The following is a 57050-nucleotide window of genomic DNA, read 5'->3' as shown; positions in this document are numbered from 1 at the left end:
TCTCCTGTTTTTCGACGCCAACGCTCCAACGCGCAGAATCGAATCCGAGCGGGTTCTTCGACTGGATGATCAACGGCGCGCGTGTGTACGATGCATTCGCGAACACTCATCCCATTCTCGAAACGAATCGATACTCGGGCAAGGCAGTCGCCATCGAGACGTTTCCGCACGCGACGACATGTGCGCTCCTTGGGCGCGAAGTCGCGTCGGCGAAGCTGAAGCGCGTGCAGCGCCGACGCCTTCTCGAAGACCTGGGCTTTGAAACGACGCGGCTGAAATCGATCGACTTCGTGGATGCAGCGCTCTGCGCGGTCACGGCGCAGCGCTTTGTCGAAGGCAACACGCGCGCCTTCGGCGACGAGGCCGGAGGCTTTATCGTCGTGCCGGATAAGACGCTCTAGATGGCCACATCCGTCCAGCGTCCGGCGTTCGCGCTTTGCACCGCCGCCGCGACGAAAGCGAGGCCCTTCACGCCGTCGATGACACCCGGGTAGAGCGTCGCTTCGCCGGAGACATCGCGCCCGGCCAATCGGTTGGCGACGCGCTTCGCGAACTCGGTGTACAGATTCGCAAACGCCTCGAAGTAACCTTCGGGATGCCCTATCGCAATGCGTGTCGATTGCTGCGCGCCTTGGCTCGTGGCGGGCCCGAGTCTGCGCGTGATGATCTGTTCGAAGCCATCCTTGCGCCGATGGATCAACCGGTTCGGCTCTTCCTGATGCCATTCCAGGCCGCCCGCGTCGCCATGAATTCGAAAGCTCAGGCCATGCTCGGAACCCGCGGCCGCATTGGTCACGTATAACGAGCCACGCGCGCCGTTGCCGTAGTGCGTCAACGCGCCGACATAGTCGTCCACCTGGCGGCCGGGAATGGCCGAGCCGAGGTCCGCGCAGATTTGCGTGACGTCGAGTCCCGTGACGAAGCCGCCAAGATGAAACGCGTGCGTGCCGATATCCATGAGGACGAGCGACTCGCCACCGCGTTTGCCCTCGGTGCGCCATCCCGAGGGCAAGTCGTGGTCCGCGAAATAGCCCTGGATGTATTGCAGATGCACTTGCCGGATCTCGCCCAGTTCGCCCGCCGCGACCATGTCGCGCGCTTGTCGCACCATCGGGTAACCGGTATAGCAGTAGGTCACGCAGAATTCGGCGTGTGTCTCGGCGACTTTGCGCGCAATGTCCCGCGCGGCGGCGAGCCCGTGCGCGAGCGGCTTGTCGCAGATGATATGGAACCCGCGATCCAGCGCCTGCATGCAGATGTCGTAGTGCGAGTCGTTGGGCGTCATGACGGCGACCACGTCCATCCGGTCGGGACGTTGAGCTTCGGCTTGCAGCATCTCCTGCCACGAGCCATACGCGCGTTCTGCAACGATGCCAAGCGCGATGCCCGCCTCGCGCGAGCGTACGGCGTCCGAAGTCAGCGCGCACGCGACGATCTCGTATTGACCATCGAGCCGCGCCGCGATCCTATGCGTCTCGCCGATTATCGAGCCCGGTCCGCCGCCTACGAGTCCAAGACGGATGCGCCGTCCGATGATGTCGATCGTCATTGTCGAGTCCCGTTGGAAGGTCAAGCGGTGCGCCCGAGCGACGCGTAGTGGGTGAGCGCGTCATCGAACCGTTGCGCGGACCAGGCTTCTTCGATTGCCTGGTTGAACAGATCCTGCTGTGTGGCTGGCGCAAGACCGTTGAGCGGCGGATTGATGTCGAGGTTCGTCGGGAACGCGTAGCCTTCCGCGCAGGAAGCGATGATCGTCCGCGTTTCCGTATTCGTGATGCGTCCTTCGGCACGCATCTCGCGCAGCACGGAATAAAGCGCGGCGCACATGCGGTTGCGGTCGAGCGACTCCATCGCACGTCCATACGCCGACGACACCTGTAGCAGATTCGCCATGCGCTGAACGTCCGTGGTCCGGTTCGAGCCGGCCGCATGAAATAGCGCGGGGCTGAAGAAGATTGCATCGCCCTTTTTCAGCGGCAACTGCACGAAGTTCGCTTCGAAGTAGTCGCGGAAGTCTTGCCGCCGCCACGCGACGTAGCCTTCGGCATAGCGCTGCGAACAGGGCAGCAGCTTGGTGGGACCGCTTTCAACCGGCATGTCGCCATGCGCGACCGCGCCTTGCAAAGTGAGAAACGGCGACATTGCGTGAACGTGCGCGGGAACGAGCTGCGCCTCGTCGACCGTGAGGAAACCGAGGTGGAAGTCGCGATGCGCTTGCTGCGCCGCACCGCCCGGCCGCACGACATTCACTTGCGATGTCATCTGATAACCCGGCCCCAGCCACGCTTCCGATGCAGCCGCGATGACGGGGTTGGCGAAGTATCGGGCGAAGACGGCTGGCGCTTTCAGGCAGAGCTTTTCCTGCGCGTTCCAGATGCGGTCGTTCGCTCCGGCCTTGGCGAAGTGGTCCGCCTTGCCGCCGCCCGCAGCGCGTTCCTCGCGAATGATTGCTTCGAAGACTTCGGTAGCTTCGTCGATGGGCGCGGTATCCGCATACGCTTCCCGAAGCACGAAAACACCCGCGCCCTTCGACAGCACGTGCGCCCATTCCGCGAGCAAGGACTGGCGACGCGCGGCATCGCCGAGCACGTTCTCGAGTTCGGGGCACGCATAAACAGGGATGCGCTCGCGCACTTCGGCGCAGTACTCGAGCGCTTCAATGTCATCCGCGGCTTCGACCTGCGCCACGAAGTCGCTCACCGAACAATCCTCTTCCCGATACCAGCCCGACCGCTGCGCCGACGTCATGGTGTCTCCTCCACTCTGGCGACAAGCTTAGTCTTATCGACGCGGGCTGCGTTATCATCGAAACATCAAAAACACATCAAAACGCCGGGACGCGAAGCCATGTCTCACCCGTTTCTGATCAAGGAAATCGCGCTTCAGGCGGGTGTCGGCACCGCCACCGTGGACCGCGCGCTGAACGGGCGGGCGCACGTGCGCGAACATACGCGGCGGCGTATCGAACAGGCGATCAGGGAACTGGAACAGCAGCAATTCCAGCTGGCGACGACGGGCCGCAAGATCGTCGTCGATGTCGTCGTGGAAGCGCCGCGCCGATTCGCCGACGAGATTCGCGAGGCGCTGGAGGCCGAAGTGCCGGGCCTGCATCCGGCCGTGTTCCGTATGCGCTATCTCATGCGCGAAAGCATGGTCGCGTCCGAGGTGGTTCAGGCGCTGCGCGACATCGCGCGCCGGGGCAGTCACGGCGTCTTTCTGAAAGCGCGCGATGTGCCGGAGATTTCGAGCGCGATTGCCGAGCTTCAATCGTGTGGCATTCCGGTGGTGACGGTTTTCACCGACATCCCGTCGTCCGGCCGAATCACCTACGCGGGCCTCGATAACCGCGCGGCAGGCGCCACGGCGGCGTATCTCATCGGACAGTGGCTGGGTCGGCGGCCGGGCAATGTGCTCGTCACGTTGAGCCACGAACGTTTTCGCGGCGAAGAGGAACGCGAACTGAGCTTCCGGCGGGCACTACGCGCGCGCAACCCGCGGCTCGCCTTGATCGATGCCAGCGGTGGCCACGGTCTCGACGCGGCGACGGAAGAACGCGTGAGGCAGGCTGTCGGCGGTGGCCAAAAAATCGCGGCGGTTTATTCGATCGGCGGCGGCAATGTCGCGATACTCCGAGCGCTCGAAGCATTGGGGCTTCGGCCGAAGTGTTTCGTCGCGCACGATCTGGACCGGGAGAACACGCATCTGCTGCGCGAGGGCGCGATCTCCGCTGTGCTGCACCACGATCTTCGTCAAGACATGCGTTCGGCCTGTCAGCACGTGATGCAGTTTCACAAGCTGCTTCCTGCTTCGGGCGTGGCGCTGTCGTCGTCGGTCGTGGTGGTCACGCCCGAAAACATCCCGGCCTTCGTGGCGTCGCGCTTTTCTGCAAACACGGGCACGCGGCCTAGCGTGTGACCGGGTGAACGCGGTCCTGTCGTGCCGACCTTCTCCTCGATACCTGACGCGCCTTTTCGCGCGGCGAGTTCGACAGACGCATCATCAGGCGCAGCGCCATCATCGCGCCGACGGTTTCCAGCACGGCGGCTGGCACCCACATGATGAGTCCGCCGAGGCTCTGATCGAGCGCGGGCGGAACGGACGTGAACGCGCGACCGCAAACTTCGAACACTGGGTAGAGATCGCGCGAGCTGAAGGTGATCAACGCACCCGCCAGAATTTGCGGCGTCATGGTGATGACGGGCGACAACACGCGCAAGCCAGGCCGCGTGCGGCTCGGCGGGCTCGGGCGATGATCGAGGATCATCCACCAGTACATGAGTCCGCTGATCGCGACGGACCAGTTCATGAAGCGATAAATGCGCCAGTCGAGCATCGATACGAATTGGATTGAAGGCAGCAGCCACACGAGCACCGACACGATGAACGCCATGCCGATGACCGTCGGATTCAGCAGTACCGCTCCGAGCAGACGCGCACCGCGACTGCGTTGCCAGTTCCGTAGCAGGGGCCGCCAGGCGAACGGCAGGCCCGCACGCAGCGCGGCGCCCGGATACGAAGCCATGAGAACGAGCGGCGCCAGATGATGCAGCACGAGATGCTGCAACCGATGCACGAAGAACTGATGCTCGGCGTAGTAGTCCACTTTCGTGTGCAGCGCGACGTAGAAGAGGACGAGTCCGGTCCAGAACGCGATGCGCCGCGCCACGCTCATGCGCGCCTTTCGCGCGCCGCGCGCAAACAGCCCGGCCACGACGATAAGCACGGCAACCAGCGCGTACGACGGCTCCCACGGTTCGAGCAAACTGATGAGCGACATAAGAAGACAGGCGAGAGTGCGAGTGTGCAATGGCGTGCATGGTATCAACCGCGCCTTGAATTCTGCTGACCGCCGCCGCATATTCGACGCGAACGCGCCGTATGACATCGATTGCATGCGACGGTAAGTCGCGCCACGCGCCGGCCGAATCCCGCGCAAAAACCCATATCCGCTTAAACTCGTCGGTTGCCGCGACGCACGCCTTCACGTTGCCGACAAAACGGTATTATCGTCGGCGGATCGCTTGCATTCGGCACGCAGAGTTTCTTTTGAAAGCCTTTAGCCTTTAGTCGATGACAGACGAATCTTCCTCGCATCAGGACGTTGCGGCGCTTCAGGCCGAAATCGAGTCCTTGCGTGCGCAACTGAATTCACGCGACGACGCGCACGAACAAGTGCTGTGGCAACTCAGTCGCGATCTATTGGCCGTCGCCGACGAACAAGGCTCGCTCGCGAACGTCAATCCCGCGTGGACGCGCAATCTCGGCTGGTCGCTCGACGAAATCATCGGCCAGAATCTCGGCGAGTTCGTGCATGAGGAAGATCGCGAGGAAACGCTGGATGCACTGCAAAATCTCGATCGCGACGGTTCCACCGCTGAATTCAAAAGTCGCATGCGCACGGCTTCGGGCAGTTATCGTCTGCTGGACGGTCGAGTGGATCGCATGCGCGGACGCATTTTCATCGTGGCGCGCGACATCACGGAACTGCGCGAGCGCGAGATCGCACTGAACGATTCTCGAGACTTCGCGCGGCTTGCGCTGTCCGCGGTCAGCGGCGTGGGCGCGTGGACGTATGAGGTCGCAAGCGACTGCTTCTTCTGCGATGCAGCCGTGTCGGAGCTCTACGGCATCGACGCCAAGGAAGCCGCGCGCGGCATCAGGCGCGAGGGATTCCTCGCGAATGTCCATCCGGACGACCGCGCCGCGTTGCAGTCCACGATGTCGGGCGGCCTCGTGCGCAGCGGCGATCTCGAACTCGAGTACCGCATTCGTCATCCCGACGGTTCTACCCGTTGGGTCTTGTCGCGCGGCAATACGCATTTCAACGACGCAGGCGTGCCGGTGCGGCGCACGGGCGTCGGCATCGACATGACTTCGCAGCGGGACCTCGAACAGCAGCTGCGCCAGAGTCAGAAAATGGAAGCGGTCGGGCATCTGACCGGCGGCATCGCGCACGACTTCAACAACATGCTGCAAGGCGTGATCGGACCGCTCGAACTCATCCGGCATCTCGTCACGAAGGGCAATACCGCTGGCCTCGATCGCTTCATCGAGATGGCGATCTCTTCGGCCAAGCGCGCGGCGGGGCTCACGCATCGTCTACTGGCGTTTTCGCGCAGGCAGCCGCTCGCGCCGAAGTCGGTGGATATTCGCGAGCTCGTCGTATCGCTAGAAGACCTGATTCAGCAGATGGCGAAGGAGACCATCGCGCTTTCCGTCGTCGCGGATGCCGAGCCGTGCTTCGTGCTCTGCGATACGAACCAGCTCGAAAGCGCCTTGCTCAATCTCGCGATCAACGCGTGCGACGCCATGCCCGACGGCGGGTCGTTGTCCATCGAGACATCGCGCAAGACGATCAGCGAGAAAGAGGCACGCATGCACAAGGATGCGCGCCCTGGACAGTACGTTTGCATCGCGGTCAAGGACACCGGCTCCGGCATGCCGCAATACGTCGTCAATCAGGCGTTCGAGCCGTTTTTTACGACCAAGCCGCTCGGGCAGGGCACGGGCCTCGGACTGTCGATGGTCTATGGCTTCGTCGGCCAGTCCGGCGGCTTCGTGACCATCGATAGCAGCGTCGGCGTCGGCACCGTGGTGCGACTGTTTCTTCCTGAAGAGATGGAACAGGCGGACGCTGCACCGGACGCGTCGGTCCACCGCAAGGAGATCGGCACGGGCGCGGGCGAAACCATCCTCATCGTCGATGACGACGAAACCGTTCGCCAGGTGCTCCAGGATTTATTCGAGCGCCTGGGCTACAGGACAATGACCGCGCACGACGGTCCCTCGGGGCTCGCTGTCTTGCAGAGCAAGACGCCGGTCGACTTGCTGATTACGGACGTGGGCCTGCCTGGCCTAAACGGCAGACAGATGGCCGATGCCGCCCGTATGCATCATCCCGCGTTGCCGGTGTTGTTCATCACGGGCTATGCGCAAGCGGCGACCGCGAACAACTCGCTGGATACAGGCATGCAGATGCTCACCAAGCCGTTTTCGACGGAGGCGCTGCTTGATCGCGTACGCGCCATGCTCGGCGCCTGAACTTGCGAGAAGGCGCGCGAATCTGCTAAAAGCCGCCTCGCAACAAGTGCAGCGACGCCATGCATTGCAACAGCGCACCGCCAGCGAGAAAACACACGACGACGCTGAGCCGCACGCGCATTCTCCAGTCTTCGACCGATGTGTCACCCATGATTCGGCGCTCCTTTGAGCGGTAAAAGCAATTCCGCGCGACTCCCATTCAAGCGAGCCGCGCGATGAACCTACCCGTGATGCGAAGACTTACACGAAGGCACTGCTCATATTCAGACTGCCGTTGACGCCTGCCGGGAAAAAGCCGCCTTTGTTCACTGCCGCCTTGCTCAGATAAACGATGTTGAGCACATCGTCATACGAGCGGCTGAACGCGATGCCGTTGCTATCGAGCGGGACGATGTTCGAGATTTGCGACGACGCGCCCGCAATACCCTGATCGACATCGCTGGATGAATCGAGCGAATCGCGCGCATCGGAAATGGCTTGCGTCGCGGTCACGAGGCTCGGTGTCTGAATTCCCTTCGTATAGAGCACCGTGCGAACGAGACCCGCGTGATAGGCCTCGGCCGCGAGAATGCCCGCTGCCGCTTCCAGATAGGTCTTGTTCGTGATGAGCGGCGACGCGCCCTTATAAGCGGTCACGCCCACGTCCTCGAATATATAGGCGCCGAGGAGGAAGTTGTTGTCGTTCAGATAAGGGTTGAACGCCGTGCCAGCCGGAGCCAGGCCCGCCGCTTGGGCCGCGAGCGAGAAGGCCCCGTTCGGATCGACACCGCCGACATCGAGCGCGGGCATCGCCACGGCGGATGCGCCTAACGCCGTGCGAAGGAACGCCACGTGCTCCAGTTCATCCTTGGCAATCTCGCGTGCATAAGCGGCGACGACGGGATCGGAGAACTGGACTTGTTGTCCGGCCACGACCTTGCCTGGCGTGCCCACGCCGCTCATGAGATTGGCGGGGAGTCCTGCGCCGGTCGTTGCGTAGGCATAGAACGTTGCTTCGAGATATTCGAGATTCAATGCGAAGTTGAGAATCTCGGCATCGGTTGGGCCGGTCGCGGCATTGGCGTTATCGCCCGAGCCGCCTCCGCAGGCGCCGAGAATCGTGCCGCCGACGAGCCCTAGTCCCAGGCCGCCAGCACTCCGAAAGAACTGGCGCCGCTTTTCACGTCGTTCCACTCGACGGTCGAGCACCGATGTCACCGCAATATCTTCGAGCATGTCAGTCTCCTTTATCTCAGGTAGATGGGCGTACATGTTTTCCGCATGGACGAAGGGGCATGCGCCGCGCTTCTCCAACGGACTGTTTCGATGGTGAGCAGACTCGACCGATATGTCTGGCAGCCACGTCGACGGATACGTTGAAGATCGTGCGAAGAGATTCGCGCTGTAACACATGCTTGCATCTATTCGGTGGTTGACGAGTTCTTTACTCGATGCGGGACGAGCATCGGGAAACATGACGGTGCTCGAATAAAGATGTTTTTGCATCCGCAAGACACGCACTTGCGTATAGCGTAAGTGGCGTCAATCGCTCTCTTCAACTTCTTCATCCGACATGCCGTATCTACAGTCTCGCCGCTTATCGCTCAAGCTCGTTTCCTGCTTTGCCGTGTTGTCGGCGCTGACCGCATGCAGTCCCGTCAGGCTCCTGAATGCACTCGTGCCAAGCAATGATTTCGATGTACAACGCGCCGTTCCTTATGCAGAAGGTGACAGGCACGAAGCCGATATCTATGTGCCGCGCGCATCCACGGATAACCCACGCGGCCGGCCGATGGTCGTGTTCTTCTATGGCGGAAGCTGGCAATCGGGAAGCCGTCGTGACTACCTCTTCGTGGGCGAGGCGCTGGCGTCGCGCGGCATCGTCACGGTCATTCCCGATTACCGCTTATATCCGTCCACCCTTTTTCCAGGTTTCGTCGAGGACGCGGCTGCTGCTGTCGCGTGGGCGAAGGCGCATGCGAAAGACTACGGCGCAGACCCTGAGCGCATCTTCTTGATGGGACACTCGGCGGGCGCGCATATCGTCATGCTGCTCGTCACGGACAAGCACTATCTGTCCGCCGATGGCGTGGAGACGAGTTCGCTTGCTGGCGCGATAGGGTTGTCCGGTCCGTATGACTTCCTGCCCTTGAAGGACGATGCGCTCAGGAGCATCTTTCCCGCGAGTCTCAGAGCGGCGAGCCAGCCGATCAATCATGTAAGCGGCCACGAGCCGCCGCTCTTTCTGGGCGTCGGTTTGTCGGATGTAACGGTCGATCCCGGCAACACGTTCCGGTTCGCGGCGCGTGCCAACGAAGCAGGCGACAGCGTCGAGGTGAAGCAGTACGCGGGCATCAATCACGCGATGATCGTCGGGAACGTGGGGCGACCGGTGCGCGCGCTGTCGCCGCTCATCAAGGTTGCACCAGTGCTCGACGACGTCACCGCGTTCATCGATCAGACGTCACTCAACGCAAGCCGTGCAGCGTCGGCGAAGTGACGCGCGTCATGTCCTTATGATGCGATGCGGCGAAACGCGCGATCGAACATCAGCCGGTCCATCAGCCAGACGGCGAGCATGGTGAGTCCCATCAACGGGAATACGATGCCAAGCAGCGCGAGTCCGGTCTTCCATGCGCGCATGGGCGGCGCCAGTCGCTCACGCGCCGGTGCGCCGAGCGTGCGTTGCGGACGACGCTTCCACCACATGACGAAGCCGGTGACGGCCATTGCCGCGAGGCCGAGCGAAATCGACGCGCACGCAAGTTGATTCCAAAAGCCGAAGTATCGGCCCATGTGCAGCGACGTGCCGTACGAAACCGCCTGCGCAACTGCGCCATAGTCCCGATAGCGGATGTCCTTGAGCACCGCGCCGCTGTATTGATCCACGTAGAGGGTGCGTTCGAGTTTCGGATCGGCGGGGAACCAGGAGACGGTGTAGACGCCCGTTGCTGTCGATGGCACCACGATGTCATAGCCGCTTCCCACGCCAAGCGATGCCGCGATATCCATCACGCGCTGCAACGGCAGGCGTGCGCCTTCCGCTGCGTGCGACTCGGGAACAGCGGCGTTCGTGACGGCCCACGGTGTTTGCGTCAAGGGTAGATCGCTCATCACCATGCCGGGCATGGAATCGCCGTTGCCGGCGTCGTGACGATGTTCGCCGGCATTGTTCGAAGCGGTCGCGACGCTGGCCTTGCCCGGCACGGATGATTGCAGGGGCAAGCCGCCCCAAGCGCCCGCCGGCGTACCGATATTCGCGCTCGTCGCAAGCGCATTGAAGTTTTTGCCCCACGAGCCCGACCACGGCAAACCCGTGACCACGAAGAACAGCGCGCCGAGCGCAAGCCAAATGCCCATCACCGCATGCACGTTCTTCCACAAGGGCCGGCCTTTAAGCGAGAGCCGCGGCAGCAGCGCATCGCGCGCGGTGGTCTTCGTGCGTGGCCACCATAACGCAACCCCGGTGCCGATCATCACGAGCGTCCAGCATGCGGCGAGTTCCATCAACAGCTCGCCAGCCTTGCCGAGTAACAGTTTGCGATGCACCATGCGATCGAGCTGGATGAACCGGCTCTCGACGCTTAGCGTGCCGAGCACCGCGCCGGTGTACGGATTGAGGTAGACACTTTCCTTTTCGCCGCTCGGCAGCTTGAAGACGAATTCGGCGCTGCGAGAAGGATCGTCGAGAACATGCACTGTCGATATGACCGCGCCATGCGGCACTGCCGCGCGTGCATCGTGCATCAGTTGATCGGGAGGCAAACGTGGCGTGGTTCGCGGTGCAACCACCATTTGTTGTCTGTATAACAACGGCTCGATTTGCGGCTGAAAACAATAGATCGTTCCCGTGATGGCGAGGACGATCAGAAAGGGCATCACGAAGAGCCCCGCGTAAAAGTGCCAGCGCCATAGCGTTCGATAACTGCCTTGGGATGCGCTGGCCGCCTGGGCCGCACTCGAGGCGGCGCTGCTGGTCTTCGCGTGCATTGTGTTTCTCCATGCCACTTTCGGTGGCGTACCGTGGGATCGGGACATCACGATGCGATGCGCGCGCATGCCTGCGCGGCGTTCGGCATCGATCAAGCGGATATCGGCTTCAGGAGAAAGCGGGCGGGGCGCGCGCATGGCGCGAGGTGCGCGGCTCGATGCGTAACGTGCTGATAAAACGCGTGGCGACGAGTTGCGCGATGGCGCGAGCGGTGACCGCAAAGCTCACCGGCAAGCCCGGAATGAAGGGCACATGCGCAAGCAGGCCGCAATAACCGCATGCTTGTCCATCCGGCATCGTGGTGTGCGAGTGAGACGCGTGGTCCGCGTCGTCGCTCATCGATTGCGTTCGTTCCATCGGGCAGTCCGCGTCCATCGTCATGGCCGGCATGCGCGCGGCGACGACGAGTTGCGAAACCGTAGGCGCGAGCGTTGCCATGAGGATCGCAAGCAATCCCAGCAAGCTGCACCATGTCCGAAAGAAACGGCTCTGCATGTCGCGGTGGGTCAATGAAGATGCCTTAGAAAGCGTAGCGCATGCCCGCGAAAATGCTACGTCCTTCGCCCGGATAGAAGATTGCGTTCGAGGTCGTGCGAGCATCGGCGACCGTGCTGATGTCGCTCACGTAACGCTTGTTCGTCAAGTTGCGCGCATCGACGAAAACCGAGAGACCATTGCGAAAATCCATTCCCGCCTGCACGCCGAGGAGCGTGTAACCGGGCACGCGCAAGGTGTTGGCGTCATCCGCCCATGCGCCCGCCGGAACCCAGTCCACCGATGCCGATATATGAAACCCGTTGGGCCGCGAATAGCCAAGCGCCGCGCGGATCACGTTCACCGGCACGCCTGCGATGCGGTTGGAGCCGTATTGCGGATCGTCCTTGAAACGGAAATCGCTCAGATTCCAGAGCCCGGACAACGTAATCTTGTCGCCCGCGCCGGCATGCGTGATGTCGCGCAGCACATCCACCGATACGCCCGCCTCGATGCCTTGCAGCACGGTCTTGTTGGCGTTGAACGTGGAGGCGGGAATGTCGGGATCGGTCGTGTATTGAAGCAGCTGATCGCGCACGAGCGAGCGATATGCGGTCAGGTCCCAACTCACGCGATCGCGCGTGCCGCGCGTGCCGATCTCGAGCGTCCATGCATGTTGCGATGCCAGCGGCGTGAAGCGCGTGGTGTTCGAGAAGGTCTGCGTGAGGTCGGTGAAGTCCGGAACATCCTGGCTGCGCGTGACATCCACGAATGCCTGAATGTCCTTGTTCGGTTGCCACAGCAGGCCGAGCTTCGGATTCACGCCGCTGAAATTTTCGCTCGCCGACTTGTAGTTCGGATCGGCGGCGAGACCGCCATGATCGACATATTTGCGCACGTCGCGCAGCGCCTTGAAGCCGGCCATCACGGCGAAGGTCGGCAGAAAGAAGAGCCGGTCTTCGACATACGCTTCGTAGTTATAGGCGCTTTGCGTCGAGTCGAGCGTTTGCGTGCCGCGCTCCCCCGACACGTTCACGTACTGCCGCGCCTGGGTGTTGCCGCCGAAGAAGCGCGCGCCCGCGATCACATCGTTGCGCATGCCGCCCACGTCGATGGTCGCCGTATAACGCGGCGCGAAGCCGTAGGTCCAGCCATCCTGATCGATCACCTGGAAGATCGGGTGATAAAGGCTCTTGTGAATGGCCCACGTGACGAAATCGAGCTGTCCGACATCGAGCTTGACCGTCGTGCGATTGGCAATGCGCTCGGTGCGCGTGTCGCGCGCCTGATCGCCGGCAAGCGCGCTCGCGGAAGCCTTCGTGGGATTGTTCAGGGCATCGCTTAGCGACAGCGTGCCGGGCAGTTGCTGATCGATGATGTACGCGCCGAGATAGAAGCGCGTTTCGACATCGGGCGAAAATTTATAACCGATATTCGCGTTGAACTGCTCGTACTGGCCGCGATCGTGATCGCGATAACCGTCCGCATGATTCACCGAGAAAGTGCCGATGAAGTCCAGCGGCCCGACCACGCGCGAGAACTGCGCGCTGCCCCGGATGGTGCCGTAACTGCCGCCTTCCAGCCGCACGATGTTGGGCGCATCCGCCGTGTAGGCGGTGGGCGTGAGGAAATCGATGGCGCCGCCGAGCGTCGACGAGCCATACGCAAGACCGTTGCCGCCTTTATAGACCTCGGCGGATTGCAGCGCGAGCGGGTCGATCTGGTAGTAGTCGCCGCTGCCATCGGCGAGATTGGTGGGAATGCCGTCCTGGAGAATTTCGAGGCCGCGCGTGTGATAGCCGCGTGCGATGCCCGAGCCGCGAATCGACAAGCGCAACTCTTGTCCGTAGCGCGTCTGCACGAACACGCCGGGCACGTTCTTGAGCACGTCGCGCAACGTGAACGCGTAGGTGTCGCGGTAATCGGCGCTATCCACGAAGCCCACGGAGCCGACGGTCTGATCGAGCGTCTGCTTTTGCTTGATGACAGTTTGCGATGTCAGCGAGTTCCCGGACTGGCCCTGGACGATGACTGCGGGAAGTGTGGCGGTCGCGTCGTCTTGCGGCGTCTGCGCAATGGCGCGCGTTGCGAAGAGCGCCGTCATGCCTGTCATCAGCGCGCCCTTTCTGGCAAGTCGTCTCATGATTGCGTCTCCCGTGCAGAAGACGCGGAAGACGTCCCGGCGGGGTCGTGCGTATGACGCGTGGACGGCAAAGCGCCGCCACGTTCGAATGTGGTGAACATGGTTCATCTCCGAATTCGATTGATCGGGACTCGCACGAACAGACGAACGTGCGAGACCGCGCAACGCCTCACGGCAGTGCGGCATTGCGTTGGCAAAACGAAGTCAGATCAGAACGGGAGGCGCGCGCGGTTGCGCGGTGGTGAACGGCTGTGCGGGACGCTCGATCTCGGTCCGTGCGACCGCGATAGCGCGTGCTGCGGGAACATCGAGCGCGAAGCTCGCGCTTGCGCCCGGTACGACGGGTGTATGCGCGAAGAAGTGACAATAGCCACACGCTTTGCCGTCGAATTGCGAGAGCGCGTCGGGCGAGTGATGACCGGAAGCAGCATCGCCCGATGCAGCATGTGCCGAACACAATTCGGCGAGCGGGATGCCGTCATGCGTATTGGCTGCGATCAGCTGCGAGACCATCGGCGCGAACGTAATCAGCAGCATTGCAAGCAATGCCAGCAGAGAACCCGTTCGTTGATGAGTGCGGCGGCGCATGGAGGCCCAGGCGGGGAGGCAGATGAAAGTCAGCCGATTATGCCATCCGGCTAACTGTCTTTACACGCCGCTAGCGTGAAAAATTCCCGCTATAGGAAATGCTGCGTGGATCCATGTCGCAGGCTGGATCAGCCGCGCGCGTCGATCCAGTCGCGTGCCCAGATGCGTGAGTAATTCACGGCGTCGGCTTCTTTCGAAAAATAGCCGAGCGAATAAAAACGATACTGCGTGTCGATGGGATCTTCGTCGGAACGCTCGAGGAGGAGATTCGCGGAGAAGCTTTGATCGCGCAAACGATGCGCGGACGGATATACCGCATAACCGCGGTAGTTTCGAGAATGTGCCATTTTAATTTTAATGAAGAGGCCTTCCGGCAATAAACACGGAAAGTCAGCGGACTAATGCCGCAAAAACGAAAACTTAAGGATGTCAGGCGAATTAGCCTGTTTGATGAACTGCGCGGGAGAAAATCTGGACTGCGAGATTTGGACTGCGAGGCTCAACTAAAACCCAACTGATATAAAAAAGGACCCGGTTTCCCGGGTCCTCACGCTACGAAGCTACTTGGAGCTTACAGCGGCGTGATGTTCGAAGCTTGCATGCCCTTCGGGCCGCGCTTCGTTTCGAAGCTTACCTTCTGTGCTTCGACCAGGGTCTTGAAGCCTTCCGAACGGATTTCGGAAAAATGGGCGAAGAGGTCGTCGCCGCCGTTATCCGGGCTGATAAAGCCGAAGCCCTTGGTGTCGTTAAACCACTTGACGGTACCGGTATCCATGATATTCCTTGGAAAAAATTTGGATGAAAATTGCTTTGAAACAGCGAAGCTGCAAGGAGGGAATGGACAACGAATACCGCGGAAAACGCACTATTGATGAGCAGCAATCAACTTCTTGAACTTCAGAACGGATTATCACAATTCCACATATTTTAGTCAAGTATATATTTGTCACCGTGAATAAAAGGCGGACCGGAGGTCCAAAAACCCGGCTCCGAACCCGCCCGTAACCCATGCTCAGGCTGCCGCAAGCGCGTAGCGCCGGCAATGTTCGAGATAGCCGGTTTCGTGACTGCCCACGAGTTCGACGATGCTGCTCCAAAGCCACAACGGCGCGTCGATCGATTTGGTCTTCGTGCGCCGTAGCTCCGAGAGCCAGCTGCGGCGGGTGTTCTTGTCCATTTGGCGCGCGTGCGCCTGACCGACGACGAGCGCGAGATAACGCGCGACTTCCATCGCCTCCGTTTGTCCGATCTGCTCGATCTCCAGCTTCAAATCCTGCGGCAACAATTCGCGCAGGATTACCGGCCGTCCCTGCAGACTCGCGGCGCGCATGCGTTCGCCGAGATGAGGCGAGAGATGGCGCGCGCCTTCCACGACGCGTTCGGCGTGATCGCGCGGCATCGACGTGCCGGGATAGCGCGGCGCGGCGGCCTTGACGCCTTCCTTGATGTCCATGATGCACAGATCGTCGCCTTCGATCACGCCGCCGTCGACATCCAGCAGCACGGCGTAGCGCAGACGTCCGAGCGAGCTACAACCCTTGACCCAGTAGGCGGCGTCGAGCACCGTGACTTCGCCGGTATCCGGGCGTCCGCGCAGACTCGTCGCGAGTTGCGTCACGCTGGCCTTTTCGAAGAGCGATACGATTTCGGCGCGCTCTTTCTTGCTGATCGGCCAGAAACGGTTGCCGAATGGAATGGTGGGCTGCACGTCGTCGAGCCGCTCGCGGGCAAGATGCTTCCACGAACGGCGTACCGCTTCGCGCATCACCACGCGAACAACTTCGGGCCTGCGCACGGAATTGGCGTCGCTATCCTTGTCGAAGGCTTCGGCGTAACCCGCGAACAGCGCTTCGATCATGTTGATGGTCGTAACGCCGGGCAGCGCCGATCCGCGCGCGGCCGTCGCGAGCGACAAGCCAAGCCGGATCAAATCGTGCGCGGGATTGCCGATAACCGTCTGGTCCAGATCGCGTATCTGGATTTCGATCTTCCCTTTCGCGTCCGCGATCGGGCCAAGATTCCCGGTATGACAATCGCCGCAAATCCAGATGGCCGGGCCGTGCGGCAAACTGCGAATCTCGGCTTCTTCGAGCCAGTCGTAAAACTTGATCGTGTTACCGCGCACATAGGCGTGCGTCGAGCGCGCCATCTTGGCGTTGCGCTTGAGCTTCAGGATGTCCTGACGGCTTTCGGAATCAGGCACCTTGGTTTTAGGTTTGAGCATGTGGAGCAAGTAGTCGTGGGCAGAACGGGCGCATCGAGCGCGATTCGACGTTAGCTGCCGATCATCCGGCGCGCCATGTCGTTTTCGAAGCGATGCAATCGCACACCGTGTGCCTGAGCGGCAGACGCGGATTACATCTCCGGAATGCGGATATCCGCCTGGACGATTTCGCTGCCGCGCGCCGATGCGGCGTTGACGGCTTCGTCCTTCTTGCTATATGGACCAATGGTTTCGGCGCCATCGAACGGAAAGAGCAGACGGCCGTCGGTCTTTCTGACGACTTTGAGCGTGCCGAAAAACCCGGAGGTGGGCGAGCCGCGGTAAGACGCATAAATTTCGAAGTCGCCGGCGCTGACGCCGGGCGCGGGAACGGTATAGCGGGAGGGGGAAAGCACGAGCTTCGGTCTTCGTCCAGTCATGATCTTCATCGGTAGCGTACGAGGGCTCGCCGGGAAGCAGCCGGACACCGGGGCAACGGTTTGAGCATCGCGCCGCTCGGGTTTGTCGATCTTCCCGACGAGCGGTGCGAGTACTGACTACCCAGCACTAACCGTTCCAGTCATCGGCCGCCTTGCCGTGCGGGTTTCGACAGGATGAAAAGAAAGCGGTATCCGCTCAACGCGACGCTTATGGCGCAAGCAACGGGTCGATAAGCTTGGTGGACCAGGGAAGGATGACGGGCGCGGGCATGGCCAAATGCTGCACGGACAAACGCGAATGCCACGTAACGTGCGACGCGGAACGTGCCGTTACTTCGCGCGGCCCGCAAACCGTTCCATTGCCTTTTCGAAGCGCGGATCGCCGAGATAGCCGACGTTGAAGCGGAACCACGGCGAGACGCTATTCGCGTGCGCCGAGAAAATGGTGCCGGGCGCGAGAATCACGTGCTTGTCGAGCATCTCGCGTGCGAAGGCGATGGAGTCGTCGCAACCGGGCAGCCTGGCCCACAGGTACAGACTCTGATCGCTCACCTTGTAAAGCGTCGCGCCGCAACGCGTGAGCACTTCGACGCCATTGGCCGTCGCGCGCCGCAGCCGGTCTTGCAGGCGATTGGTATGCCGCAGGAAATGACCGTCGCTGACGATGGCGTCTAGCGTGCGTTCGCAGTATTCCGAGCTGCTGACGTGCGTGAGCATTTTCACGTCGGCCAGATCGCTTGCCAGATCCGCGCCGCACGCCAGAAAGCCGACCCGCAGTGCTGCCGATACCGACTTCGAAAAGCTGCCGACATAGATCGTGCGCCGCAATTGATCGAGCGCGCAGATGCGCGTGGCCGAGCGCGGCTTGAGATCGGCGAGGGCATCGTTTTCGACGACGATCAGATCGTGCGCTTCGGCAAGCCGCAAGATGCGATGGGCCTTGGCCGCGCTGATATCGGTCGCGGTCGGATTATGGCCGACCGATTGCGTGAAGAAGAGCTTCGGACGATGCGTCTTGAGCTGCTCTTCGAGCGCCACGATATCGGGCCCGTCCACACCGCGCGGCACGCCGACGATGTTCGCGCCCGAGAGTTTGAGCTTGCCGAAGAGCGCGTAGTAACCGGGGTCATCGACGAGAACCGTGTCGCCCGCGCGCACGAAGTAACGCACGACCATGTCCATGGCCTGATTCGCGCCATGCGTGAGGACGATCTGCGGCGGCGCGGCCTCGATCTCGTATCCGGCCAGCTTTTGCTGCAAATGCTGGCGCAACGGCAGATAACCGAAGCGGCTGCCGTACCGAAAGAGCGACGCGACGCCCGTGCGCACCACGCGCTGATGAAAGTGATCGAGCCGCGTCTCTTCGAGCCACGCGACGGGCGGAAAGCCTTCGCCCACGTTGAGAAAGTCGGGCTTGCTCTGCAACTGTTCGCGCATGAGCCAGACAGAATCCATCGCGCGATCGAGTGTGGGCGCGTCTTCATCCGGTGGTTGCTGCCCGGCGACGCTCGCGACGAAAAAGCCCGCGCCGCGTCTCGGTTCGATCAGACCGCGCGCGGTCAACGCGTCGAACGCGCTGATGACGGTGTTTTTCGAGCAACCGTTCGCCTCAGCGTATTCCCTGATGGAAGGCAGTTTGTCGCCGGCGCGCAGGAGCCCGTCTTCGATCTGTCTGGCCAGATTGTCCGCCAGTGTTCCTGACAGGCTGGGCTTCTCATGGCGCATTGCATCTTCCTCTTATCGCATGTTCGCGTCTGTCATGGGTACAGTGCGCGCGCTGTCTTCTCGAATTGTACCTTTCCATTGGGTACAGCAAGCCTATTATTCGCCCAACCGCCGCACGCCCGCAAGCTTCGCGGGCGACGGATCGGACATCCATCGAAAGAGATAAGAGGAAGACACATGACAGATTCGCAATTGCCCAACTTTCGCGCGATGTCACCCGCGCAGCGCCTGAGCCATATTGCCCAGGCGACTGGCATGGACGACGCCGAGCACGCGCTACTGAAGACGCCCGGCGCGCTGTCGCTCGAAACGGCGGACGGCATGATCGAAAACGTGATCGGCACGTTCGAGTTGCCGATGGCCGTCGCAGGCTACTTTCAGATCAACGGTCGCGACGTGCTGGTGCCGATGGCGGTGGAAGAGCCGTCTATCGTCGCCGCAGCCTCTTATATGGCGAAGCTCGCGCGCGTGGAAGGCGGCTTTCGCACGTCGAGCACCGGTCCGCTGATGCGCGCGCAGGTGCAGGTGGTCGGCGTGTCGGACCCGTACGGCGCGCGTCTCGCTATCCTCAAGCATCGCGACGAGTTGATCGAGATGGCGAACGCACGCGACAAGGTGCTGATCGGTCTTGGCGGCGGTTGCCGCGATATCGAAGTACACGTGTTTCCGGAAACGCCGCGCGGCGCGATGGTCGTCGCGCATCTGATCGTCGATGTTCGCGACGCCATGGGCGCCAACACCGTCAACACGATGGCCGAGACGGTAGCCGGGCGTATCGAGGAAATCACGGGCGGCAAGGTGCGGTTGCGTATCCTCTCGAATCTCGCGGACTTGCGGCTTGCGCGCGCCTCCGTGCGCTACAGCGCCGCCACGCTGCAAACGAAGGAGTATTCGGGCGAAGACGTGATCGCCGGTGTGGTCGATGCCTATCTCTTCGCCGCCATCGATCCGTATCGCGCCGCGACGCATAACAAGGGCATCATGAACGGTATCGATCCGGTGATCGTCGCGACCGGCAACGACTGGCGCGCGGTCGAAGCGGGCGCGCATGCCTACGCGAGCCGCGGCGGCCGCTATACGGCGCTGACCACGTGGGAGGTGGCGAACAACGGCGACCTCGTCGGCACCATCGAAATGCCGATGCCCGTGGGGCTCGTCGGGGGCGCGACCAAGACGCATCCGCTCGCGCGGCTCGCGTTGAAGATCATGCAAGTCGAATCGGCGCAGGATCTCGGCGAAATCGCCGTGGCCGTCGGCCTCGCACAGAACATGGGCGCGTTGCGCGCGCTTTCCACGGAAGGCATCCAGCGCGGCCACATGGCGCTGCACGCGCGCAATATTGCGCTGGCGGCGGGCGCGAGCGGCGCGGATATCGACTGGGTCGTGAAGAAGATGGTCGCCGCGCGCAACGTGAGCGTCGACTACGGCATGAGCCTGCTGCAGGGGCCGCGCGATGCATGAGCTTCCGAAGCGCGTGCGGATCGTCGAAGTCGGTCCGCGCGATGGCTTGCAAAACGAGCCGTCGCCCGTCTCGGCAACGGTGAAGGCCGAACTGATCGAGCGTCTGATCGATGCTGGCGTGTGCTATGTCGAAGCCGCGTCGTTCGTCTCGCCGAAATGGGTGCCGCAAATGGCCGATGGCGCGCAAGTGCTCGAGCGCGTGTTGCCGTCCGCGCGCCGCACGGGTACGACGCTCGCCGCGCTTGTGCCGAATCTCAAGGGACTCGAAGCCGCGCTCGCCGCACACGCGGATGAAGTCGCGGTGTTCGCGGCGGCGTCCGAGTCGTTCTCGCAGAAGAACATCAACTGCTCGATCGACGAAAGCATCGCGCGCTTCGAGCCGGTAATCGGCGCGGCGCGCAAGGCGGGCGTGCGCGTGCGCGGCTACGTGTCGTGCGTGCTCGGCTGCCCGTTCGAAGGCGAAATCGCGCCGGAAGCGGTCGCGCGCGTCGCCAAACGGCTTTACGATCTCGGCTGCTACGAGATCAGCCTAGGCGACACCATCGGTGCGGGCACGCCGCTCAAGACGCAAGCCATGCTCGACGCGTGCGCCGCGCAGGTTCCGCTGCAGGCGCTCGCCGGCCACTTTCACGACACGTGGGGCATGGGTGCCGCCAACGTGCTGGCCGCGCTGCAACGCGGCGTGGCGACCTTCGACAGCTCGGTATCCGGTATTGGCGGATGCCCTTATTCGCCGGGCGCGACGGGCAATGTCGCGACCGAGGACATCGTCTACCTGTGCGAAGGCATGGGCATGACGACGGGCATCGACCTCGACAAACTTGCGGATGCGGGCGCGTTCATTTCGGCAGCGCTCGGACGCGCAACATCGTCGCGCGTGGCGCGTGCACTGGAGGGCAAACGCCAGCGGGAAAGCGCGGCGCGCAAGGTTTGACGCACGACATCAATACGATACGAACTCCGTATAAGGAGGAGACATGGAACAACAACTCGCCGCGCCTCAGCGCGGTCATCGGGCAACGACGAACGCGGCCGAGGCCGACTACATGCTCGTCGAAATCTGGGGCGATACCGTCGATACGCGGCATCTCGCTTGGTCGGTCGTGCTCGGCATCGCGATCAGCTATGGCGCGTTCGCGGCGGCCAATCGCGTGCTCGCGGCCTATGTACCCGACCCGGCGATGGCGCGCGCCTACGCAATGCTCGTCGGTCTCGCGGGATGCCTGATTGCGGGCGCGGTCTGCGCGAAGCTGTTCCGCCCGAAGCGCGAAGTGATCGAGGAAGCGCATGGCGCGGCGGGCCGCGAGGAAGTGCTCGCGCAACTTGCGAGCGAAGCGGGTGGGCTCGGACGCGTCGCGGATCTGCCGCCCGCGGTGGCGGCGGAAATGAAGGAACTCGGCCTCTACGAACTCTTCGCCGATTACGAAAAGCGCGCCGATGTGCGCGAAGGAGCGCGCTGATGGAACCGCTCGTTCAACAACTGCTCGTCGCGCTGTCGATGGGTCTCATCGGCGCGGTCGTCTTTGCGGGCATCGGCCTCATCTCGGGCACGGACGAAACCACCACGCTCGCGCCGCTCACGCTGCTCGTCGTGTTGCTGGGTGTGCCGCCTGTCGGCGTGTTCTCGTTCTTCATGGCGGGCGCGGTCTCCAAGCACATGACACACGCGATACCCACCGCGCTGCTCGGCATTCCCGGCGACACGCTCGCCACGCCGCTTCTGCAACAAGCGACGATGCTGCGCAATCTCGGCGTGCCGCACATTGCGCTGCGCAAGATGATCTCGGGCGCGATCATCGCGGCATTCGTCGCGGTCCCGCTCGCGGTGCTGTTCGCCGTGCTGCTCGCACCGTTCGGGCCGGTCATCACGAAGGCCGCGCCGTGGGTGTTTCTGGCGGCGGCCATTGCCATTGCATACTTTTCGTCGGGACGCTGGGCTTCGGTGCTGCTGCTCGTGCCGTTCGTGCTTTTGATCATCGGCTTGCAGGCGCTTACGGGCAAATATGGCGTCAAGCTCTCGGTCAGCTACTTTCTCGGCATCGCCATCGGGCCGCTTATCGCCGATCTCTTTTCGATACTTTCGCCCGTGGGCCGCGCACATATGCGGCGCGATCGTCCGCGCACGTTTTCGCTCGCGCCCGATGTAAAGGGCTGGACTGGTTACTTCCCGAATCCGCTGAAGGTGCTCGATGGCCAGCAACGCGGCTGGGTCGTCGCGACCGCCGCCATCTCCAGCGCGACCTTCGTGTTCAGCCCGGTCGCCATGACGGTCGTGCTCGGCGAACTCGTCGGCTCGCGCGTGAAGCATGCGTATCACCGGCTCACGACCGTGATTTCGGCGCGTAACGGTGTGACCGAGGCCACGTATATCGCCGAGGCGCTGATTCCGCTCATCGCTTTCGGTCTGCCGCTGAGTCCGGTGGCGGCGGGACCGGCCGCGCCGCTCTTCAACGCGCCGCCGCGCTTTACCGTGGATACCGCGACGGGTCACATCAACAATCTTCACACGATGATGACGACCTGGCAGTTCCTCGGCTTCGGCTTGCTTGCGGTGGTGCTGGCGGCACTCGTGGCATATCCGCTGTCGATGAACTACGCGCATCGCGCGGCGTCGTTCGTCGCACGCAAGCTGAGTCACGAGGCGATCATCGCGACCTTCGTCGGCTTGATCGTGGTGATCAGCGTGTGGGAAGGGCAACTGCTCGGGCTGCTCGTGATCCTGACCGTGGGGCTGATCGGCGGACTGTTGTCGCGCTTGTTCGGCTTCAACACCGGCGTGCAGTTCATGGGCTACTACACGGCGGTCCTGAGCGTGCCGGCTATCACGAAGCTCTTCGGCGGCTAGCCGCGCGCGGACGTATCCTTGATGGTTCACGCCATCGAGGAGCGAATGTGACGAGTCAGGACTTGAAAGAGCGCGCGGTGTCGCCTTCCGTGGTGCGGCACGCCGCGCCACAAGGTCCGTGCGATGAACTGATCATTCGCACGCAGCCTGAAGCGACCGATCGACCCTGCCGGCGCAAACGGCTCGCGCTGGCGGCGACGATCCTCGGTTCCAGCATGGCCTTCATCGACGGCTCGGTCGTCAACGTCGCGCTCTCGTCCATTCGAAGCCAGCTTGGCGCGAGCGTCGCGGCCATGCAGTGGATCATGAACGCGTATCTGCTTTCCCTCGGCTCGCTCGTGCTGGTCGGCGGGTCGATGGGCGACAAGCTCGGCCGTCGCACCGTGTTCATCGCGGGCATCGCCATCTTCATGCTAGCTTCGGCGGTATGCGGCTTCGCGCCCGATACCGCGTGGCTCATCGGCGCGCGGGCGGTGCAGGGCATCGGCGCGGCGCTCCTCGTGCCGAGCAGTCTCGCGATCATCGGCGCCGTGTTCGAGGGCGAAGCGCGCGGACGCGCCATCGGCACATGGGCGGGCGTGGACGCAATTACGTCGGCGCTCGGTCCGGCGGCGGGCGGCTGGCTCGTCGATGCCTACTCATGGCGCGCGATCTTCTTCCTCAATGTGCCGCTGGCCGCCGCGACCATCGCGCTCGCCATGCTGGCCGTTCCCGACAGCCACAAGCCCGACGCGACACAGCGCCTCGACTGGCCCGGCGCGGCGTGCGCGGCGGCGGGACTCGCGGCGCTGACCTATGGACTCACGGAAGCATCGGCACGCGGTTTCGTGAATTCGCTCGTGCTGTGCGCGCTGGTCGTCGGCGTGCTCGTGCTTGCCGTGTTCGTCGCGATAGAAGCGAAAAGCGCGGCGCCGATGATGCCGCTCGATGTCTTCCGCTCGCGCGACTTCAGCGGCGCGAACGTCGTCACGTTGCTGCTGTACTTTGGCTTGGGCGGCGTGTTGTTCTTCCTGCCGTTCACGCTGATTCGCGCCTATGGCTATACGGCGACGCAAGCGGGCGCCGCGCTCTTGCCGATGCCGCTCATCATCGGACTGCTGTCGCGCGTGACAGGCGGCGTGACGGGGCGCTTCGGCGCGCGCACATTGTTGACCGTGGGGCCGTGCGTCGCGGGCTTCGGCTTCGGCATGCTCGCGCTGCCTTTCGTGAGCGGCAGCTACTGGACGGGCTTTCTTCCCGCGCTCGTCGTGCTCGGCATCGGCCTCACGATCACGGTCGCGCCGCTCACTTCGGTCGTCATGGCGTCGGTCGAGAGCGAACGCGTGGGCGTGGCATCGGGGATCAACAATGCGGTTGCACGCGTGGCGAGCCTGCTTGCGATTGCGCTGCTCGGCATTGTGTTCGTGTGGTCGCACGACGCCGCGATGGCTTCCAAGGCAGCATCTGTCAGCGATGCCAGCGCGGTCGCCGGCGCATTGCGCGCCGTCGCGTTGCTGTCCGCGCTATGCGCGTTCGCAGCGGGGGGCGTCGCGGTCGCGACGATTCGCTCCGGCCGTTAAGTGTTGTTTACGTTCATTCGACGCTCGGCGGCGTGACGCGCGATGAGCTCGTCGAGCCGCGAAAGAAAGAGGCGCAAGGTCGGCGACTGATTCGACTTGCTATAGCCGACAGCCAGATCGATAGTCGGTGCATCGCCTGCCAAGGGACGGCTGACGACCGACCACGGCATCAAATTCTGAACGTACGATGGAATCAACACGAGACCGCGTGTCGATGCCACGAGCGACATGACCATCGCCGGGTTATCGACGCTCTGCGAAGGCACGATATGCACGCCCGAGCGCTCGAGATAATTGTCGACGACGGAACGCAGCACCTTCGCCTTGCCCGCCATGGCAATGAACGGTTCGCCCACGAGGTCTTGCGGCGCAATCTCGGCGCGTGCGGTCAACGCGTGATCGCTCGGCATCAACACGACGAGCGGTTCTTTATCGACGATGTAATACGCCAGATCGAAGTCCGGCTCCGCGCGCATGAAGGCGAGGTCGAGCTTGCCGCGCGCGACACCTTCCGCGAGTTCGGTCGAATAATCGCTCGATACCGTGACATCGACGTTGAGCAATTCGTCGCGAAGAATATGCATGGCGCCCGGAAGCCAGTTCATCTCCTGGCCCGTGAGAAAGCCGAGCGCGAAACGTTGCTTGCTTGGCGTCGCGGCACGGCGCGCGGCTTCGACGGCGGCATCGACCTGATTCAAGGCGATTTTCGCGTGCTCCATGAAGGCCTTGCCAGCGGGCGTCAGATCCACGCCGCGCGCGGTACGCTCGAAGAGGCGCGTGCCGACCTGATCTTCCAGATCGCGGATCTGTCTGCTGAGCGAAGGCTGCGACGTGAACAGCCGCTGTTCCGCCGCTTCGGTCAGACTGCCGGTTTCCGCCACTGCAATGAAGTACCGCAGATGCCGCAGTTCCATGGGCTTCCCGTGCGAGTCGTTGAACGTATCACCCGGAGATTATCCGGGCAATCGTCCAACTGCACGAGTCGTCATGCGCGTTCAAAGGTCAAAGCTTCGAGCCGCCGTCCACGTGTAGCGTCTCGCCCGTGACCCAGCGTGCGGCATTCGAAGCAAGAAAGACCACGGCGTCGCCGATATCGTCCGGCTGCGCAATGCGTTTGAGCGCCTGCATGCCGAGCGTGAGTGCGCGGCCATCGTCGGTCTTCGTGAAGTTCGACATATCGGTTTCCACGACGCCCGGCGCCACCGCATTCACGCGAATGCCGCGTTCGCCGAGCGTCGCCGCGAAGTGCTTGACGAGCGTATCGACCGCGCCTTTGGTCGCGGCGTAAGCGGACAGCGAGGTCACGGACGCGCGCGCCACGAGCGACGACAGCAAGACCACGCTGCTGCCCTTGCACATCGCGGGAAGCAGTTGCTGCACGAGGAAGTAGGGCGCGCGCACGTTCACGGCGTAGAGCGCGTCGAAGTCATCGACGGTCGTATTCTCGATGCTCGCGGCCTTCGAGATGCCCGCGTTGGCAACCAGGATGTCGAGCCTGTCGCCGACCACTTCACGTACACGCCGTGCGAGTTGATGCGGTCCGTCTGCATCGCGCAAATTCGCCTGCACTTTCTGCGCGGTGCCGCCTGCGGCGCGAATCTGCGCGACGACGGCTTCGGCTTCCTGTTCGCCGCTGCTGTAGTGAACCAGCACGCTTGCCCCCGCACGCGACAGCGCGATAGCCGTTGCGCGACCGATACCGCGCGATGCGCCCGTGACGAGCGCGGTCTTGCCTGAAAGATCGTTCATGTCGTTGCTCCTTTGAATGGGGAAGAGAACGCGTCAGCCCGCTGTCTTGCCACCATCGACGGTGACGATCTGACCCGTGACGAACGAGGCCGTATCCGAAGCAAGAAAGACGATTGCGCGCGCGATATCGACGGGCGTGCCAACACGTCCAAGCGGCACCTTCGATGCAAGCGCGGCCTTGCGTTCGGCTGTTCCGGTGAAGCGGTCGAGCATGCCGGTATCCGTGGGGCCGGGCGCCACTGCGTTGACGCGCACGCCGAGCGCCGCGACTTCGAGGGCGGCGGACTTCGTCATGCCTTCGACCGCATGCTTGCTGCCCGCATAGACCGACGCGAACGCCGCGCCTTCATGCCCGTAAGTCGACGACACGTTCACGATGCTGCCGTGCTTCTGCGCCTGCATGACGCGCAGTTCGTGCTTCATGCTAAGGAGCGTGCCGAGCACGTTGGTATCGAACGTCGATGCATAGCTTGCGGCGCTCTGATCGACGATCGCACCGGGCTGGCCTTCGGTGCCCGCGTTGTTCACGGCGGCATCGATACGGCCGAAGTGCGCGACGGCTGCATCGACGAGATCGCGCACGCTGTCTTCGTGGCGTACGTCGGCGGCAACGAAGAACGCTTCTGCACCGCGTTCGCGCAGTTCGGCTTCGAGCGCGCGTCCTTCGGCTTCACGCCGGCCCGATACGACGATGCGCGCGCCGCTGTCGGCAAAAGCAAACGCCGTTGCGCGGCCAATGCCGGTGAGCGCGCCCGTGATGAGAATGACTGGCTTGTCCATTTCGTGACTCCATGAGGTCTGAGAGAGACGGGGTTGCGTTGCAGGCCCGTCGGTGGACTCAAATGTAGGGCGCGTGCTTGCTCAAGAAAAAGACTTTCGAGGCAGCGGGCCATGCCTGCGAGGCATGGCGCATTGGGATCACGAACTGCCCTCGCGTTCGGGAAAACGCCACTCCTGTCCCACGACGCTATGTGCGTCACGTCACATTCAATCGCCAGGCGCGAGTCTATAAAGACTGGTCGCGACCATCCAGACGTTGCGCGTCATTCGTCGTACTTGCGTATATTCGCAGCCCGCCCCCAACGGAGTTTCCATGAACACGACGATGAGCATGAGCTTCAAAACCCGAATGAAACGCACGATCAAATGGCGGCTGATCGCCGTGGTCGCCGCCTTGCCGGACTGGGTTCAGACGCTGTTCTTCGTCTCGTGGATCAGACGCTTCGGCGAACGCGTGCCTGTCTTGCGCGTGCTTTATAACGGCTGTTATAGAACGCATCCTATCGACCGCATGCTCGGCACCGATACAGGCGGCATTTATCCGCCCGAATCCGACAGCGGCCCCGGCGCCGATGCGGGCAATCTACCGTATATGGGATCGCAGCCAAGCATTGTGCGGCATGCGCTGCAGCAACTTGGAGACGTGCGTGGCAGCACGTTCATCGATATCGGCTGCGGAAAAGGGCGGCCGATGATCGTGGCCACCGAGTTTCCCTTCGACGCCGTGCTTGGTTATGACCTGGCCGAGCCGCTCATCGAGATAGCGAACCGCAATGCCGAGATCGTTGCGCGCCGGTTTCCGCAGAGGATACGCATGCAGGCCTTCGTCGAGAATGCGCTCGAACTCGCATTTCCGAAGGGCGATCTCGTTGTCTTCCTGTTCAATCCCTTCGGCGCCGCGCTCATGGCGACGCTTCTGAACAATCTGGAGAAAGCGGTTGCAGATGCAACTATCCGCAAACTCACGGTGGTTTATATCTACCCCGTCTGCGCGCATGTCTTCGATCAATCGCCGATCTTGACGCGACACCTCTCGCGCTCGATTCCCTATGACAGTCACGAAATAGGCTATGGGGCAGAGTCGGAGCAGACTGTGATCGTCTGGAGCAACGCAGCACGAACGGACGTTTGAGTTCCGGCAATGTGCGCTAGTACACGTTAACTTTCGTTGGGTATTCTAAATATTCGTTGAACCCTGCGCGAAGTGAACCATACTTCCTTGGCATTTTCCGATCACTACTGCCACGTCGGCTGACTCATTAGAAGAGTCGGACGCGGAGCGTTCGCGGGCAATCCGCGGGCACGAGGGGACAAACATGGCTTCCACGATTACCCGGCGCTCGTTCGTCACGGGGACGGCGTCGGCGCTTGCGCTTGCGTCCATACCCGAACTCGGTTTCGCCGCGACGCCCAATGTCATACGGCTCGAATGGCAAGTCTTCAAGACAACGCCTCACTACGCGTCGTTTCTCAATGCCATCCGCACCATGCGAGCCACGGCCGACAGCAGCAAACCGGCATCATGGCAGTACTGGAGCAACGTGCATTCGAATTATTGCCCGCATGGCGTGGCGTACTTTCTGACGTGGCATCGCGGTTATATCTATTACTTCGAACAACAACTGCGCACTGTGTCAGGCGATAACACGCTGACGCTTCCGTACTGGGATTACTACACGTATCCCGTGATGCCCTCCGAATTCACCGATACCGCGAGCGGCAATCCCTTATACACATCGCGTGTGAACACGAACGTCTATCAGGCGCTCGATTTGAGCCCGTTCGCGCGCAGCGTCGCCAATTTTCAGCGCGGCACGAGCAACGCGTTCGAGACTAAACTGGAGAATGCACCGCACAATCCGGTGCATGACATCATCGGCGGATACATGGCGGATATCATGACCGCGCCGCTCGATCCCATTTTCTATCTGCATCATGCGAACCTCGACCGCCTGTGGAATGCGTGGTCGTTGCGCTCGACGAGCAAGGTTCCGGCGGCCAACAACAAGTACTGGTCCGGCAGCTTCACGTATGCGACCAACCTCACGATGACGAAGGCCAAGACGCGGACGACCACGGGGCTGGGATACGATTACGCTAACGATGCCGTTCCAGTCATCTTGCCACCGCAAGCAGAACGCGGCGGAATCATTCGGGTTCAGGCGCAAATGTCACCCATAAGCGGACGTCCTCAGATCGGCACCTTTACCGCAAGCGCGGGGCGCACGGTGTCATCCACGCGGCGTTCGCTTGGCGGCGTGAAGGGCGTGGCCCTTGCCGACAACTCCATCAGCGCGCGCATTCCGCTTCAAGCCGCCAATGCCACGTTGCTGCGCGATACGCTTGCCGTGGCTCCGGAAGCGGACGACAGCAGCGCGATCGAATCGCAAGCGCAGTCGCAATCGCAAGCGGCCAGGCCCGCCGCTTCGGGATTTCGTCATGTGAATCTCGTGCTGGACGGCGTGTCCATGCCGGCGGCGGCACGTGCCGGCGGATTCTTCTACAACGTCTATGTGAATTTGCCCGCAACCGGCGACCCGGATGCTCAACGCGATGCTCACTTCGTCGGCACGCTCGGCGCGTTCGAGGTATCGACAGCGACGCATCACGGCGGCAGCTCGATCGAGTTTCCCGTGACTGAATTGCTCGCGCGCGCGGGCGTGACGAACCCGAATGAAGTGGTCGTGTCGTTCGTGCGCGTGAGCGGTGTGAATGCGGTTAAGGGAACGGCGATATCCATCGGCGAGATGCGCGTCGAACTGGCCGCGGACGCCCCATAAGCCGCGCTCACTGCGTTGTTTTCTGTCCATTTCTCGCGGTGAGTTGCTCGTACACGTCGTGCGACACCGCGAGCAATTGCGGCCGTGCAATCGCGCCCGATACCGCATAGCCGAAGTCGCCATCGACCCAATAGAACACGTTGACCGAGCCGTCCTGATACAGCTTGAACGCGGTGACGTCGCGGCTCACTTTGCGATGAGACACGTTGAGCGTGATGCGTTCGCCATTGGCATCGTGATACATGAACTGCGCGATAGGACCTTCATCGCCGGGCAAGAGACGGCCGCCCATCAGATTGAAGCCCACGCGCGTGAGCACGGGCGCGTGCACGTCGGTGCCGAGGCGGCTCGATAGCCACTTCACGAGTTCTTCTTCCTGATCCGCACCGACTTCGACGGGACGCGTGACCATTGGCGCATACGTGACATAGGCGATAGCCGATTGCCGCGCGAACGATTCGTCGCGGGAGAGACTGACGTGACGAAGCGAAGTGTTCTCGCCATTCGGCATGAGCATGTCGCGCGCTGTTTCGCTGAACATGCCGCCCGCGCCGATGCCGATACCCAGCACGAGTGCCGCAGCGAGTCCCGCAAAGCGCGGCCAATTCGCGGCTTCACGTCGACCCGCATCGACCTTCGTGACAGTACTGGATGCCGATTCGAGCGGCAGCACGAGACGTTGCGGCAGCGGCTCTTGCAATACGCGATCGTACCGATCATGCAGCATGCTGTTGAGCGAAAAGTAGTCGCTCACGCGGCCCGCGAGCGCGTCGTCGGTTTCAAGCAGCCGATCGATTTCCTCGCGCCGGTGTTCGGCGATCACGCCATCCACGTAGGCCTGGATTTCGTCCTCGCTGACGGAAGTCGATTGTCTGTTCATCGCACCACCTTCAATTGAGCGCTGTCCTGCTTGCCTGCCATTAGCGCGCGAAGCCGCTCGCGTCCGCGCGAAAGCCGCGACATTACCGTGCCGAGCGGTATTTCGAGGGCGAGCGCCACTTCCGCATAGCTCATCTCTTCGAGCCCGACAAGCAGCACCACTTGCCGCTGTTCGATGGGCAGACGCTGCAGCGCATAGTCGAGATCGCGCATTTCCAGCGATTGCGTGTCGCGGCTAGCCACCGCGAACTCGCTTTCGTCGATAGCTTCTTCATCGACGGAGACATGCACGGCTCGCGCATCCGCACGGCGCGTTTGATTGGCGAACACGTTGTGCATGATCGTGAAAAGCCACGCGCGCAGGTCGGTGCCGGACTCGAATTTTTCGGTGTTGCGCAGGGCGCGTTCGAGCGTGTCCTGCACGAGATCGTCGGCGAGTTCCTGATTGCGGATGAGCGCACGCGAATAGCGCCGCAAACGCGGTACGTGGTCCATCAATTGGTCTCGCACGCTCATTGCGGCTCCTTGCAGCGGGCGGTTCGATTGGTGACGCGTGCTTTCACGAGGCATTCCCTTGCATGTTCTGTTGCTTCGCCAGCAAGTCGGCCGCGCGCATCAGTCCTTGCGTGCCCGCTCTAGCGCCCACCACTGTGCGCACGCCAGCGGTCGAAGTCCATTCGAGAAGGCGCGCCGCATCGATTCTATGCGCCTGCCACGGCGTTCGCATGGATGCCGCGGGTGCGCGCATCGAGAGCAGGACGAGCGGTTCATTTAAAGCGTTGCGATAGGTGATTACGCTGACCGTCGAGAAAGCGCCGAGCGTCACGTTGCGTATGCAGGTAGCGCGAAATCCAAGCGACGAAAGATCGGGCGCGGCAGCGGCGGGAACGGGCGTTGTCGCTGTCGGTGCATCTATAGATAGTGCTTCGACAGCTGCGCGTTCGAGCGCCTCATCAGGGACGCGCACGGTGACCCAGATCGCCGAGATCATGAGCGCGAAACACGCCAGGATCGCCGCGAGTAACCGGAAGCGCAGGTCGATCGTGGGACGGCGCGATGCTGGTTGAGCGTGGCTGACGTCGTACATCGAACGCAGTTGCACGTTCAGTCGATCGTAAAACACGACTCTGCGTGCTTCGTCCGGCCGCCGCGCCAGATAGGCGTGCAAGCGCTCCGTCCTTTCCGACGCGAGCACGCCGTCCGCGAAAGCCTGAACATCGGCTTCGGATAGACGCATTTCAGAGGGCGGATTCACGATTGCGGGCCTGTTCGAGGATCGGGTTCAATGACGCAAACAGCGCCACGCCGCGTTTATTCCGCAAGACGCGAATATTTTTCGATGCAGCGGCGGGCGAGCTTGCGGCCATCAGGAACCGGCGTAGATATGGCAGAAGCTGTAGGGCCCCACGCATTGCGAGGCGCTCATGTTCATGCGTGCGTTGCCCGAGTCTCTCGTGGACGCGGCGCCGCCGTATGAGGTCGTATCTGCCGACTTTGCATGCGCAACCTGGTTCTGATAGATCGGGCTGACGTCGGGATACGAGGCATCGACCACGAGTCGCGAGCCGTTTTGCTCGGCCTGAACGAGTTGTGCGCGGACTTCGGCGCGTGTGAAGCTCTGCGCGAAAGCGCCTGAGGAGAGGACGAGTGCGGCGGATACAGCGGCGAGTTTGACGAGGTTCATGTTCGGCTCCTTGAGCGTGTTTAATGGGCTTGCATGTAGACAAACAACCGTTGCGGCGAATCTATTCCCGAGAATTTTCGGCATGAACGTGCTTGCTGACTGAGGGTTGGTTACTTCGCTTTGTCGTCACGTGCGAGCAGTGCGCGAATCTTTTGCTCGGTCTGCGCGTATTGACCTTCGCCGAAGTGGCTATAGACGAGTTTGCCGTTCTGATCGATGAGATAGAAAGCTGGCCAGTATCGATTCCCATAGGCTCGCCACGTCGCGAACTCGTTGTCTTGCGCAACGGGGTATTCAATGCCATTGCGAACGATGGCTTTCCTGAGATTGCCCGTATCGCGTTCGAAGCCATACTCGGGCGAATGCACGCCCACCACGACGAGCCCTTTGTCGCGATAGCGCGCATGCAAGTCCTTCACGTAGGGCAGCGTGTGAGCGCAATTGATGCAGTCGAAAGTCCAGAACTCGACGAGCACCACCTTGCCGCGCAGTTGCTTAAGATCGAGCGGCGCGCTGTTGAACCAGTTGTCGATACCCTTGAAGTCCGGCGCGTTTGCACCGTTCGCTACGGTTGCGGTAGCGGGCAACGAGACATGAGCGGATGCGAAGACCGCGAACGCCGCGCTGCCCGCGATGCCCGCTGCAACAGCGGCGATCCTGAAACGACTGAACATGATTTACTCCTTTGGAGTCGATGTCAGGTCGTATTGGATCGCGGCGGTGTATCTCGCTTGTGGTGGTTATGAATCGGCGTGTGTCGCTTCAGGATGCGGATACGCTGTGATACGAAGCGTACCCGCAAGGCATCAGCATGACGACGCTTTAGCGCAAGCTCAATGGCTCGCGTTGTACGCAAGATAGCGCCAGACGAATTCATCGCCGATGCGCTGCACCTTGCCTGCTGAGGTCATCGGGAAGTGCGCGGGAAAGACCGTTGCATTCGTCTCGGCTGCATGGTTCAAGAGCCATTCGCGCGAAGCGCGTGCAAGATCAGGGCGAAGGCAGAAGGTCGAACCGAACTGCGGTCTAGATACTTGCAACGGGCTATGCATGACATCGCCCGAGAAGAGCGCACGTTCGTTGCCGGACGTTAGCTCTATCGCCATGTGTCCCGCGCTATGCCCGAAGGTTGGCCAAAACCGGATGCCTTCGCGAAGGATTGCGCCTTCGTCCGGCACGGTAAGCGCGATGCCCGCATCGATCAAAGGCGCAACGCTGTCATCGAACACCATGCGTCGCGGTGCGCCCGCGGGCGTGTCGAAGAACGCGCGCTCACGTTCGCTGAAGACATGAGTCGCGTTGGGAAACACAGGCGTCCAGCGCCCGTTCTCCCAATGCGTATTCCAACCGACGTGATCGACATGCAAATGCGTGAGCAGCACATAGTCCACGCGATGCCGGTCGAAGCCCGCCGCTTCGAAACGCTGCAGCACAGGGTTGTCGAGCCGGTCGAATAGCGCACTGAAGGGTCTTGGCTTTCCGTTGCCGATGCCCGTATCCACCACGAGCGTCAGCCCGTCGATCTCGACGACCCATAGATGTGTGCGTAGCGTCACTTGCTGATTGTCCGAACCGATGCTCGCCAAATCTTCGTTGGGAAACAGCACGTCGGCCCTTAATGAAAATTCCGTTTCGTCGATACGCGTGACCCGCATTTCGTTAAGACGCCAGTCGAGCGCTGTGTTCATGCGTTCTTCCTCGTAGTCGATGCAATGCGCGTCGTCGCCAATGCGTAAAGCAGGGCGCTCGCAAGCGCGGATACACCGCCGACGATGGCGAGCGCCGTGCCTAAGCCGGCATGCGCACCCGCGAGATGCTCGTTGAGGTAGCCTACCGCGAGCGGACCGACGCCGCCGCTTATCGCATTGGTCATGAAGACGAGCAGCGCGATCGAACGGCCGCGCATGCGATTAGGCACGGCGATTTGCAGCGGCACAGGGGCGAGCGCCATCGCAATGCTCGCGGCGAGCGCGCATGCGCCGTAGAGCAAGATCGCGAGCGTGCTGTTGGTCACGAGCGGCATGGCGATGGCGGCGGGCAACAGCGCGGTCACGGCACATGTCGACAGCATGAGGACTTTGTGTAGCGTGCGTTCGTCGGTGACGCGCGCGGCGAGCATGCCAGCAAGCGCCACGCCCATCATGCCGCCGGTCATGTATGCAGGCGCGGCCATCTTTCCGACCATGGCGGGCGCAAGATGAAAGTGCCGCATGAGCAAGGTGGGAAACCACGCGGCATGCGAATAGAACAGCGTGATGAGCGCGACATAAGCGGCAAAGTACGGTGCGCAGAAGCGATTGCGCACGAACAGTTCGGCGAGCACTTCGCGTAGCGAGGGCAGAGCTTCATCAAAATCCGTATTGGCGATGCTGGCAGTCGTGGCTTCGCGTCTTGCCGGCTCGCGAATCGTCAAGGCAACGAGTGCTGCCAGCACGAGTCCTGGTGATCCGACGAGCACGAAAACCGCTTGCCACGGCTGAAAGCCATGCGCGGCGAGCCATGTACTCACGTCGCCGCCAGCGGCGGATAGCAGCATGCCGCCGCCGAAGAGTGCAAGCCCGCCGCCGATATACGGTCCCAGCATGAAGACGCTGCTCGCTTGCGCGACCTTACGCGGCGCGAAGATATCGCTGAAGATGGAGAGTGCCGCAGGACTCAGCGCCGCTTCCGCGATGGCTGTTCCCGCGCGCGCGAACAACAGTTCGGTGAAGCTCGTCGCGAAGCCGCAAAGAGCCGTGGAAATGGCCCAGATCGCGACGCATAGGGCGATCAGCCTGACGCGATTGGCGCGATCCACGAGACGCGCGACGAACACACCCGCAGTCGCATAGCACATGGTGAACGAGAAGCCTTGCAGCAGTCCGATTTGAATATCGGTGATGCCGAGCGTGAGCTTGATCGGCTGCACGAGAATGCTGACGATCTGACGGTCCAGATACGAAAACGCGAAGCACGTGAAGAACAACAGCACGACGTACAGCGGATGACGGACGTCGAGCGGGGCATCGGCGTTAGAAGCCGACGCAAGCGGATGAGCGCTCATGCGAATGCTCCTTGAAATCAGTCGAGGGATGCTTCGGCGGCAAGAAGCGCAATGCAATCGCCAGCTTCGACGCGGGCAAAGGTGCGCGCACACATCACGCGACCATCGCCACGAAATGCGATTTCGCGCGGCGCGCGCCACGGTTCTTGTGGATCGAAGAGACGGCCCGCGAGCTGACCCGAGCGCACTTCGTCGTTCAAGGCGAAGGCGGGTTCGAAGACGCCCGCATGCGGCGCATACACGTAATGCTGCGTGCCTTCCACGCGTAGATAACGCGTCCTGGGCGGCGCATCGTGCGCGGCATCGTGCAATACATCGAGGCGATGCAGCACGCGCTGCAAACCGCTTTCGACGATAGCGAGATTCGCCGCGTCGCAGCCGGCATGGCCGCCGAATTCGCCGCATAGGAAGAGCGTGTCGTGGCGTTCGGCCGCGGCTGCGAAGGTGCGATCCTCGCCGAGCAGATCCATGATCATGGTGTAGGGCGCGCCGAACGCGCGCACCAGATCGAGATAGCGCGCGCGACGTGCGGCATCGCCCGATGGCGGCGATGCAAGCAGTGTCGGCGCATGTTCGAAGCTCGCGCCGCCCGCGTGCAGGTCGATGACGACATCGGCCCGCGGCAGCAGTTCTGTCTCGACATAGTGCGCAATCATCTCGGTCGGCTTGCCGTGACGTGAGCCGGGGAAGAGCCGGTTGAGATTGCCGCCGTCGATAGGCGATGTGCGCGAACCATTCACGAACGCCGGAAAATTCAGCCCCGGTATGACGATGAGACGACCTCGAATTGAAAGCGATGGCATGCGCTGCATGAGCTTCATCAGCGCGACGGGGCCTTCGTATTCGTCGCCGTGATTACCGCCGGTAAGAAGCACCGTGGGGCCGTCGCCCGCGTTCAGGACGGCGAGCGGAATGGGAATATGACCGTATGCGGAACGGTCATGCGACCACGGTAGACGCAGTGTGCCGGTCTGAAAACCGTGGCGTTCGTAGTCGATATCGGTTGCAATGAGCGAGACTGTAGTGGACATGAGCGGATCTCGAATCGAGTAGGTTCGTATCCACTATTGCCGACGAAATATCCGCTGGCCAATGCCGTTTTCTGCAGCGGGCGATGCCTTCAGGGCATCACGCTTCAGGGTGCTTTTGCGCTTCGAGCAGTTCGATGAAGCGTTGCAATGCCGCGCTGCCATGCTGCGCAAGAAAGCAGAATTCGAGCGGCAACGGCACCGACAGGTCCTCCACTTCGACGAAGCGCACGCGTGCGGGCGGACGTTCGCGATTGGCCGCATTTACGAGCGCCGCGCCAACGCCTGCCGCCACGAGCGAGAGAATCGCGGTTTCGGTGGAGGCTTCCTGGCGAATATTCAGCGTGAGACCGCGCTCGGCGCACGCGGAGATGAGGCGGTCATAGTAGGCCGCATAGACGTGTCGCGGAAACGCGATGAACGGCAGCGCGGCAAGCTCGCTTGCACGCACCCTGGCTTGCGCGGCGAGCGGACATTGCTCGGGCACCGCAAGCACCACGTTCTGTTCGAGCAGCCGGATGCTGGCGAAGCCATCGGGCAGCGCGCCGAAGCGGTAACAAAAGCCGCCTTCGAGCCGTTCGGCGGCGATGGCATCGAGTTGCTCGGGCGTGTTCATCGGCTGCAATTCGAGCGCTATGTCGCGAGCGTTCTGCTGAAACGCGTTGAGCGCGGACAGCACGAGACCGCTCCACGATGCATTCTCGACGAAACCCACACGCAAACGTCCTTGTTCGCCCGATGCAATGCGATGCGCGAGCCGGTTCGCGGCATCGACATGGGCGAGGATCGCGCGTGCTTCGGAGAGATAGGCGATGCCGGCAGCGGTCAGCTTCAGGCCGCGCGGCGTGCGTTCGAAAAGCGTCGCGCCGATGGTCTGTTCGAGATCTTGAATCTGCCGCGAAATGGCGGGCTGCGTGACATGCAGATGCTCGGACGCGGCGCGCACGCTGCGCAATTCGGCAACGGCAATGAAGTAACGAAGATGGCGCAGTTCCATGTGTTGGTCTGGCGTGAGACGGCCATGTGAGCGGTGAGAGACACGAAGAAGTCTCTCACTTTGCCCGAGGAACTGCGATGCGAATGACCTTGGAAGAAGGCTTGGTGTTATGCGGCACGCGCCTGCAACGCGGCGCTTTCTTCGCGCGCGGCCTTTGCGGCCTTGGTCTTGCCTGCACGCGACGGCGGCTGGCAGATTCCGCAGACCATGCCGGTCGTAATGTCCTGCGAGTGCGCCACGAACTTGCCGTGGCAGCGCTTGCAGCCCGCGAGGCGCAGCATGCCGGCTTCCTTGAAGCGCACCAGCGTCCATGCGCGCGTCAGGTCCATTTGCAGCGGCTCGCCTTGCATCGTGAAATGCTCGGCATAAAGACCATAGGCGCGGCTCAAGAGATCGACGCGGTCGAGTTCGCGGCTGTTGGCTTCGAGAAACGCATAGACATTGGCGAACATGGATGCATGGATGTTCGGCCCCCATGTCAGATACCAGTCGGCGGAGAAGGGCAGCATGCCCTTGGGCGGTGAAGCACCCTTCACTTCGCGATAGAGGCGAATGAGACGGTCGCGCGAGAGCTTCGGAAACTCCGACTCGAGCACTTGCATGCGTGCGCCGAGTTTGATCAGCGTAACCGCGCGCAGTACCTGGCTGGCGTCGTCGGCGAGACTCTTCGTCGATGCAGTCGTGCTCATGTTCAGGCCACCAGAAGCGATGCGTTGGATGCGGCAGAAGCGCTTTGCGCGCGTTCCGTGAGACTGGCGAGGCCTGTGAGCAGCGCATCGCCGCCAAGGCGGAAGAAGCACAGCAGTTGCGACGACGAAGCCAGCCGCACTGTCTGATCGGGCGACAACTGCGTCAGCGTTTGAGCCATTTCGGCGGACAGGCCGAGATGAGCCTGCGCCGCGTCCCGGTCTTCGGTCAGCACACGCTGCGCAAGCAGCAGATAAGACAGGTTCAATTCACGAATCGAATCGAGGGTTTGGCTGTCGTGCGTCATGGCGTTGGACCGAAGTTGACTGTGACGGGGAGTGTCGGAAACATCAGTTGTTTCAGAGCACGGAACCGATTGTGAGGCGATTCTATTTGTCATGCAACACAATGTTACAGAGGCAAACCTTTGCGATCGGACTATTTTGAGTAGGCAAACGTTTATGGAGAGAAGATAAATACTTTATTGGCGTCCTATCCGGCGAAAGAATCTTCTCGCATGGACGGAATATGGGTCCGCCAGTGACGCTTCTAGTCTGATCATTCGTAAATATTTCCGCTGGTTAAAGAAAAAGCTGCTCAGGCCTTTGATCGTTAAAAAAAGTCACTTTCGGCAAAATGTTCCGTAAAAATTTCTTTCGCCTGATGTATGAAAACGACAGAGTTACCACCCGTGAGGCGGAATTGTTTCCGCAAAACTTGAATCCAGATGTGATTCGGCGGTTCTTCACAGAAGGTTGTCGGCAGGCGAAAACGAGAGCGGGTATCTGCAATGCAACAATTTTGGCCGGGTTTTTGTCATCCCTTCTCCTCAAGGCGCTCGGGCCGCCGAGATGCCGCAATTGCTTGCACCGCCTGCCTCGGCGGGGCGTCCTGCAGTCTAGTTCTTCCCTATCTTGGTTTCAGCGCGCATCTATCGTGCAGCACTGCAACAATTTTGAAGCAAGTCTTTAACGGGCTCAAAAACATTGCCATTAAAAAAGCACCACTGGCCGATAAAGGCGCGCAAACGCTAAAACCGGTATTCGAGAAACACTGAAAGACGCTTGAAATGTAAGCAGGATCATTAAGCGGCGATTTAACGTGTTCGAAACTGAATCATTTTTCATCGCCCGCACTTCGTATGGCCCGGCACATTCCGGCTGACGCCTTGCTGGTATGAGGATTGAGGGCTCCTGGCACGCCTCTCGCTTATGTATGACAAAGCACGGTAAATAGTCGCGAACGGGAATCGAACAAGCGGCTAACGGTGCTACGGGGCTGGCCCTGAGGTTTCGATGATCGCCGTCAGATGCGATCACGAAACCTCAAGTGGCCAGAAAAAAGCACAGCGCAATGCGCACAGACCAAAAAGTCAAATCATGTTGAGCCTTCAATCAGACCTGCACGGCAACCATTTGTTGGGCGCGCTTCCGGCGCAAGAATGGCAAGCAATCGCTCCTCATCTCGAACTCGTCCAGTTGCGCACGGAACAGTTGCTTTGCGATTCCGGACAACGCATTCACCACGTGTACTTCCCGACCACGGCTATCGTCTCGCTTCTGCATACGATGGAAGACGGCGGCTCGGTGGAAGTCGCGGCAGTGGGCCGTGAAGGCATGACGGGTGTTCCGGTGCTCACGGGCGGCGACACCATGCCGACGCGCGTTCAAGTGCAGTGCGCGGGTTTTGCGTATCGCATGAGCGCGGGCGCATTGCGTGAACACTTCGGCAAGTCGGACTTTCTGCGTCGTGTGATGCTGCTGTATATGCAAGCCCTGCTGACGCAAGTCGCGCAAACGGCCGCTTGCAATCGTCACCATTCGCTCTCGAAGCAACTGTGCCGCTGGCTCCTGATTCAAACGGACCGCACCCCGTCGGATCAACTGCGCGTGACGCAGCAAATGATCGCGGACATGCTCGGCGTGCGTCGCGAAGGCGTGACGGAAGCCGCAGGCAAGCTGCACGACGCGGGTCTGATCCATCACAGCCGTGGCTGTATCAAGGTGCTCGACCGCGCCGGTCTGGAAGAGCGTGCGTGCGAATGCTACGGCATCGTCAAGCGTGAGTTCGAACGCATGTTGCCGCGCACGCGTCAAGCCGAGGCGCTGGTCTAAAGGCCAAAGCGCTCAGATTGGAAAGTGCTCGATGGTGTCGCGTACCTGCTTCAGTACGTGTTCGAGCGTTTCCATGGACACTGAACTCAAGCCTATACGTAAGGCTCGCGGTGCATGCCGCGTCGTCGCATAAGACTCTGCTTTCGATACGGCGATGCCCTGCGAAGCCAGCGCCGTCGCTACGCGATCCGCGCGCAAGTCTTCTGGCAAGCGTAGCCAGAGGAACAGCGAGGACGGGTGCGCGAGCATCTCCATGTTCGCGAACACGTCTCGCGCGATCGCTTGTCTGCGGCGCGCTTCGCGGCGCAGCATGACTTCGTTCCGCGCGACGGTACCGTCGGCCATCCAGCGCGTGGCTATCGCGGTGACTATGCTCGGCATGCTCCAGTAACTTGCGCGGATCGTGGCCTTGATGCGGCTCGTGCAGTCTTCTGGCGCGACGATAAAGCCAAAGCGCAGGCCGCTTGCGAGACTCTTGGCCAGGCTCGATACATACACCGTTCGCTCAGGCGCCAGCGCCACGAGCGGCGGCGGTGCGTCGTTCACGAGATACGCGTAGGCGGCGTCTTCGATCAACATACAGTCGTGACGCCGTGCGATCTCGACCAAACAATGACGCTGTTTAGCCGACAGCACCCAGCCGAGCGGATTGTGCACGGTCGGCATGGTGTAGATCGCGCGTATGCGGTGACGGCGGCATAGCTTGTCGAGCGCGTCGAGATCGGGACCGTCATCCAGGGTGGGGATCGCATGCACATCGCGGCCTTGCGTATGCGCGAGCATCTTGAATCCCGGATAAGTCAGCGCGTCAGCCGCAACGGAATCGTGCGGCTCGAGCAGTGCGCGCGTCGTGATGTCGAGACCTTGCTGCGCGCCAAGCACTAAGAAGATTTGCTCGGCTTCCACGCGAATTCCACGCGCCTTGGCCAGAAACTTGGCGACAATGGCGCGCTCATGAAGCCGGCCACCAGGCGGCTGCTGATGCATGAGCGCGGCAAGGTCGCCTGAAGATGCGAGTTCGCGCAACATCGAGCGCAATAGGTCGGCCTGACCCGGCCACGTTGGATGATTGAACGACAGATCGGCGGTGCTGCCTGAAAGCCGCGCTTCATCGCCGATATCCCACTCGCGTTTTTGCGGCCGGTCGCGCACGAAGGTGCCACGACCGGTTTCGCCGACAACTAGACCCAACGACTTCAGCTCCGCATAGACCTTGGTCGCCGACGCGATGGCAATGCCGTAACGCGTGGCAAGCTGCCGATGCGTGGGCAATAGCGCTCCCGGGTGCAGTTTGCCATTGCGTATATCGGCTTCGAGCGTGGCTGCAACTTTCCTGACCTGTGTCGTTGCGCTCATGTGTATGTAGGACAATTATTTGATTGTCCTAGTTTAAGCGATTATTGTCGGCAAAACACCGAGTTGGAGCCGACATGACCGATAGCGCACACCGCCACGTTCCCGTCCTCGAGTTCCTGAAGCGTCAACTAGACGGCAGCCTCACTGCCGATACCGTCACGCACATGCGTTATCCCACCGCGATATCGGCGCTGCTCAAGTTTCGCATCGTCGAAATAGGCGAAGCGCTGGCCGTTATCGAGCTCGATGCCGATTGCACCATTCACGGCAATCAACAAGGCACCGTGCACGGCGGTCTTTTGTGCGAACTCGCCGATGCGGCTATCGGCACGGCGCATTCCACTGTGATGGACATCGAGGAGAGCTTCACGAGCATCGACCTGAAGGCGACCTTTCTGCGCCCCGTGTGGAAGTCGAGGCTTTCGGCGCGCGCATGGGCCGAGCATCGCGGCAGGACTATCAGTCATTACCGATGCGACATTCAGCGCGAAGACGGCAAAATCGTGGCGAGCGTCGCGAGCACGGTAATGACATTGCGCGGCGCATTAGCAAAAAACCGCTAAGTACCAAGCGGGAAAACACCTATGGATCACGAAGGGAAATGCCTTTGACCTTCTTTCGAATCGAAACTAGACTCTTACGGAACAAAAGACATTTCGACTCGACGATTCGATGCTCACCAACAAGAGTTCGCTTAAGCGGCGGCTGCAGATCGTCGAGCTTGTGCGCAAGCGCGGCGAAGTGTCTGTCGAGGAACTCAGTCAGGCGTTCGACGTTTCGAGCGTCACCATTCGAAGTGATCTGACGTATCTCGAGCAGCAGCGTTATTTGCTGCGCTCGTTTGGCAAGGCGCGCTATCTCGTGCAGAAAACGGGCGACGACATTCTCGTGCCGGCGTCGGATGGCGCCACGCGCAAGGCGTCCGAGACCATGATCGCTCGCATTGCCGCTGAAGCCGTGGGCGATCACGAAGCACTCTTGCTGGGAGCGGGAGAGATCATTCACAAGATCATTCCGTTTTTGTCGGACCGCGCCAACCTGTCGCTTCTCGTGCAGGACGTCGCGGTCGCCGGCATGGCGCAGCGCTTTCTGCATTGCGAGTTACTTCTGACCGGCGGCCAACTGGAGCATGGCGCAACTGCCATGACTGGACCTGACGCCGAGGCATCGGTGGCGCGTCATTCGCTCGATCTGTGCATTCTTCAGGCGTCGGGACTCGATCGCGATGGCAATCTGCTGGCTGCCGACCCTGCACAGGCGCGCGTTGCGCAAGCGGCAAGACGTACGGCCAAGCGGACGGTCGTCGTCGCTTATCAGCCGCTGCTCGACGAGCGCAACGGCGAAGTCTTCGCAAGCGTGGCAGATACCGACACGTTGATAATGGATGACGGTATCGATTCGCCGACGCTCGACACCGTGTCGCGCAACGGTCTGCAATTGCAGCGAAGGGATAGCGGCATTCTGGAGTTTAGGCAGACTTAAGTTGAAAGCGCGGTACGCCCTGAACGTCAATCTGCCTTGTTGGCATCCTGACCAAAGAACGCCATGGACGAAGCTCAAGCTCAAGCTCAAGCGCAAGAGGCCGGCCGCACCGGCTACATCGTGACGATGGGCGAGATCCTCGTCGAAATCCTAGCGACTCAAATCGGGCAGTCGTTTCGCCGGCCAGGCACGTTGATGGGACCGTATGCGAGCGGCGCGCCTGCCATCTTCATCGATCAGGTGGCGAAGTCGGGCAGTCGCTGCGCGATCATCGGCTGCGTCGGCGACGACGACTTCGGCGTGCTCAACGTCGAACGGTTGCGTGACGACGGCGTCGATGTGTCGGGCATCTCCGTGATCAAATCCGCGACGACAGGTAGTGCCTTCGTGACGTATCGCGAAGACGGCGACCGCGACTTCATCTACAACATTGCGAATAGCGCATCGGGGCATTTATCAGTCGGCGAGATCCGCGAGCACTTGCTGAAAGAGTGTGGTCACTTTCATGTGATGGGCTCATCGCTGTTCTCGTTTCGCATCATCGAGGCGATGAAGAAGGTGATCGAGACCGTGAAGGCAAACGGCGGTACGGTTAGCTTCGATCCAAACATTCGCAAGGAAATGCTGCGCATTCCGGAGATGCGCGAGGCGCTCGACTTCATTCTCGATTACACCGATGTGTTTCTTCCGAGCGGCCACGAAGTAATGCTGCTTGCGAATGCGCGAACGGAGCAAGGCGCAATCGACGAACTGCTTGCGCGCGGCGTGCGCGAGGTCGTCATCAAGCGCGGCAAGGACGGCTGTAGTCATTACGACGGCAATCACGCGAGCCACTTCGCGGCATTGTCGGTTACGGAGGTCGATCCTACCGGCGCGGGCGATTGCTTCGGCGGGACATACATTGCGTGCCGCGCGCAGGGCTTTTCCGTGGAGCGCGCGCTCGAGTATGCAAGCGCGGCGGGCGCGCGAGCCGTGACGTTCCGTGGTCCGATGGAAGGCACGGCGACCCTTGCCGAACTCGATGCGTTCATCGCCGCGACATCGGAGGCAAAGCATGACTGACATCGTCACGCGCTTGACCGGCGACGAGCGCGCCGCCGAGCGCCTGAAAGGCATCTATTCGATTTGTTCGGCGCATCACTGGGTGATCGAAGCCGCGATGAAGCAGGCGCTCGATGACGACACGCCCTTGCTCCTGGAATCGACATCGAATCAGGTGGATCAGTATGGTGGTTACACCGGCATGAAGCCTGCGGATTTCGTTCGCTTCGTGCATGGGCTTGCCGATCGCATGGGATTTGATCGCCATAGATTGCTTCTCGGTGGCGATCATTTAGGCCCTAACGCATGGCGTAATCTGCCTGCCGAAGATGCCATGCAACGCGCCGATGCCTTGATCGATGCTTACGCCGCCACAGGTTTCAGAAAGCTCCATCTCGATGCAAGCATGCCCTGCGCCGATGACCCCGCGCGTCTATCCGACGAGGTCGTGGCCGAACGTGCCGCGCGTATGTGCGCCGTCGCCGAAGCGGCTGCCGCGCGCGTGGGGCTCGCCGAAGGTCCGGTGTATATCATCGGCACTGAAGTGCCCGTTCCGGGCGGTGCATCGGAAGAACTCGCCACCGTGGAGGTTACGCACGCGAGCGCCGCGCTCGATACCGTCGCCGTGCATCGCAAGGCTTGGGATGCACGCGGACTCGGCGCGGCGTGGGAGCGTGTGGTGGGACTCGTCGTTCAACCCGGCGTGGAGTTCGATCATACGAGGGTCGTCGACTACGCTCCCGCGCTTGCAAGCGGACTTTCCAAGGTGCTCGAAAGGCTACCCGGTATTGTGTTCGAAGCGCATTCCACCGATTATCAAAAGCCCGAAGCGCTCTCGGCGCTGGTCGATGATGGCTTCGCCATTCTCAAGGTGGGACCGGGCGTAACCTTCGCTTTGCGTGAAGCGCTTTATGCATTGGCGGACATCGAGTGCGAACTCCTCGCGCCGAATGTCCGGTCGAATCTGCGTGAGATAGTCGAACGCGTGATGCGCGAGAAACCCAACAACTGGGAGAAGTACTATCACGGCAGCGACGCGGAGAAGCGGTTGCTGCGAACCTATAGCTATAGCGACCGCGTGCGCTACTACTGGTCCGACCATGATATCGATGAGGCGACGCGCAAGCTGGTGGCGAACCTCGCGAACATCGGCATACGGGAAAACCTCATCAGCCGCTATCTGCCGGAGCAATACTGGCAGGTGAGGCGGGGGTCGATCGATGCATCGCCCATGAGCCTTATCTACAGCAAGGTCCGCGACGTAATCCGTGTTTATGCGGAGGCCTGCCGCATGCATACGCAGGCAAAGTGATCGAATGAAAACTAAGGAATCCAATATTTGAAAGCAGGTTCATAGGTGAACCGGATCGCGCCTCAAGCCCGGCAGGGAAAACCCGCTTTGACTGGGTTTCGACCCGAAACTAAACTCTTTCAGCACAAAAACAGCTTGTCCTTGACACGCGACGGGCGCACAGAGGCACTGGAGGCGACACCATGAGCAAGCCAACGCTGGCAGCCAGCGAGCGGGCGAGACCCCGTCGCGGTTTCGCCGCTCAATTGCTGCACTCGCGCGAAACCGGTATCGTCGGCGCCCTGCTGATCATGGTCGTGCTTCTGTCGATCTTCGCGCCCGACTTCGCGAGCAAGGGCAACCTCCTCAACGACGCGCGCAACCTGTCCTTCATCGGCATCGTGGTGCTGGGGCAGGCAGCGGTGATGATCACGGGCGGCATCGATCTCTCGGTCGGCAGCGTATGGGGACTGGCCGCCGTCGCGTCAGCCGCGATGATGCAGGCCGGCATGCCTGTGTTTCCCGCTTGCGTGCTGACGCTGCTCATAGCCGCGTGCGTCGGCCTCTTCAACGGCTTCTGCGTCACCAAACTGCGCATGCTGCCCTTCGTGCCTACGCTTGCCACCATGAGCATTGCGCGGGCGTTGGCGCTCGTCATTACGCGCGGCAAGGCTATCGACGGCTTTCGTCCCGACGGCGATTCGTTTTTTGCCCTCGGCGGCGGCGACTTTCTCGATCTGCCCGTACCGTTTCTGATTTTCGTGGCGCTCGCCATCGTGTCCGCCATCGTTCTGAAGCGTACCGTCTATGGCCGCCAGTTATACGCGGTAGGCGGCAACGAACGCGCGGCCATGCTCACCGGCCTCAACGTCGACCGCCTGAAGATGAGCGTCTACGTGATGTCGTCGGTGCTCGCGGGTCTCGCGGGCATCATCGAAGTGAGCTATCTCTCGTCGGCAATCTCCAATCAAGGATTGGGCAAGGAGCTGAGCGTGATCGCGGCGGCTGTCATCGGCGGAACGGCATTGTCCGGCGGCGAAGGCACCGTGATCGGCGTATTCGTCGGCACCGTCATTCTCGAAGTGCTGCGCAACGGTCTCGTTCTGCTCGGCACGGACGCTTACTGGCAAGGGGTGTTCGTCGGTTCGGTGATCGTTCTTGCCGTGTTTATCGATCAACTTAGAAAAGGCGTCTGGCGACGTCGATGAAAGCTGTATTACAACGACTCTGGAGAAGACCATGACACGCACCATGCTCAGTGCCGTAGCTGCTACGCTCCTGCTCGGGATAGGCATTGCCCAGTCGCAGGCGGCGGACAAGAAGGTGTTCGCCGTCGTACCGAAAGCGCTCGGCGTCGCGTTCTATGCCGACGCGGAAAAAGGCTGCAAGGAAGAAGCCGCGAAGATCGGCGCCGAATGTCTGTTCACCGGCCCGGCCCAGCTCGACGACGCAGAACAAGGCCGTATCGTGCGCGATCTGATCACCAAGAAGGTCGCGGGTATCGCCATCGCGCCGAACAATGCGGATTCGATCAGCGGCGTCATCAGCGCGGCATTGGCGAAGAACATCCCGGTCGTGACCTTCGACTCGGACGCACCGAAGTCCAAACGCATCGCTTTCATCGGCACGAACAACGAAGCAGGCGGCGAAGCGGCGGGCGAAGCATTTGCTAAGGCGCTGCCCAAGGGCGGCACGTATGCGGTTCTGACAGGCGGCTTGTCGGCGGCGAATCTCAACGAGCGCATCAAGGGCTTCAAGTCGAAGCTCAATGGCGACTTCAAGGAAGTGTCGGGCTCGCCTTTCGCCTGCAACGACGATTCGAGCACGGGCGTGCAGCTCATTCAGGACATGCTCGCGAAGAACCCGAAACTCGACGGCATCTTCTTCGCTGGCGGCTGGCCCATGTTCGCGCCCGAGGCCTATATTCGCGCGGTTCGCAACAAGGCTGCCGATATCAAGGCGGGCAAGTTCGTGATCGTTTCGTTCGATACCTTGCCATCGCAGATCAAGCTGCTGAAGGAAGGTTATGCGACGACGCTGATCGGTCAGCGGCCGCTCACGATGGGCACCGAATCCGTCAAGCAGCTCGATGCGCTGACCAAGGGTGGCAAGGTGCCGCCGGTCACGGATACGGGCGTGGATATCGTCAACTCGTCGAACGTCGATAAATTCGTCGGCGGTAAATGAACCGCGCGCGGGGCCGGCCACGCGCTGTGCCCCGCGTCATTCGTGAGAAAGAGTGCTGCCATGACCGTGCTGTTGAGCGTTGAGCAGATAACGAAGACCTATCCCGGCGTGAAAGCGCTGCAGGAAGTGTCCTTCAATGTCGAGGCCGGCACCGTGCATGCGGTCATGGGCGAGAACGGCGCGGGCAAGTCGACCTTGATGCAAGTGATCGCAGGGGCACATGCGCCGACCTCGGGACGCATGATGTTCGACGGTCAGGAAGTCGAGTTTTCGAGTACGCGCGATGCCGCCGCCAAGGGCATCTCCATCGTCTTTCAGGAGTTGATGCTCGCGCCGAACATGACGATTGCCGAGAACATCTTTCTCGGCGCGGAGCCGCGCATGGCGCGCGTGCTGGTCGATCGCGGCGTGCTCTTGACGAGAGCGAAGGGCGCGATGAAGCGGCTTGGCATCGCACTCGATCCCGATACGCGTCTCGGCGATCTCACCATCGCGCAGCAGCAATTGATCGAGATATGCAAGGCGTTGATTCACGAGCCGCGTCTTTTGATTCTCGATGAACCGACTTCGAGTCTTTCCGAAGCCGACTCCCTGACGCTCTTCAAAGTGGTTCACGAACTGCGCGCGAGCGGCGTGACCATTCTCTATATCTCGCATCGCATGCGCGAAGTGTTCGACAACTGCGATGCGGTGACCGTTCTTCGCGACGGCAAGCACGTGCGTACCGCGCGTCTTGTCGATACCTCGCCCGATGAAGTCGTGCGCCTGATGGTGGGCCGCGATCTCGCCGAAGTACGGCGCATCAAGCCTGATAACGCGCATCAGCCAATCGTGCTGCAAGTGGATGGTCTGGGCGACGACGAGCGTTACCGCGACGTATCGTTTTCGTTGCGACGCGGCGAGATCGTGGGACTTGCCGGACTGATCGGCGCGGGACGTTCAGAAGTGGCGATGGGTATCTTCGGTGCGCCGCCGCCGAAGCATGGCAACGTCACCATCGAAGGCAAGCCGGTCAGGATCGCGAAGCCTCGCGATGCAATGAAGCTCGGGATCGGGCTCGTGCCCGAGGACCGCAAGGATCAGGGGCTCGTGCTCGGCATGTCGGTGGGCAGCAACCTGTCGCTCGCTGCGCTGGGGCTTGGGCGTCTTTCGAAGGGCACGGTCATTCGCCCGCTGCAGGAAGCGCGCATGATCGACAGTTACGTCGGGCGCTTCAACATCAAGACGCCGACCGTCGAACAACTCGTGGGTCTCTTGAGCGGCGGCAATCAGCAGAAGGTGGTGCTGGCGAAATGGCTCGCATCGAAACCGCGTGTCCTGATCGTCGATGAACCCACACGCGGCGTGGACGTCGGCACTAAAGCCGAGATTTACGCGCTCATGCGCGAACTTGCCCGAGAAGGTCTCGCCATTCTCGTCATCTCCAGCGACCTCCCGGAGATACTGACCATCTCCGACCGCATCCTTGTCATGCGCGGCGGTCAGCTTGCGGGTGAAGTCGGCTTTGACGACGCCTCCGAGGAACGCATCATGTCGCTGGCCGCGCTCGAACATGCTGACCCGGCACATCCCGAGGTCAAGCCAAAAGGCTTCGTGGCCTAGCAAGTCAGGCAAACATCAAAGGAGTCGTGCCTTGAATAAAGTCGGCATGTTCTACACGTATTGGTCGACCGAATGGCTGGTCGATTTTCCGGCCGTGGCGAAGCGCATATCCGGCTTGGGGTTCGACATGATGGAAATTTCGCTCGGCGAATTCAACAATCTTCCCGATGCGAAGAAGCGCGAACTGAAGACCGTCGCCGACGATCTCGGCCTCACCGTGATGTGCTGTATCGGTCTCAAGCCCGAGTACGATTTCGCCTCTCCCGAGCAAAGCGTGAGAGATGCAGGCACGGAGTACGTCAAGCGCTTGCTCGACGATTGCCATATGCTCGGTGCGCCCGTTTTCGCGGGACTCACTTTCTGCGCGTGGCCGCAATCGCCGCCGCCCGGCATGACGGACAAGCGTCCCTACGTGGAGCGTGCCGTGGACAGCGTGCGTCGCGTCATCAAGGTAGCGGAAGGCTATGGGATCATCTACGCGCTGGAAGTGGTCAACCGCTTCGAGCAATGGCTTGCCAACGATGCACGCGAAGCGCTCGCGTTCTGCGATGCGGTCGACAATCCTTACTGCAAGGTACAGCTCGACACGTTCCACATGAATATTGAAGAGCACTCTTTTCGCGATGCAATCCTCGCCTGCAAGGGAAAGCTCGGACACTTCCATCTGGGCGAAGCGAACCGCTTGCCGCCAGGCGAAGGGCGTCTGCCGTGGGACGAGATTTTTGGCGCGTTGAAAGAGATCGAATATGACGGGACAATCGTCATGGAGCCTTTCATGCGCAAGGGCGGAAACGTGAGCCGCGCAGTGGGAGTCTGGCGCGACATGTCGAACGGTGCGACAGACGAACAAATGGACGAGCGCGCACGCCGCTCCTTGCAATTCGTGAGAGGCCATTTGACGTGAACTGAGGCCGCATTGGAACCGACTACATGGCATCTTTGGAACGCGCTCGCCGCCTGCTTGCACTGGCGCAAACCGGATTGCACTACGCAACGAGCGTTTTCGATACCGAACGTTACGATGAGATCGCGCAGATCGCGCACGCTGAACTCGCCGCGCTCTCATCGACTGATTCGATCAAGATAGCCGAACTTTTCGCGTTCGAAACAGGCTATGCCAATCCAAAGCTCGATGTGCGTACCGCGGTATTCAATGAAACGGGGCAGATTCTGCTCGTGCGCGAAATGGCGGACGGCATGTGGTCGCTTCCAGGCGGCTGGGCCGACATAGGCGTTTCGCCCGCCGAGAACGCGGCGAAGGAAGTGCGGGAAGAAAGTGGCTATACGGTTAAGATTCAGCGCTTGCTCGCGGTATGGGATGCAGACAGACATCCGCATCCACCATCGGTCTTTCACATCTGGAAGCTGATTTTTCTCGGCGAGATCGTGGGGGCGGGCGAGGTCATCGGTGCGGAAACGAGTGCCGTTGGATTCTTCAGCCTCGACGATCTTCCCGCGCTATCGCTTGGGCGCGTGCTGCCGCAGCAAATTTTCAGGCTGGATGAGCTGAGACGAAGCGGTCATATCGACTTCGACTGAAGCGACGAAAGAAGCGACACTGGAAGCGAGCGGTCAAAGCCCGAGACATATCGCGCCCGCCGCGACGACCATGCATGCGAGCCAGCGCTTCACGCTGACCGCTTCACGCAGAAACACTCTACCGATCAGCACCGCGAACACCACGCTCGTCTCGCGCAATGCCGATACCGCGCCCATCGCACCCGACTGCATCGCCCAAATGACGATGCCATATGCGCCGATCGATACCAACCCGCCCGCAAGCGATGAACCGATCGACATCGGGGCGGTGCGTATCGGCGTCCATAGTGCAGAGAGCCCGCGCGTCGCCATGAAGAGCAGCGGCATCAGCCAGTAGAACATGAACATCCACGCGGTATAGGCAAGCGCGTTGCCCTCCGACAAGCGCACGCCGATACCGTCGATCACGGTGTAGACCGCGATGGTCACGCCAGTCAGAAATGCCGCCAACGCACCTGCGCGCGATACGTGGCTACTTTGCAGCGCCAGCGAGATGATGCCGCCCGAGATCATCACGATGCCGAACGCATGCAGCGGCCCGATGGCCTCGTGCGCGAAGAGCGCTGCGCCGAGCGTGACGAGCAGCGGCGACGAACCACGCGCAATCGGGTAAGCCTGCGCGAGATCGCCTCGCCGATACGACCGCACGAGGCTCACGTTATAGACGATATGCACGAGCCCCGATGCAACGATGCATGGCCACGCGGCGGAAGCGGGCATCGGCAAAAAAACGATCACGATGGTCGAGACCACCGCGATGGCAATGCTCATCCACGTCATGGAGAGGAAGCGGTCGCGATTGCCATGCAACATCGCGTTCCAACTGGCGTGAAGCACGGCGGCGATAAGGACGAGACCGCCGGTATAACTGAGCATGCGGATTCCAGGCTAAGGACGCGAAAGAGGGATGTAAGCAGGTTATCTATCTTGTGAGCGTGCGGCAAACCAGTTAAATTGGCCGCTCGCGTTAGATAAACTCTTTCGAATGAAACGAGTCCTGCCTCCGCTCAATGCACTGCGCGCGTTCGAAGCCGCAGGGCGTCTTGCCAGCTTCAAGGAAGCCGCAGCCGAATTGCATGTGACGCATGGCGCAATCAGTCAGCAAGTGCGCCTGCTCGAAGAGTGGCTCGGCGAACCGCTGTTCGAGCGGCATAACCGGCGCGTGGTGTTGACTCCCAAGGCAAAGGCCTACCTGGATGAAATCGGTCCGCTCTTCGAGCAATTGTCGCAAGCCACTGCGCGATACGGTTATCCTGGAACGGTTTCGCGCACGCTGTCCGTGAATGCGCCCGCCACTTTCACGTTGCGTTGGCTGGTTCCAAGGCTCGCGAAGTTCCACGCCGAGCATCTCGATGTAGACGTCAAGGTGGAGACATCGAACGCATCGGTCGAGAGCCTTAAAGATATTCACGACATCGTGATTCGCGGTGGTCCCGACACGTTCTATGGCTACTCTATGCGGCCGTTCCTCGTCGAGGAAAGAGTGCCTGTGTGCAGCCCCGCGTTAATGCAACGCGTCGCGCTGCGCAGGCGGGAAGATTTGCGGCAGCATACGTTGTTGCATACGTCGAGCCTCCCGCGTTTGTGGCCGGACTGGCTCGCGCGTGCGGAGATTCCCGCGCTGCGGCCTGCCGCGATCCTGACCTTCGATCACTTCTATCTCACCTTGCAGGCGGCCATCGACGGACTCGGCATTGCGATGGGACCGACCGCGCTCGTCGCCGACGATCTGGCCGCTGGCCGTCTCGTCACGCCGTTTGCCGAGCCGCGCCTGCCGTCGCGGAGCTATTGCACCTACGTGCCGGATGCGAAGTCCGACGACGAACTCGTCGTCCTGTTCCGCTCATGGCTCGAAGGGGAGGGAATACGCTGATTCACGCGCGGTACACGATATCGACATCATCGGCCTGTCACAGACCTCCGTCACACTCGCGCCACACGAATTTTCGTCCGTCTCAAGTCGTCACGCTGACGAATCGCTTACGTATGGGAGTCACGCAATGAGCTTCGATCATCTGGACTCACAGCAGGTCCGGCGCTTTCAACGCAAGGTCACGCTGCTGTCCGCCGGAGGCACTTTCCTCGATGGCTTCGACTTGACGATCGTCGCCGTCGCGCTGCCTTCGGTGATCAAGCAGTGGCATCTCGGCGTGGGCGTGCAGAGTCTCGTGGTGTCGTCGGCCATCATCGGGGCCTTCATCGGCGCGGCCTGGCTGGGGCGGCTGACGGATCGCTTCGGCCGCAAGGCCATGTATGTCGTCGATCTGCTGGCGTTCGTGCTGTTCGCGCTCTTGACGGCCGTCTCACAGAGTGCGTGGCAACTCATCCTGTTTCGCTTCTTGCTGGGCGTGGGCATCGGCGCGGACTATCCTATCTCCGCCACGCTCGTCGCCGAATTCAGTTCGCGGCACAAGCGCGGACAGCACGGCACCTTTCTCGCGGCGATGTGGTTTGTCGGCGCGGTGGCCGCGTATGTCGTGGGGCTTGCGTGCCTGCCGCTCGGCGATAACGCATGGCGTTACATGCTGGGCGTGGGCGCCATCTTCGCGTTGATCGTGTTCTTCTTTCGCATGACGCTGCCGGAATCGCCGCGCTGGCTGCAATCCAAAGGCCGTCACGAGGAAGCCGAAGCCGTCATGCTCGCGGTAACGGGCGAGCGTGTCGTGCTTGCGCGCGAGGTCGAGTCGAAGGGCAGTCTCGCATCGCTCTTTTCCAGGCCCATGCTGCGCCGTACAATCTTCGTGCTTGGCTTCTGGTTTTGTTATGCAACTGCTTATTACGGCATCTCCATGTACGCGCCGACCATCATCTCGCCGTTCTCGCATGGCTCGCGCGTGCTGACGATCATCGGGTCGGGTCTCATCGCCATTCTCGGGATGATCGGCGCGATCATCGGCATGAATCTGGTGGATCGCTGGGGACGCAGGCCGCTGCTGATCACGTCGTTTGCCGGGCTTTCCGCCGCGCTTCTCGTGCTCGCGCTCAACTCGAAGCCGACCTTCGGCTTTCTCGTCGTGCTGTTCAGTTGCGCGGTTCTGTTCGCCAATTCGGGCGGCGGCATTCTCAACTTCGTCTATCCGACCGAGCTCTTTCCGACGAACGTGCGTGCGGGCGCATCGGGTCTCGCGACTTCCGTAAGCCGCATCGGCTCGATTCTCGGCGTACTCGTGTTCCCCAATTTCGTCGCGTGGTGGGGCGCGAGTGCGGCGCTGTGGTTCTTCTTCGGCATCGCGCTCGCGGGCTTGCTGATCTCCGTGTGGCTCGCGCCTGAAACGCGCAATCTGAGCCTCGAACAACTGAACGCGCTCGAAGAAGGGAACAAAGGCAAGCGCGCGGCGAGTGCGTCGAACGCAGCCAATGATCTCGGCATGGTGCGACGCTGAGAGCACCGCTTAGTCGATGAGCGCGTCGTTCTCGTCATAGAACGGATAAGCACCGCCGTAATCGCCGATGAATGCCGTATGCGTGACGAGCCCTTCGCCCGCGACATAGCGATGCAACTGGAATGCGGGCGGTTCCATCACGAAGCGCGACGGGCCGCGTTTGCGCAAGTCGAGCGCGACTTGATGCGCGGTCGACGGACACACGCTCGCGATCGTGCCGGCAAAGCGCATTTGAATGGCGCGATGCACGTGCCCGCACAGTAGACGCTCGATCTGCGGATGACGCGCGACGATAGCCGCGAGCTTCGCTGCATCGGCGGCATCGAGCTTTTGCTCGTCCATATGCTCGATACCGCAATCGAACGGCGGATGATGCATGGCAAGCAAGGTCGGCTGCGCAGCGCTTCTTGCCAGCGTCTCTGCAATCCAGTCGAGCCGTTCATCGCACAGCCGGCCGCCTCCGTGTGGCGGGTCTTGCGAGTCCGCGACGACAATGCGTACGCCGCCTAGCTCGAACGCATACTGAACAAAACGCGCTTGGTCTCGCAGATACGCATGATCGCCGAATACCTCGCGCAGCGCTTCTCGTCCATCGTGATTACCGATGCAAAGGTAATACGGAATCGCAAGCGGATTCAGTAGCGTACGTAGATAGGCGTATTCCTCGGTATCGCCGAAATCCACGAGATCGCCCGTGATCAGCACGGCGTCGGGTCGCGGATCGAGTGCGTTGAGATGCTCGATGCATCGGCTGAGATAGGCGGCGGTATCGACACGTCCATAGGCGAGCTTGCCGGGACGCTTGATATGGAGATCGCTGATTTGCGCTAATAGCATGAGAGTCGACAGGCCGTGCGGGTGCAGGGTCCATGCGAAGAATGGGCGAATCAGCAGGATAGCGCGGACAGGTGGGTAGTGCGCGGGAAGACGCGAATGCGAACGCGCGCGATGCGCGTCCGCATGTTCCTCAATCAATGATGGTCGTGATCGCGGTCGCGGTCGTCGTCGGCCCTGTAGAGCAGCGATAGATCGACAGCATTGGCCATGGCCGCATAGCCCGCATCGTTGGGATGCAGATGATCGCCGCTGTCATACACTGCGCGAATGTCGATCGGATGCGCCGGATCGCGCAGCACCGCATCGAAATCCACGACTGCATCAAACGCGCGGCTCGTACGTATCCAGGCATTGACGGTCTGACGGATCGCTTCCTTTTGCTGCGTCCAGTAGCCTTGGTTCGGCGTGCCTTGCAGCGCGTTGTGGAACGGCGTCAGTGTGCCGCCCACGATCTTGATGCCGCGCAGATGAGTCCGCGCGATGATCTGCTTGTATCCGTCGATGATGTCCTGCGCCGGAACGAGTCCCGCCGTCGGGTCGAGCACGGTCTGAGGCCAGCCGATATCGTTGATGCCTTCGAGGAAGATCACTAGCTTGACGTTCGACTGGCTGAGGACATCGCGGTCATAGCGCGCGAGCGCACTGATGCCCGAGCCATCCTTGATCACGCGATTGCCGCTGATCCCCTGATTCAGCACGGCATAGCTGCGCCGCGCCGAGCCGCCGTTCAACCGTTGCGAGAGATCGTCGGGCCAGCGGCGGCTCGCATCGACGGTGGAGGCGTAGCCATCCGTGATCGAATCGCCGAAGGTCACGACGGCGGGTGTGTCGCGGTCGGTATCGATCAGCACGCCGGACAGGAAAAAGCGGTTCGTGTATTTTTGCGGAGAAGGTTGATCGGCCGTGGCGGTGTTGTCGCCACTCGATACATACGCGTTCTGCACGGCCAGTTGATGCACGGTTTGTGCTTGCGTGGCGTCGGGCAGGAAGAAGCTCACGGCAATGTCCGCGAACGGCGGCAGCTTGATATCTACCGGATCGCTGAGAATCGGCGCACCTGCATAAAGCGTGACCGTGGTCTTTCCGCCGAAGGTAAGCGTGCGGTCGGAGTTCGGCGCGATCTTCGCGCCGCCGACGGATAACGCAATATGTACCGGTCCCACCGTTACTGGCGTCGTGCCGAACTCGTTGGTGAGACGCACGCGAACGCGGTCGCCGCCAACGCTCAAGTGCACGACCTGGCGAATCGTCGTCGACGCATTGAAGCTCTGCGGCGTGGTCAGGTTGTTATTGCGATCGGCACTTGCTGTCCATGTGGAGATCCATCCATCGTCGCGGCCGTCTCCTCGCGATGCCGAGACGTTCGGCGCGGCGAGAACGAAATACGCTGCGCATAGCAGCGCCATCGCGCGGCCAGCCGCGCGGAAGAACAGACGTTCGCTCATGGATGTCTCCGTTATTTATTTGACCATCCTGTAAGGATAGCCAAGTAAATATGGACGACGAATTGAACGATGTCACTATCGTATACCCCGCTGCTTGCGGGCGTGTCATGTGCTTTCGCGGTCGATGATCGTAAAGCCCGTGTCGATCTTCACGCGCGAGGAAACGGCGCCCGTGCGGCCCTGCAAAAAACGCGCGAGCAAGGTACCGGCCGCTTTCATGCCGATGGTCGCGCCATCCACACGTACCGTCGAGAGTGCAGGGTACACGTGCGCGGCGGTGCTCAAGTCGCCGAAGCCCATCACGGCGATATCGTCCGGTACGTTCAACTTGCGGCTGGCGGCTTCCGCGAGCACGCCCTGCGCGAGCGTGTCCGAACTGCATACGATGATGCGCGGCGGCCGTGCCTGCAACAGCTTTGCCGTGCCTTCTCGTCCTGCCTGCAACGTTGCCGGCGCGGGCATTATCTCGAACGCGGTGTTCCTGATTCCCTGTGTCGCGAGTTGCGCAATCAAACTCTTGCAGCGCCGCAAACCGCGTGGATCGTCCACGGACAACACGCCGAAGTCACGATAGCCCTTCGCGACGAGATGTTGCGCGACCTCTTTACCCACCTGTTCGTGCGAGAAACCGATGACCGTATCGATAGGTTTGCTCGTGAGATCCCATATCTCGACAACGGGTATGTTGGCCTTCACC

At 61.4% G+C, this 57050-nt stretch carries 56 protein-coding genes (2 of these 56 running past the window's edge); 23 read left to right on the top strand and 33 right to left on the bottom strand.

Features of this window, described 5'->3' with window-relative positions:
- Positions 1-401, top strand: partial view of a DUF429 domain-containing protein gene (locus P9250_RS02600; RefSeq protein WP_250494908.1) — the 3' portion only. Its footprint begins 241 nt before the window's first position; only the last 401 of its 642 coding nucleotides appear in the window; the start codon falls outside the window, past its left edge; its stop codon occupies positions 399-401.
- On the opposite strand, the gene P9250_RS02595 is transcribed toward P9250_RS02600, so the two are convergent.
- Together P9250_RS02595 and P9250_RS02590 are read right to left on the bottom strand one after the other, a co-directional pair.
- On the bottom strand, positions 398-1549 hold the full coding sequence (locus tag P9250_RS02595; RefSeq protein ID WP_250469863.1) for a Gfo/Idh/MocA family protein: 1152 nt from the start codon (positions 1547-1549) through the stop codon (positions 398-400). The two genes, P9250_RS02600 and P9250_RS02595, sit on opposite strands and share 4 nt — an antisense overlap.
- A 20-nt stretch (positions 1550-1569) precedes the next feature.
- On the bottom strand, positions 1570-2748 hold the full coding sequence (locus tag P9250_RS02590) for a phytanoyl-CoA dioxygenase family protein (protein WP_310390930.1): 1179 nt from the start codon (positions 2746-2748) through the stop codon (positions 1570-1572).
- Between the two features lie 99 nt (positions 2749-2847).
- Between P9250_RS02590 and P9250_RS02585 the strand changes: the two genes are divergently transcribed.
- Complete coding sequence (locus P9250_RS02585) at positions 2848-3915, top strand: LacI family DNA-binding transcriptional regulator (RefSeq protein WP_310390928.1); 1068 nt, start codon at positions 2848-2850, stop codon at positions 3913-3915.
- Here the strand turns inward: P9250_RS02585 and P9250_RS02580 are convergent.
- Entirely contained in the window at positions 3905-4777 is an 873-nt protein-coding gene (locus P9250_RS02580) for a cytochrome c oxidase assembly protein (RefSeq protein WP_310390926.1), read from the bottom strand. The two genes, P9250_RS02585 and P9250_RS02580, sit on opposite strands and share 11 nt — an antisense overlap.
- Positions 4778-5070: 293 nt before the next feature.
- Between P9250_RS02580 and P9250_RS02575 the strand changes: the two genes are divergently transcribed.
- Entirely contained in the window at positions 5071-7041 is a 1971-nt protein-coding gene (locus P9250_RS02575; RefSeq protein ID WP_310390924.1) for a PAS domain-containing protein, read from the top strand.
- A gap of 25 nt (positions 7042-7066) precedes the next feature.
- Here the strand turns inward: P9250_RS02575 and P9250_RS02570 are convergent, their stop codons facing one another.
- Entirely contained in the window at positions 7067-7192 is a 126-nt protein-coding gene (locus P9250_RS02570; protein WP_255784982.1) for a hypothetical protein, read from the bottom strand.
- 89 nt (positions 7193-7281) lie between these two features.
- Complete coding sequence (locus tag P9250_RS02565) at positions 7282-8256, bottom strand: ferritin-like domain-containing protein (RefSeq protein ID WP_244831796.1); 975 nt, start codon at positions 8254-8256, stop codon at positions 7282-7284.
- Between the two features lie 442 nt (positions 8257-8698).
- Between P9250_RS02565 and P9250_RS02560 the strand changes: the two genes are divergently transcribed.
- Positions 8699-9520 (top strand): alpha/beta hydrolase, encoded by an 822-nt coding sequence (locus P9250_RS02560; RefSeq protein ID WP_310390921.1) that lies wholly within the window; start codon positions 8699-8701, stop codon positions 9518-9520.
- Between the two features lie 14 nt (positions 9521-9534).
- On the opposite strand, the gene P9250_RS02555 is transcribed toward P9250_RS02560, so the two are convergent.
- The 9 genes from P9250_RS02555 to P9250_RS02515 all read right to left on the bottom strand — a co-directional run bounded on the left by P9250_RS02555 (position 9535) and on the right by P9250_RS02515 (position 18584).
- Entirely contained in the window at positions 9535-11010 is a 1476-nt protein-coding gene (locus tag P9250_RS02555) for a PepSY domain-containing protein (RefSeq protein ID WP_250469858.1), read from the bottom strand.
- A 109-nt stretch (positions 11011-11119) separates the two neighbouring features.
- Positions 11120-11521 carry a DUF2946 domain-containing protein gene (locus tag P9250_RS02550; protein ID WP_250469857.1) on the bottom strand — a complete coding sequence of 134 codons (402 nt, stop codon included), beginning with the start codon at positions 11519-11521 and terminating at the stop codon, positions 11120-11122.
- 10 nt (positions 11522-11531) lie between these two features.
- Entirely contained in the window at positions 11532-13628 is a 2097-nt protein-coding gene (locus P9250_RS02545; RefSeq protein ID WP_310390918.1) for a TonB-dependent receptor domain-containing protein, read from the bottom strand.
- A gap of 204 nt (positions 13629-13832) precedes the next feature.
- A complete protein-coding gene (locus P9250_RS02540) occupies positions 13833-14216 on the bottom strand; it encodes a DUF2946 domain-containing protein (RefSeq protein ID WP_310390916.1) in 384 nt (127 codons plus the stop codon).
- A gap of 128 nt (positions 14217-14344) precedes the next feature.
- Positions 14345-14563: a hypothetical protein gene (locus P9250_RS02535; RefSeq protein WP_310390913.1), complete on the bottom strand. Its 219-nt coding sequence runs from the start codon at positions 14561-14563 to the stop codon at positions 14345-14347.
- Positions 14564-14787: 224 nt separating this feature from the next.
- Positions 14788-14991 carry a cold-shock protein gene (locus P9250_RS02530; protein WP_244831789.1) on the bottom strand — a complete coding sequence of 68 codons (204 nt, stop codon included), beginning with the start codon at positions 14989-14991 and terminating at the stop codon, positions 14788-14790.
- 237 nt (positions 14992-15228) lie between these two features.
- On the bottom strand, positions 15229-16440 hold the full coding sequence (locus tag P9250_RS02525; protein ID WP_244831788.1) for a DUF2252 domain-containing protein: 1212 nt from the start codon (positions 16438-16440) through the stop codon (positions 15229-15231).
- 131 nt (positions 16441-16571) lie between these two features.
- A complete protein-coding gene (locus P9250_RS02520) occupies positions 16572-16859 on the bottom strand; it encodes a DUF6723 family protein (protein WP_250469853.1) in 288 nt (95 codons plus the stop codon).
- Between the two features lie 330 nt (positions 16860-17189).
- Positions 17190-18584 (bottom strand): PLP-dependent aminotransferase family protein, encoded by a 1395-nt coding sequence (locus tag P9250_RS02515; protein WP_250494918.1) that lies wholly within the window; start codon positions 18582-18584, stop codon positions 17190-17192.
- Between P9250_RS02515 and P9250_RS02510 the strand changes: the two genes are divergently transcribed.
- Genes P9250_RS02510 through P9250_RS02490 form a run of 5 tightly spaced genes read left to right on the top strand, consistent with a single transcriptional unit; the run spans position 18576 to position 24449 of the window.
- Entirely contained in the window at positions 18576-20045 is a 1470-nt protein-coding gene (locus P9250_RS02510; protein ID WP_310390909.1) for a hydroxymethylglutaryl-CoA reductase, degradative, read from the top strand. The genes P9250_RS02515 and P9250_RS02510 overlap by 9 nt on opposite strands.
- The gene (locus P9250_RS02505) at positions 20038-20979 is read left to right on the top strand and encodes a hydroxymethylglutaryl-CoA lyase (protein WP_310390906.1); all 942 of its coding nucleotides are present in this window, start codon (positions 20038-20040) and stop codon (positions 20977-20979) included. The genes P9250_RS02510 and P9250_RS02505 overlap by 8 nt, the downstream gene beginning before the upstream one ends.
- A 43-nt stretch (positions 20980-21022) precedes the next feature.
- Positions 21023-21505 carry a hypothetical protein gene (locus P9250_RS02500; protein ID WP_310390904.1) on the top strand — a complete coding sequence of 161 codons (483 nt, stop codon included), beginning with the start codon at positions 21023-21025 and terminating at the stop codon, positions 21503-21505.
- Positions 21505-22890 carry a tripartite tricarboxylate transporter permease gene (locus P9250_RS02495; protein WP_309965369.1) on the top strand — a complete coding sequence of 462 codons (1386 nt, stop codon included), beginning with the start codon at positions 21505-21507 and terminating at the stop codon, positions 22888-22890. The genes P9250_RS02500 and P9250_RS02495 overlap by 1 nt, the downstream gene beginning before the upstream one ends.
- Positions 22891-22937: 47 nt before the next feature.
- On the top strand, positions 22938-24449 hold the full coding sequence (locus P9250_RS02490; protein WP_409014784.1) for an MFS transporter: 1512 nt from the start codon (positions 22938-22940) through the stop codon (positions 24447-24449).
- Here the strand turns inward: P9250_RS02490 and P9250_RS02485 are convergent.
- From P9250_RS02485 to P9250_RS02475, 3 genes are all read right to left on the bottom strand, one after another.
- Positions 24446-25363, bottom strand: coding sequence for a LysR family transcriptional regulator (locus tag P9250_RS02485; RefSeq protein WP_310390902.1), 918 nt, complete (start codon positions 25361-25363; stop codon positions 24446-24448). The genes P9250_RS02490 and P9250_RS02485 overlap by 4 nt on opposite strands.
- Positions 25364-25451: 88 nt before the next feature.
- Positions 25452-26198, bottom strand: coding sequence for an SDR family oxidoreductase (locus P9250_RS02480; RefSeq protein ID WP_310390900.1), 747 nt, complete (start codon positions 26196-26198; stop codon positions 25452-25454).
- Between the two features lie 33 nt (positions 26199-26231).
- Positions 26232-26978, bottom strand: a complete 747-nt coding sequence (locus P9250_RS02475; protein ID WP_250494925.1) for an SDR family NAD(P)-dependent oxidoreductase — start codon at positions 26976-26978, stop codon at positions 26232-26234.
- A 313-nt stretch (positions 26979-27291) separates the two neighbouring features.
- Here P9250_RS02475 and P9250_RS02470 point away from each other — a divergent pair, with 313 nt between their 5' ends.
- On the top strand, positions 27292-28110 hold the full coding sequence (locus tag P9250_RS02470; protein WP_310390898.1) for a hypothetical protein: 819 nt from the start codon (positions 27292-27294) through the stop codon (positions 28108-28110).
- Positions 28111-28294: 184 nt separating this feature from the next.
- The gene (locus P9250_RS02465) at positions 28295-29758 is read left to right on the top strand and encodes a tyrosinase family protein (RefSeq protein WP_310390896.1); all 1464 of its coding nucleotides are present in this window, start codon (positions 28295-28297) and stop codon (positions 29756-29758) included.
- 7 nt (positions 29759-29765) lie between these two features.
- Here the strand turns inward: P9250_RS02465 and P9250_RS02460 are convergent, their stop codons facing one another.
- The 11 genes from P9250_RS02460 to P9250_RS02410 form a co-directional block, all read right to left on the bottom strand.
- Positions 29766-30638, bottom strand: a complete 873-nt coding sequence (locus P9250_RS02460; protein WP_310390895.1) for an anti-sigma factor — start codon at positions 30636-30638, stop codon at positions 29766-29768.
- Positions 30635-31153, bottom strand: a complete 519-nt coding sequence (locus tag P9250_RS02455) for an RNA polymerase sigma factor (RefSeq protein WP_244831775.1) — start codon at positions 31151-31153, stop codon at positions 30635-30637. Before P9250_RS02455 ends, P9250_RS02460 begins: the two co-directional genes overlap by 4 nt.
- A 43-nt stretch (positions 31154-31196) precedes the next feature.
- Positions 31197-31892, bottom strand: coding sequence for an anti-sigma factor (locus P9250_RS02450; RefSeq protein ID WP_244831774.1), 696 nt, complete (start codon positions 31890-31892; stop codon positions 31197-31199).
- Between the two features lie 111 nt (positions 31893-32003).
- The gene (locus tag P9250_RS02445) at positions 32004-32321 is read right to left on the bottom strand and encodes a DUF4148 domain-containing protein (protein WP_310390893.1); all 318 of its coding nucleotides are present in this window, start codon (positions 32319-32321) and stop codon (positions 32004-32006) included.
- Positions 32322-32431: 110 nt separating this feature from the next.
- Entirely contained in the window at positions 32432-32995 is a 564-nt protein-coding gene (locus P9250_RS02440; protein WP_244831772.1) for a thioredoxin family protein, read from the bottom strand.
- A 159-nt stretch (positions 32996-33154) separates the two neighbouring features.
- Complete coding sequence (locus P9250_RS02435) at positions 33155-34009, bottom strand: MBL fold metallo-hydrolase (protein ID WP_310390891.1); 855 nt, start codon at positions 34007-34009, stop codon at positions 33155-33157.
- A complete protein-coding gene (locus tag P9250_RS02430) occupies positions 34006-35364 on the bottom strand; it encodes an MFS transporter (protein ID WP_310390888.1) in 1359 nt (452 codons plus the stop codon). The genes P9250_RS02435 and P9250_RS02430 overlap by 4 nt, the downstream gene beginning before the upstream one ends.
- Before the next feature lie 17 nt (positions 35365-35381).
- Positions 35382-36395: a succinylglutamate desuccinylase/aspartoacylase family protein gene (locus P9250_RS02425; protein ID WP_310390885.1), complete on the bottom strand. Its 1014-nt coding sequence runs from the start codon at positions 36393-36395 to the stop codon at positions 35382-35384.
- A gap of 97 nt (positions 36396-36492) precedes the next feature.
- Positions 36493-37389 carry a LysR family transcriptional regulator gene (locus tag P9250_RS02420; protein WP_244831768.1) on the bottom strand — a complete coding sequence of 299 codons (897 nt, stop codon included), beginning with the start codon at positions 37387-37389 and terminating at the stop codon, positions 36493-36495.
- Between the two features lie 107 nt (positions 37390-37496).
- Positions 37497-38078 (bottom strand): flagellar transcriptional regulator FlhC, encoded by a 582-nt coding sequence (gene flhC, locus P9250_RS02415; RefSeq protein WP_244831767.1) that lies wholly within the window; start codon positions 38076-38078, stop codon positions 37497-37499.
- A 2-nt stretch (positions 38079-38080) separates the two neighbouring features.
- A complete protein-coding gene (locus P9250_RS02410) occupies positions 38081-38383 on the bottom strand; it encodes a flagellar transcriptional regulator FlhD (protein WP_250469837.1) in 303 nt (100 codons plus the stop codon).
- 1072 nt (positions 38384-39455) lie between these two features.
- On the opposite strand from P9250_RS02410, the gene P9250_RS02405 reads away from it, so the two are divergent.
- Positions 39456-40190 (top strand): Crp/Fnr family transcriptional regulator, encoded by a 735-nt coding sequence (locus P9250_RS02405; protein ID WP_244831764.1) that lies wholly within the window; start codon positions 39456-39458, stop codon positions 40188-40190.
- Between the two features lie 12 nt (positions 40191-40202).
- Here P9250_RS02405 and P9250_RS02400 read toward each other — a convergent pair whose 3' ends face one another.
- Positions 40203-41546, bottom strand: a complete 1344-nt coding sequence (locus tag P9250_RS02400; RefSeq protein ID WP_310390882.1) for a PLP-dependent aminotransferase family protein — start codon at positions 41544-41546, stop codon at positions 40203-40205.
- A gap of 74 nt (positions 41547-41620) precedes the next feature.
- Here P9250_RS02400 and P9250_RS02395 point away from each other — a divergent pair, with 74 nt between their 5' ends.
- The 9 genes from P9250_RS02395 (at position 41621) to P9250_RS02355 (ending at position 50688) form a co-directional block, all read left to right on the top strand.
- On the top strand, positions 41621-42109 hold the full coding sequence (locus P9250_RS02395; protein WP_310390880.1) for a PaaI family thioesterase: 489 nt from the start codon (positions 41621-41623) through the stop codon (positions 42107-42109).
- Between the two features lie 109 nt (positions 42110-42218).
- Positions 42219-43028 (top strand): DeoR/GlpR family DNA-binding transcription regulator, encoded by an 810-nt coding sequence (locus P9250_RS02390; RefSeq protein WP_250469686.1) that lies wholly within the window; start codon positions 42219-42221, stop codon positions 43026-43028.
- A gap of 63 nt (positions 43029-43091) precedes the next feature.
- Positions 43092-44090: a sugar kinase gene (locus P9250_RS02385; RefSeq protein WP_250469685.1), complete on the top strand. Its 999-nt coding sequence runs from the start codon at positions 43092-43094 to the stop codon at positions 44088-44090.
- The gene (locus tag P9250_RS02380; RefSeq protein ID WP_310390878.1) at positions 44083-45381 is read left to right on the top strand and encodes a D-tagatose-bisphosphate aldolase, class II, non-catalytic subunit; all 1299 of its coding nucleotides are present in this window, start codon (positions 44083-44085) and stop codon (positions 45379-45381) included. Before P9250_RS02385 ends, P9250_RS02380 begins: the two co-directional genes overlap by 8 nt.
- A 182-nt stretch (positions 45382-45563) precedes the next feature.
- Complete coding sequence (locus tag P9250_RS02375) at positions 45564-46568, top strand: ABC transporter permease (RefSeq protein ID WP_244831758.1); 1005 nt, start codon at positions 45564-45566, stop codon at positions 46566-46568.
- A gap of 31 nt (positions 46569-46599) precedes the next feature.
- The gene (locus tag P9250_RS02370; protein ID WP_244831757.1) at positions 46600-47547 is read left to right on the top strand and encodes a sugar-binding protein; all 948 of its coding nucleotides are present in this window, start codon (positions 46600-46602) and stop codon (positions 47545-47547) included.
- Between the two features lie 60 nt (positions 47548-47607).
- Positions 47608-49149, top strand: coding sequence for a sugar ABC transporter ATP-binding protein (locus P9250_RS02365; RefSeq protein WP_250469683.1), 1542 nt, complete (start codon positions 47608-47610; stop codon positions 49147-49149).
- 31 nt (positions 49150-49180) lie between these two features.
- Complete coding sequence (locus P9250_RS02360; RefSeq protein ID WP_250528125.1) at positions 49181-50053, top strand: sugar phosphate isomerase/epimerase; 873 nt, start codon at positions 49181-49183, stop codon at positions 50051-50053.
- 26 nt (positions 50054-50079) lie between these two features.
- Entirely contained in the window at positions 50080-50688 is a 609-nt protein-coding gene (locus P9250_RS02355) for an NUDIX hydrolase (RefSeq protein WP_310390874.1), read from the top strand.
- Positions 50689-50721: 33 nt separating this feature from the next.
- Here the strand turns inward: P9250_RS02355 and P9250_RS02350 are convergent, their stop codons facing one another.
- Positions 50722-51564 carry a DMT family transporter gene (locus P9250_RS02350; RefSeq protein ID WP_310390872.1) on the bottom strand — a complete coding sequence of 281 codons (843 nt, stop codon included), beginning with the start codon at positions 51562-51564 and terminating at the stop codon, positions 50722-50724.
- Between the two features lie 109 nt (positions 51565-51673).
- Here P9250_RS02350 and gcvA point away from each other — a divergent pair, with 109 nt between their 5' ends.
- Together gcvA and P9250_RS02340 are read left to right on the top strand one after the other, a co-directional pair.
- On the top strand, positions 51674-52561 hold the full coding sequence (gene gcvA / locus P9250_RS02345) for a transcriptional regulator GcvA (RefSeq protein WP_310390871.1): 888 nt from the start codon (positions 51674-51676) through the stop codon (positions 52559-52561).
- Positions 52562-52688: 127 nt separating this feature from the next.
- Positions 52689-54071, top strand: coding sequence for an MFS transporter (locus P9250_RS02340; RefSeq protein ID WP_310390870.1), 1383 nt, complete (start codon positions 52689-52691; stop codon positions 54069-54071).
- 9 nt (positions 54072-54080) lie between these two features.
- On the opposite strand, the gene P9250_RS02335 is transcribed toward P9250_RS02340, so the two are convergent.
- The 3 genes from P9250_RS02335 to P9250_RS02325 form a co-directional block, all read right to left on the bottom strand.
- Positions 54081-54908, bottom strand: a complete 828-nt coding sequence (locus P9250_RS02335; RefSeq protein ID WP_244831750.1) for a phosphodiesterase — start codon at positions 54906-54908, stop codon at positions 54081-54083.
- Between the two features lie 134 nt (positions 54909-55042).
- Positions 55043-56353 carry an SGNH/GDSL hydrolase family protein gene (locus P9250_RS02330; RefSeq protein ID WP_310390869.1) on the bottom strand — a complete coding sequence of 437 codons (1311 nt, stop codon included), beginning with the start codon at positions 56351-56353 and terminating at the stop codon, positions 55043-55045.
- Between the two features lie 105 nt (positions 56354-56458).
- On the bottom strand, positions 56459-57050 hold the 3' portion of the coding sequence (locus P9250_RS02325; RefSeq protein WP_310390868.1) for a LacI family DNA-binding transcriptional regulator. Its footprint extends 440 nt past the window's final position; 592 of the gene's 1032 nt are visible here — the last part of the coding sequence; its start codon lies off the right edge, out of view — the gene reads right to left on this strand; its stop codon occupies positions 56459-56461.

The organism is Caballeronia sp. LP006 (assembly GCF_031450995.1).
Lineage (GTDB): Bacteria > Pseudomonadota > Gammaproteobacteria > Burkholderiales > Burkholderiaceae > Caballeronia.
The sequence above is the reverse complement of the archived record's forward strand: the minus strand, read 5'-3'. Positions and strand labels throughout refer to the sequence as shown.

Coding starts and splice junctions, on each gene's coding strand:
- P9250_RS02530 (WP_244831789.1), bottom strand. CDS start 14,991: ATGGATACCGGTACCGTCAAGTGGTTTAACGACACCAAGGGCTTCGGC.
- P9250_RS02590 (WP_310390930.1), bottom strand. CDS start 2,748: ATGACGTCGGCGCAGCGGTCGGGCTGGTATCGGGAAGAGGATTGTTCG.
- P9250_RS02470 (WP_310390898.1), top strand. CDS start 27,292: ATGAACACGACGATGAGCATGAGCTTCAAAACCCGAATGAAACGCACG.
- P9250_RS02410 (WP_250469837.1), bottom strand. CDS start 38,383: ATGACGCACGACAGCCAAACCCTCGATTCGATTCGTGAATTGAACCTG.
- P9250_RS02570 (WP_255784982.1), bottom strand. CDS start 7,192: ATGGGTGACACATCGGTCGAAGACTGGAGAATGCGCGTGCGGCTCAGC.
- P9250_RS02545 (WP_310390918.1), bottom strand. CDS start 13,628: ATGAGACGACTTGCCAGAAAGGGCGCGCTGATGACAGGCATGACGGCG.
- P9250_RS02455 (WP_244831775.1), bottom strand. CDS start 31,153: ATGAGCGTGCGAGACCAATTGATGGACCACGTACCGCGTTTGCGGCGC.
- P9250_RS02480 (WP_310390900.1), bottom strand. CDS start 26,198: ATGAACGATCTTTCAGGCAAGACCGCGCTCGTCACGGGCGCATCGCGC.
- P9250_RS02500 (WP_310390904.1), top strand. CDS start 21,023: ATGGAACAACAACTCGCCGCGCCTCAGCGCGGTCATCGGGCAACGACG.
- P9250_RS02475 (WP_250494925.1), bottom strand. CDS start 26,978: ATGGACAAGCCAGTCATTCTCATCACGGGCGCGCTCACCGGCATTGGC.
- P9250_RS02495 (WP_309965369.1), top strand. CDS start 21,505: ATGGAACCGCTCGTTCAACAACTGCTCGTCGCGCTGTCGATGGGTCTC.
- P9250_RS02380 (WP_310390878.1), top strand. CDS start 44,083: ATGACTGACATCGTCACGCGCTTGACCGGCGACGAGCGCGCCGCCGAG.
- P9250_RS02460 (WP_310390895.1), bottom strand. CDS start 30,638: ATGAACAGACAATCGACTTCCGTCAGCGAGGACGAAATCCAGGCCTAC.
- P9250_RS02585 (WP_310390928.1), top strand. CDS start 2,848: ATGTCTCACCCGTTTCTGATCAAGGAAATCGCGCTTCAGGCGGGTGTC.
- P9250_RS02465 (WP_310390896.1), top strand. CDS start 28,295: ATGGCTTCCACGATTACCCGGCGCTCGTTCGTCACGGGGACGGCGTCG.
- P9250_RS02425 (WP_310390885.1), bottom strand. CDS start 36,395: ATGTCCACTACAGTCTCGCTCATTGCAACCGATATCGACTACGAACGC.
- P9250_RS02485 (WP_310390902.1), bottom strand. CDS start 25,363: ATGGAACTGCGGCATCTGCGGTACTTCATTGCAGTGGCGGAAACCGGC.
- P9250_RS02370 (WP_244831757.1), top strand. CDS start 46,600: ATGACACGCACCATGCTCAGTGCCGTAGCTGCTACGCTCCTGCTCGGG.
- P9250_RS02350 (WP_310390872.1), bottom strand. CDS start 51,564: ATGCTCAGTTATACCGGCGGTCTCGTCCTTATCGCCGCCGTGCTTCAC.
- P9250_RS02390 (WP_250469686.1), top strand. CDS start 42,219: ATGCTCACCAACAAGAGTTCGCTTAAGCGGCGGCTGCAGATCGTCGAG.
- P9250_RS02435 (WP_310390891.1), bottom strand. CDS start 34,009: ATGAACACAGCGCTCGACTGGCGTCTTAACGAAATGCGGGTCACGCGT.
- P9250_RS02355 (WP_310390874.1), top strand. CDS start 50,080: ATGGCATCTTTGGAACGCGCTCGCCGCCTGCTTGCACTGGCGCAAACC.
- P9250_RS02375 (WP_244831758.1), top strand. CDS start 45,564: ATGAGCAAGCCAACGCTGGCAGCCAGCGAGCGGGCGAGACCCCGTCGC.
- P9250_RS02525 (WP_244831788.1), bottom strand. CDS start 16,440: ATGCTCAAACCTAAAACCAAGGTGCCTGATTCCGAAAGCCGTCAGGAC.
- P9250_RS02335 (WP_244831750.1), bottom strand. CDS start 54,908: ATGCTATTAGCGCAAATCAGCGATCTCCATATCAAGCGTCCCGGCAAG.
- P9250_RS02535 (WP_310390913.1), bottom strand. CDS start 14,563: ATGGCACATTCTCGAAACTACCGCGGTTATGCGGTATATCCGTCCGCG.
- P9250_RS02395 (WP_310390880.1), top strand. CDS start 41,621: ATGACCGATAGCGCACACCGCCACGTTCCCGTCCTCGAGTTCCTGAAG.
- P9250_RS02330 (WP_310390869.1), bottom strand. CDS start 56,353: ATGAGCGAACGTCTGTTCTTCCGCGCGGCTGGCCGCGCGATGGCGCTG.
- P9250_RS02580 (WP_310390926.1), bottom strand. CDS start 4,777: ATGTCGCTCATCAGTTTGCTCGAACCGTGGGAGCCGTCGTACGCGCTG.
- P9250_RS02595 (WP_250469863.1), bottom strand. CDS start 1,549: ATGACGATCGACATCATCGGACGGCGCATCCGTCTTGGACTCGTAGGC.
- P9250_RS02445 (WP_310390893.1), bottom strand. CDS start 32,321: ATGAACCTCGTCAAACTCGCCGCTGTATCCGCCGCACTCGTCCTCTCC.
- P9250_RS02515 (WP_250494918.1), bottom strand. CDS start 18,584: ATGCGCCATGAGAAGCCCAGCCTGTCAGGAACACTGGCGGACAATCTG.
- gcvA (WP_310390871.1), top strand. CDS start 51,674: ATGAAACGAGTCCTGCCTCCGCTCAATGCACTGCGCGCGTTCGAAGCC.
- P9250_RS02555 (WP_250469858.1), bottom strand. CDS start 11,010: ATGCACGCGAAGACCAGCAGCGCCGCCTCGAGTGCGGCCCAGGCGGCC.
- P9250_RS02400 (WP_310390882.1), bottom strand. CDS start 41,546: ATGAGCGCAACGACACAGGTCAGGAAAGTTGCAGCCACGCTCGAAGCC.
- P9250_RS02340 (WP_310390870.1), top strand. CDS start 52,689: ATGAGCTTCGATCATCTGGACTCACAGCAGGTCCGGCGCTTTCAACGC.
- P9250_RS02365 (WP_250469683.1), top strand. CDS start 47,608: ATGACCGTGCTGTTGAGCGTTGAGCAGATAACGAAGACCTATCCCGGC.
- P9250_RS02520 (WP_250469853.1), bottom strand. CDS start 16,859: ATGACTGGACGAAGACCGAAGCTCGTGCTTTCCCCCTCCCGCTATACC.
- P9250_RS02510 (WP_310390909.1), top strand. CDS start 18,576: ATGGCGCATTGCATCTTCCTCTTATCGCATGTTCGCGTCTGTCATGGG.
- P9250_RS02540 (WP_310390916.1), bottom strand. CDS start 14,216: ATGCGCCGCCGCACTCATCAACGAACGGGTTCTCTGCTGGCATTGCTT.
- P9250_RS02430 (WP_310390888.1), bottom strand. CDS start 35,364: ATGAGCGCTCATCCGCTTGCGTCGGCTTCTAACGCCGATGCCCCGCTC.
- P9250_RS02505 (WP_310390906.1), top strand. CDS start 20,038: ATGCATGAGCTTCCGAAGCGCGTGCGGATCGTCGAAGTCGGTCCGCGC.
- P9250_RS02440 (WP_244831772.1), bottom strand. CDS start 32,995: ATGTTCAGTCGTTTCAGGATCGCCGCTGTTGCAGCGGGCATCGCGGGC.
- P9250_RS02385 (WP_250469685.1), top strand. CDS start 43,092: ATGGACGAAGCTCAAGCTCAAGCTCAAGCGCAAGAGGCCGGCCGCACC.
- P9250_RS02565 (WP_244831796.1), bottom strand. CDS start 8,256: ATGCTCGAAGATATTGCGGTGACATCGGTGCTCGACCGTCGAGTGGAA.
- P9250_RS02420 (WP_244831768.1), bottom strand. CDS start 37,389: ATGGAACTGCGCCATCTTCGTTACTTCATTGCCGTTGCCGAATTGCGC.
- P9250_RS02575 (WP_310390924.1), top strand. CDS start 5,071: ATGACAGACGAATCTTCCTCGCATCAGGACGTTGCGGCGCTTCAGGCC.
- P9250_RS02405 (WP_244831764.1), top strand. CDS start 39,456: ATGTTGAGCCTTCAATCAGACCTGCACGGCAACCATTTGTTGGGCGCG.
- flhC (WP_244831767.1), bottom strand. CDS start 38,078: ATGAGCACGACTGCATCGACGAAGAGTCTCGCCGACGACGCCAGCCAG.